Raw genomic sequence first — 57671 nt, forward strand, 5'->3', positions numbered from 1 at the left:
GTGAAGGTGTCCCCCTCACCGACCGTGTGCACCCGGCCGGGGAACGCGCCCGCGAGCAGCTCGGCGACGCTGGCCAGCGTCCAGATCTCGGCCGCCGGACTGGCTTCCATGCCCGCCCGCAGCCGCTCCTCGTTGAAGTGGTCCATGTGCTCATGGGTGATCAGGATCGCGTCCGCACCGACGGCCGCGTCCTCCTCGCTGAAGACACCGGGGTCGATGACGAGCGTCCGCCCGTCCTTCTCCAGCCGGACACACGCATGGGTCTTCTTGGTGAGTTCCATGAAGCCATCTTGCCGTGGCGGGCCTCGGTGGGTGCGTCGTGCCCCTGCGCCGCGGCACGCCCGTGCCACCCGCCGGCGCCCCTCAGGCCTCCGGCGTCGTCTCCTCGCGTATCACCCGCTGGGCGACCGCGAAGGCGGAGTTCGCTGCCGGGACACCGCAGTAGACGGCGGTGTGCAGCAGTACTTCCTTGATCTCCGTGGGGGTGAGGCCGTTGCGCAGGGCCGCGCGGGTGTGCAGCGCCAGCTCGTCGTGGTGGCCGCGGGCGACCAGCGCGGTGAGCGTGATGACGCTGCGGGTACGGCGGTCCAGGCCCGGCCGGGTCCAGGTCTCGCCCCAGGCGTAGCGGGTGATGAAGTCGTGGAAGTCGCCGGTGAAGTCGTCGGCGGCGGCCTCGACCCGGTCGACATGGGCGTCGCCGAGGACCTCACGGCGGACCTTGACGCCCGCTTCGTACGTGGCGCCGCGGGCCTGCTCCGGCTGGGCGAGGCCGGACTCTATGGCGGCGGGCGGTCCCGACGGGGGCGGCGCAGGCGCGATCTGCGGCTTGGGGGCCGCGGCGCCGATGGCGCTCTGACCACCGGGGCCGGGCTTGTCGTGCCAGGCCGTGGAGAAGTGCCGGATGAGGAGTTCGGTGACGGCCGAGGGCTGCTCGACGGGCGCGAGGTGAGAGGTGCCGGGCACCAGCGCCAGACTCGCGTCGGGAATGCCGGCGACGAGGCTGCGGGCGTCGGTGGTCGGGGTGACCTGGTCCTCGGAGCCGACGACGGCGAGCGTGGGGACGCCGATCCGGCCGAGCGAGGACCGTACGTCGAAGGACGCCAGCGCCTCGCAGGCAGCGATGTAGCAGCCGGGGTCGGTGGTCCGCACCATTTGGACGGCCCATTCGACGATCGCGGGCTGGGCACCGGCGAAGCCCTGGGTGAACCAGTGCTCGGGCGCGGTGCGGGCGATCGGGTCCAGCCCGTTCGTACGGATGACCACGCCGCGCTGGCGCCAGGCGTCGGCGGTGCCGTAGCGCGGAGACGTGGACACCAGGGCCAGCGAGGTCACCTGGTGCGGGCGGGTGAGCGCCAGCTGAATGCCGATGGCACCGCCGATGTTGCAGCCGGCGTAACCGAAGCGGTCCACGCCCAGGCCGTCGAGGGTGGCCACCAGCCGGTCGGCCAGCTCGGCGATGGAGGCCGCCGCGTGGGCGGGCGAGCCGCCGTGTCCGGGCAGGTCGAATCGGATGACGCGCCAGTGGCGGGTCAGCTCGGGGATCTGCCGGTCCCACATGTGCCATGTGGTACCCAGAGCGGCGCCCAGTACGAGTACGGGGGCGTCGTCTGGACCATCAATCCGGTGCTGCAGGGTCTTCTCACTCACCCGGCCACGCTACCGGCTCTCTGACGCGGTTCTGACGCCCGGGTCAGGACGAGCCGCCACGAGAGGCCGGAGCGTGGCCGCCGGCCGCGCCCGAAGCGGGGTAAGCGCAGGTCAGAGCCTTATGGCCGAGACGGCGTAGAAGACCGGGTGACCCGGCCCGCCGTAGCTCACCATGATCCGCTGGACGGATGCGGTGCCTTGCTCGTGATCAGGGCTGGGGCGTCTTCTGGCCCATCAAGGCGGTGCTGGAGAGTGCGCGTCGGTATCTCGCTCACGCCCTGCACGCTCTCACATCTCACAACAGCCCCTATGACGGGGGTCATGACTGTGTGGGCCTGACCAGGTGGAACACCTCGCGGGCGGCGTAGCGTTTGAGGCATCGGACGATCTCGCGTCGGGTCTTGCCCTCCTTGGTGCGGCGCTCAAAGTAGTCCTGGGTGCGCGGGTCGAAGCGCAGGCGGGTCTGCACGATCCGGTGGAAGGCGGCGTTGGCCTGCCGGTCGCCGCCGCGGTTGAGGCGACGGTGCTGCCGGCTGCCCGAGGAACGCTCGATCGGACTGACCCCGCACAGCGCTATCAGCATGCGCGGAGTTACGCCGGCCGCGGTGAGCATCTTGGCCGTCGCCGCGGAGGAATTGCGGGCCACGTCGGCGAGGAACAACGGGACGTGGCGCGGGCCGAGCACCTCCAGTCGCTTGGTGCCGAGCACGGGCACGAGGGAGAGCCGTATCGTCGCGTACTTACTCTGTACGAGCTGCGCTTCCGGTTGGGCTTGATCACGTTGTCAGATGTGCACGGGCTGCCGGAGGCCGTCGGGGGATCGCCAAAGTGAGAGACCCAAGCTGCATGGCTCGTGTCGGTGTGGGGTGCTGGGTTACAGCCCGCAGGAGCCGCGGTCGAGGTGGAAGTACCGGGCGTTGGCCCAGCGGCACAACCGGATACCGACGATGACGCCGACGATGGTGATCAGGGCAGGTAGGTATCCGCTGGCGACCTGGATGATCGGGATTGCCGGGCACCCGCCTGAGATCGCCCAGCCCGTACCGAACAACACCGCACCGGGGATCACGCCGGCGTGGATGCGTCCCGGGGTGCGGCGGACCCGCAGCAGAGCGAACGCGCACACGAGGATCACCACAGCACCCGCGAAGGAGAGGAACATGCGCAGGTCCTGGAAGGTGAACATGCGGTTCAGCTCAGCGAAGTCGCCGAAACCGATGTTGGTGACGGTGTAACCGAGAGCTAGTCCGGTGATGATGTTGGCCAGCAGAATCGCGCCCCGAGTACGCATCAGATCACCTTCCACAGCAGGAACGACACCGCGACGGCGGTGCCGAAGAACACGGCGGTCGCGACGAGGCTGACCGGCCGCAGCCGGCCGCAGCCGCTGAGTCCGTGGCCGGAGCTGCACCCACCGGCCAGCCGAGTGCCGAAGCCGACCAGAACACCTCCCACGAACAGCATGGCGACCATGGTGGTCGAATCGGCGGTGACCAGGTCCCGAAAACCGGGGCCCATGTCGAAGCGAAGGTGGAACCGCCCGGAGGCGACCGCGGCGATGAACCCACCGAGGAGGATCGACATCAGCAGGGCAGCCTGAGTGACCAGCGGGGCCGGGCGCAGGCTCGTGGCTGCCGGACGCTCACTCGCTGCCGATTCGGTGTCGGCTTCCAGTGGCTGCGACTTCTCGTGCGGAGCCTGCGGCACGGTGGACGCGCCGGTGCCGGTGCCGAAGTGCTCCGCTGTGGCTGCGGCAAGCGCCTCGGCCAGAGCTTGATCGTCGGCGAACTCCTCGTCCATCCGTTCGAGCTCGCGTTCGCGACGCCAGTGCAGCACGCGATCCCACGCGGCCGACACCCCGAGAGACCGATCAGTAATGAGGGTGTGGTTGATGGTGACCAGAGCGAGCCCGATAGCGCCCGCCCACCAGGGCCAGTAGGTACTCATGCGGGTCCTCTCATCCAATCGGCAAAACGAGCCCACCAGCCGCGCTTCGGGGCGGGCGCGTGCCGTGATTGTCGAGCGAGTCTGTCTGAAGGTCGGCCGACCTGTGGGGGCGGTGACGGCCGGTCATGCCAGACATCTGCTGGTGGAGGTGTGGCTCCGAACTGGGCCATGGCTTCCGGTGCCGCGGTTCCAGGCCCCGACTGTGACTGCTCATGTGGCTGGGTCGGTGCCGGCTGAGGCCAGGACGCGGGCTCCGGTGACCCCGGAGTGGGTCGTGGCGGCGGGGACTGTCGAGGGGCGGCCGCCGCGCTGGTGACGCTGGATCGGCCCGCCTCGGTCGGCCTTTCGAGGTGTCGCGCGCTGGCTCCGTTGGGCAGCAGGCTGATCGGCACGCGCTCGCCGGTGAGTGACATCTGGTAGCGGGCACAGCCGAGCCATTGATCTGCGCTGTCGCAGTAGTACTCGCGCCAGCCTTGCAAGCTCGCCTTAAGTAGGGGGAAAAGGGGGCATCCTGCGGCGTGTGAGCAACCCACGTTGCTCCCTCCTGACTGGCGTACCACCCGTTGGGGGAGAGCGGTTACTGTTCTCGATTTGCCCACGCTGGCCCGGTCGACGGCCTGAAAAGCAATGCGGTGGCGATCAGTGACAGAAGGCGCTGCGCCTTCCTCCCTCGACCGGGCGAGATGCAACCATTGTTTCGGTGTCCCGAGCAACTCTGGGAATTTTTTCAAACAGGTCACCTGGCACCACTTAGTGAGACACTCTCCGCGACGGATATGCGGCGCCTGCCCCTCATGTCCGGATTTTTATGACCGCCGGCGAGGTAACTTGGATCGTGATTCGGCTTCATGAGGACGGCCCACGCCGACGCAAGGAAGCTGCTTCTGAAGGAGTTGTAAATTCTGGAGTTCCTTGTGGTGATGGCGTGAATATCGTGGATCTCAAGCGAAGAACCAAGGAGGCAATCGTGTGCCAACGTGCTGTGTGTCCGTCGTGCCGGAAGTTGACCTTTGAGGGTTGCGGGAGGCATGTGGACCAAGTACTCATGGGCGTACCAAACGCCCAGCGGTGCATGTGTGAGCCTGCGGAACGCAAGCGTGCGCGCCCAGTAAAGGCGGCGACTCGAACGGGATCGGCACCAGCCCGACAGGGCGAGTCGTCGCGACGCACACGCGCTCCTGGTGCCCCGGGGAGTCCACCGGGCCGGTCGAGGGGCGGCTGGTGGGCTCGGCTCATCGATTGGGCCAAAAGCCCGGCCTGAGGTAATCATCCGAGTATGCTTGCTTTCGGTCCCTTGAGCCCAAGGCGTGGATTGTTGGGCCATGAGAACCCCGATTTCAGAACTCCGGGGTGCCAAGTGACGCCGAGCACGGAGCCAGCACCGACACTCGCGTCTCGCGACGAACGTCATAGGCGCTCTGCGTAACAGCATCCGCTTCTTCTGATGACCTCATCCTCATCCACTTTCTGCGGACCCGCTGCACCGAAGAATGGCGGAGCGCCATGATGCTCCGGATGTAGAGATGATGCTCCGGATGGAAAACTGCCAGTCGCGCGTCGCCGACGTGAATGCCGGGCAGACCGTCGTGGACGCGTGCGAGAGGGCGAATATCCTGGCCGCCGGTGCCATCCGACGGCCTCTGAGGGATTCGCTACTGACGGCAGCCCGTGTGCCACTGCCACTGGGACGCCCGGCAGGGTCGATGCGTTCTCAGGCTGTGAGTCGGAGCATGGCGGTAGCGTGCTGGGGTCGTGACCTGTAGTGATCGGCTGCGGCGGCGATGTTGGTCCAGCCTGCTTGGCGCATGAGTCCGATGGCGAGGTTGCGCAGGGTGGCCATGGCTCGGGGTGTGGTGCCGGTGCATATTCGGCGTCCTCACCGTAGGTGACGTCTCGGATGTGGTGCAGGGCCTCAACCGACCAGTGATTCTGGGCGAGTTCGGCGAGTTGTGGCGGGCCGGCCTGCTCGGGCGGCAGGCTGGTGATCGCGTAGACGGTCTTCGTCTCGACCTTGCCGGTCTTGCGGTGGGTGCGGCGGCGCTTGATCTCCATGGCCTGGACCGCGTGCGGGAAGAGCAGACCTGGCCAGACGGTGCAGACCTTAAGACGGCGGATCTCACGGCGGCCGTGTCCGGCCGCGGTGGTGCGGGCCTGGAGCGAAGGCAGGGATTTCGTTGCTCTTCGCGGCGATCTGGCGCTGGGCGATCACGGTCTGGCATGCGTGGAGCGCGGCGGCTAGCAGATGGACAGTGGTGCCGTCGGTGCGGGATCCGCGCACGGCCTTGCCGTCGACGGCCAGACCGACCAGCGTGTCGCCGGGTTCGTCGACCGGGTCGGCGACGTAGCGGGCGAGCCAGGCACCCACGGCGTCGTCGAGGGCGTCGCCGTCCAGGCGGGCCAGGAGCCTTCCCAGCGTGGAGGCGTTGGGTGTGCTGGAGGTCAGTCCGAGTTGTTCGCGCAGGTCGGAGTCGGTGGCGGTGGCGAAGCGGGCGATGGCGGCCAGGGACGTGGCTCCGCCGAGGACGGCGACCAAACACAGCGCGAGCAGGGAGCCCAGGCGGTAGCGGCGGCCCCGGACACGGCGGGGATCGGGCAGCCGGCCCAACACGTCCGCCAGGCAGGCCAGCTGTGACGATTCCGGTTCCGGGCAGGTGGAATCAGTGTCCGCGCAGTGGCGCTGCAGGACACCGATCAGGGAGGATGGCACGCGAACGCGACCCTGTTCGTGATCAAAGGCTTCGACAACCTTGATCATCAGGGGTCGCGTCTCTCGTTGCCGAACCGGGTGAACCGACCACGCCTGCGCCTACTCCTCTGTCAAGTTCAGCGTGTTGAGCCGCGCTGGCCAGCATCTCGGTCGCGCCGAAGGCGGGGTCCCGCACCGGGCCCTCGGAGAGGGACCGACCGGGTTTTGACGTTGGATCGGCGATCTTGGGGATACCGGTTCAGTTACTCCTGCTGGACCACCTGGTCAAGGGACCGCTTGCTGTGGCGCCGAGAGGTCAGACGCGGAGCAGGTCGGTCGAGACCGTCCAGAGGCGCTTGGCGGTGGCGGGATCGAGCGCCCATTCCTTGACACCGTGCGGGTGCTGCGCGAGGTCGGCGTCGTTCGGCACGGTGTATGCCTCTTGTGAATCGTCGAGGTAATGGCCTCCTGAGTGAGCGAACTCCGGGGCGACGGCCGCGACGATGCTGGTGGCGGCCCCCTGCTCGACCGTTTTGTACGTGAAGACTCCGGCGGCTTCGGCCGCATCGAGCGACTCCTTCTGTTGCGTTGTGAAGTTCCGCTGCAGTCCGGTCGCGACACCGCCGGGGTTCACCGCATTGGCGACGATGCCGTCGGACGCCCAGAGGCGAGTCGCCTCGACGGCGAAGAGAGAGTTCGCCGTCTTCGACTGGGCGTAGGCAATCTGCGGGTCGTAGCTGCGACGCTCGAAGTGGAGGTCGTCGAAGTCGATGCCAGAACGCATGTGCGCCGTCGAACTGACCGAGACGATCCGTGCTCCGTCGCGGTCGGCCGCTCCCAGGGCCAGCGCATCATGAAGGCCGGCGGCCAGAGCGAAGTGACCGAGATGGTTCGTCGCGAATTGCAGCTCCCAGCCCTCACGTGTTCGTTCGAGGCCACCAGTGACCACGCCCGCGTTGTTGATCAGCAGGTGAAGCGGGCCGCCCCACGCGTCAACAAAGCGCGTGACGGCGGTCCTGTCGGCAAGGTCGAGCCGGGCGACCCGGGGCCGGATCCCTCCGGTCGACTTCGTGATCGTCTCAGCGACGGCGTCACCCGCAGTCGTGTTCCGGACGGCGAGCGTTACCTCCGCCCCGGCAGCGGTCAGCACACGAGCCGTCTCGATCCCGATTCCGGAGGAAGCTCCCGTCACGATCGCGCGGACGCCGGTGAGGTCGATGTCCCGCAATACCTCGTCCGCGGTACTGGAGGCGGTGAAGGGCGTGGAGATGGGTTCGCGAGTAGTCATGGCGGCGACTATACGTACTAGACTTGATTTGTATAGTATGGTTCCTGCTCGTATGCTCGTGCCATGAGCAGTCCCGATGTTGACCACCCGCCGTCGGCAGTCGCCGATACCGACCGTCGGACCATGGTTCTGGACTCCGCCATGGTCACGTTCGCGCGATTCGGTTATCGGAAGACCTCGATGGAGGAGGTGGCTCGGGCGGCGCACATCTCCCGGCCCGGGCTCTACTTCCTCTTCTCCTCGAAGGAGACTCTGTTCCGTGCCGCGGTCACCCAGGCCCTGGAGCGGGACATCACAGCGGTCGAACACGTCTTGGCCGACACCGGCCGACCCCTTCCAGAGCGTCTCGCCGAAGCGTTCGACCAGTGGGCGGGCCGATATATCGGCCCGTTGACGCGCGATGTCTCAGTGGTCATTGAGGACAACCCCGACCTCCTCGGAGAGATCGCCGAGACCACGCCGCGACGTTTCGAGGAACTGATCACACAAGCGATCGCCGTCGAGTCAGGACGAGAGGCGGCCCGCCCTGTCGCACAGACGATGATCAGCGCATCGATCGGCCTCAAGCATCAGGCAGCATCACGGGAGTTCTACCTCGAACGACTGAAGGTCGCCATCGATCTCCTGGTGCGCTGAAGACGCTTACCGAAGCCGCGGGAGAGAGCCCGGCCGCCTCGTAGGCCCGCGGTCTCTCGGACGGCGACGGCAGAGCCGCCCGTGGAGGCCGAATCGGCCGACTCGGCAGGTCCGCCCACCCGGCCAGAACTGGCACCGATCCCCCGTCACCCGACGATCCTCGATGGCGTCCCGCCGGGTGGTGTAGCCGATCAAGGAGCCGGAATCCGCAGGTCGGGGACAGTGGCTCCGCCGGACCGGGTGTGCAACTCGCCTCAGCAGGGCGCCTCGTGGGCTGCGGCGGCCGGCCCCGCCGGACCGCACCAAGGCCCTCGCGGAGAACTGGACCGCCGCCCTGTGGCGTCTGGACGTCGCACTGCGGGAAAAGACGTTCTGGCGGGGCGATTGAGTGGATTCACTGTCAGTCAGGCACCGCCAGTTGCTGCCCGCCTCACTGCCCGCCGCACCCATGGCCCGCTGTTCCTCACCGGCCGCCAGGCCCCGGCCGGGACGGCGACGCTCGACGTACAGCACGCCCCTGGCAGGGGCCGTGCTGGGTATGGGTGAGGGGGTGGTGCAAGTGCCGCTGATGTACCGCCACTTCTGGTCCAGTGCACTGTCCTTGAGCGCCTGCTTGAGCGTGTCCTCCACAGCCTTTTGACACGTGGGAGACATCTTCTGGTCGCTCAGAGTGTTTGCCAGGCCGACCGCGGCGATGGAGACGGTGCCGGTCTGGGCCTGGATGTTCTGACCGGCGAACGGTGTGGTCAGAACACCTGGGGCACCCTCCGAGCGCAGCTCGCGAGCGCGGAGTCGGGTTGTTCTGCCCCCTTCCTGCGCCGTGGTCTGCCGATCACCGTGCCGATGCAGGAGCCGCCCTCACGGCCGGAGCCCCGCCTCTGGAATCCACGCGTGTCGCCAACCCCCTCGACTGGTCGGGCGGCTCGTCCAGTTGGGCCACGGTGTGTTCCTCCCGTCGCAGCAGACCAGGCGACGTGGGGTTTCGGAGCCGGCGAGATCAGCCCGGGAGGGGGATGAACAGCAGGATGCCGTGGGCGGTGGCGGCGTTGTAGCAGGCGTTGCCGGGGAAGGTGGCGGTGTAGAAGGGGGTGGCGATGGCGAAGACGGGGACGATGGCGTTGTGGATGGTGGCGGTGCCGTTGGCGTCGGTGACGGCGGTGCCGAGGCTGACCGGGCCGAAGAGCGTGGTGGCGGTGAAGGTCACCGGCTGACCGGCCACCGGCATCCCCGAGGTGGTCGTCAGGGTGGCGCTGAGGGTGGGGATGTAGAACTCGGGCAGCGGGGTCAGCCGGAGCCGGATCGTGCCTGGCTGCGCGGTCAGCGTTGTGGGGGTGGGGTTCACGGTGACGGGGGTGCTGGCGTTGGAGCCGGTGAAACAGCTGTCACCGCTGTAGACGGCGGTGAGGGTGCCGGTGGTCAGGGCGGTGGTGGTGAAGCAGGCCTGCCCTGATGCGTTGACGGGGACCATCTGGGTCTGGCTGTTGGGGAGGGTGAAGGTGACCGTGCCGGTCGGCACTGTGGTGGTGGTTGGTGCCGGGGTGATGGTGGCGCACACGGTCGCGCTCTGCCCGCAGGTGGAGGGGTTCGGCGTCACCGACAGCGTCGTCGTTGTGGGGTTGGGGCTCACGGTGACGGAGGTGGGGTTGCCGTTCACGGTCGCGGTGAACGTACCGGCGGTGTAGGTGTGGGTGGTCTGCCCGCTCCCGGTGGCGTCCAGGGGGACGGTGACCGTGGGGCTGCTGTCCCCGAAGTTCACCACCGCTGTCCCGTTCGGAGTCCCCCCGGAAATGTTGAACGTCACCGGTTGCCCGCACACCGGCGCCGCAGGGGAGGTCGTCACCGTCAACGGCGAGATCTCCGTCACGTTGGCCGAATTGGCGTTGGTGACGTAGACGTTGCTGTTCGGCGCCGCCGCCACCGAGAACGGGAACGCGCCGACGGGGACGGTGGCCAGGACCGTGTTCGTGGCGCTGCTGATCACCGTCACGTTGTTGGAACTGCTGTTGCCGACGTAGACGTTGCCGGTCGGCGCCACCGCCACCCCGAACGGGCCCCCGCCGGTGGGGACGGTGGCCAGGACCGTGTTCGTGGCGCTGTCGATCACCGTCACGTTGTTCGAAACGGTGTTGGTGACGTAGACGTTGCCGTTCGGCGCCACCGCAATCACTCCCGGGACCGTGCCGGCGGGGACGGTGGCCAGGACGGTGTTCGTGGCGCTGTCGATGACCGTCACGTTGTTCGAGGTCTGGTTGGCGATGTAGACGTTGCCGTTCTGCGCCACCGCCGCCGCGCCCGGGAAACCACCGGTGGGGAGGGTGGTCAGGACGGTGTTCGTGGCGCTGCTGATCACGGTCACGGTGTTCGCGTTCCGGTTGGCGACGTAGACGTTGCCGTTCGCCGCCACCGCCACCGCGTCGGGGACCGCGCCGACGGGGACGGTGGCCAGGACCGTGTTCGTGGCGCTGCTGATCACCGTCGCGTTGTTCGAAGTGCTGTTGGCGACGTAGACGTTGCCGTTCGGCGCCACCGCCAGTGCGAACGGGCCCCCGCCGACGGGGACGGTGGCCAGGACGGTGTTCGTGGCGCTGCTGATCACCGTCACGGTGTTCGAGCTCTGGTTGGTGACGTAGACGTTGCCGTTCGCCGCCACCGCAATCATGGCCGGGCCTGAGCCGACGGGGACGGTGGCCAGGACGGTGTTCGTGGTGCTGCTGATCACCGTGACGTTGTTGGAATTGGCGTTGCCGACGTAGACGTTGCCGTTCGGCGCCACGGCCACCGCCAGCGGGCTCGTGCCCGCCGGGATCGTCACCGTGGAGAACGCCGCACTGAACGGCGCGGCCACAAGCCCCCGCACAGCGGCCACCGCAGATCCACCGGCCGGTACAACCGGCCGAACCCCGCCGGCTACCGCCGGGGCTCCCAACCAACCCGTAGTCGACTTCATGACAAACCTCTCTCAGCTGAGAGGGCCGCCCAAGAACTCCCACCGGGGCCCCGCGTCGTACAGCGCCGGAATACGCGAACCGGATCACCGCTTGCACACCGGGACAGAGAGAGGACACACCGACACGTACCACGCACCGGCGCACCGGCGCACCGCAGGGGTTGCCCATCTCTCCCCGGAGAGATGGGCAACCCACCGGAAAACGGTCACCACCATTAACCCGAAATGGCCAATAAAACACCACCGTATTGACCCGACTATCACCCGGACGGACCAACACACAGCCCCACCCGGGCACGTCGTTGGAGAGGACGAACTGGCGCGCAAGGTGGCCCGGAACGTGGAGCTGAGCAGGGGGACGAGGCGAGAGATGGAGCCGCCGACCGTGAAGGAGGACGAACCTGACAGGCGGCCGACTCGACGGCCACGTCACGGTCGAAGCCTTCTCGCCGCAGCACGCCGCCACACCCTGACCGCGGCTCCCGCCGAGGCGGGAGCCATGGAGCGGGCCGCCGGCGCCCGGCTCCGCCCGCTCCGCGTAACCGGCCAAGCGTCCCGCCGATCGATTAGCCCACGCGACATCCGGCCCGTCCGCCTGGAAGGCTCGGCATAGACGACGGCTGTCTTGCCGGGTGCCGGCACCCGGCTGAGGTTGGCTGGTGTCGGGAAAAGACGGCCCACCGGGCCCGTCCCCGGGCCCCTATCGGGACACACCCGGCCGGCCCGGTGCCGGCAACGCACCATCCCCGGTCAGCGGTCGACGCAGCATGAGTAAGACACCCCGGTCAGAGTTCTCATGAGTCGGACCCCGACCCGGGACAGCACCCACCCATGCTCCCAGCACAGCAGCCGCAGCGCGGGGGCGCACGGAAGCGAACAGGGAACTCGCGCCGCCGGCGCCGTCTTTGTGTGCAGGGCGGGACACCGCGCTCGCGCACGGGGCACGGCTTCAGCCGGCCCCGGTCTCCTCTCTCCGACCCACCATCTTCGGAGACGAACGGTCCGACCTCGGCCGCCTTGCCGTGCGTCTCGGTCTCGACGATCCCGCGCCCGTCCTCGCGCCCTTGCCGACCGGCGGCGAGAGCCAACGGCCGAAGGCCGACTGCACCTGTACCGGCACATCCACCTGTGCTCTCTGATGCCGCGCTGAGTACAGATCCCGTAGTACGAGGGAGGGCAGCCTCACGATGGGACGCCTCCCGGAGCTCCCCCCTCGGCCAGCGGGGCGTTGAAGGTGGCGGCGAAGACGCCCGCCAGGGTGCGGGACAGGCTCGTGCACCGCCGCCCAGGGGGTTGGCGCACACCCTGCCCAGGACCAGGTGACGTGGCCGCCCGGCCCCCACACCGCGGGGCGCTCGCGCCTGGAATCTCCCCGGGTGCCGGACGGCCGACGACGCGGGAAGCCGGCGGCTCTTCGTCCTGCGCGGTCTGTTGCCTGACGACGCCGGCCACCGCCTGCCGCACCCGGCGCCGCAGACGCCGGGAGCCGAGGGCGAGCAGTGAGATCAGTGCGACCCTGTGCTCAGGGTCGACCTCGGTGCTGACCGGGTCGCGCTCCATCCGGCTCGGCAGGTCGGGTGAGGAAGACGCCGATGTCCCAGTGGCCGTCCTCCAGACGGGTGCCGACGATTTCGGCCACGCCGGACACGTCGACCGGATCGTCGGCCACCAGGGGCGCCGTCACGTCGTCCGCCTGCCGGCGCATGCCCCCGGCGATGCGGCGGCACCCGTTCGGCAGCACGCCGCGCCTTCGGGCCGCCGCACCCCTAGCATGCTGACTGTGAGACCCATTCTCCCGAAGATCGAGGGCGGCCGGGTACAGGGCCTCCTGCAACTCATCGAGGACGGCATCCACCTCGTCGTCGCAGCGCTCCTCGTACTGCTCGCGGGGCTCCTGACCGTCGGGGTCGTCCACGACGTCATCAGGACGATCCAGGGGCCGTACCGCGAGGATACGGTCGTTCTCGCCGCCCTGGACAACGGCCTTGTGCTTTTCATCGTGGCCGAGCTGCTCCACACCGTCCGCCTCACCATCAGGAACCAGATCCTCGACGCGGAGCCTTTCTTCGTCGTCGGCCTGATTGCCGGCATCCGCAAGGTGCTCATCGTGACGGCCGAGGCGGAGAAGTCCTTCCGGTGGAACGTCGAGGGGATCGAACTGCTGATCCTGGCGGGGCTGATCCTCGTGATGGCGACAGCGGCGTACGTGTGGCGGCGCTCGACGCGGCCGGGAGACTATTTCCCGCTCCAGGAGGCGGGGCGCTCCCCGTCTCCGGCGCCGTCATCCACCCCGGTGCGCGGGTCCTGATCCGTCACCTTCCGCCTCGACGGCCGCCCGCACCCACTGCTCCTCGCGAGCAGAGCCGACGTCCCAACGACTGTCGGCCCGCAGGACGTGGCTCTCCATGAGCATCGCCACCCGGCCGAACCCCTTGAGCGCCATCCCTTCGCGGAACTCCGCCGGAAAGCTCTCCAGTGATGACTCGCGAACGCCCAGGGCACGCAGCCCGGAACAGCTCAGGGCCACGTTCAGCCAGGCCCGCTCCGGGGTTCCACCAGTTGGCCGCTGTGGCCACCTGAGGTGCCAGGCGCCGCAGCATGCGGCGGCCGTCCGCCGGGTCGTCGATGCGTAGCAGGAAGCAGGCGCCGGTGTAGGGCGCGGGCCGTTGCCGCAGCACCGTGTCCTGGATGTCCGCCGGGTCCAGAACCTGTGCCTGGTGCGTCCTCCACGTCGCACCCGTCCAGAGCGGTGGGCGTGCAGGTCCCCGGAGACTCTCCGAAGCTGGATCAGGCGGTTACCTCTCACCGAAAGGGAGACATCATGAGCATTGCCGTTGTGCCACGGCCCGGCATGGGTGGGGGCACCCGCCAAATGAACGAGTGAGTTTCACGTGACGCTCGGGCTTGCGCCCAAGAAACCTCACCCCAAGGTCCCACGACGTCACGGCGAGGGCGGAAAGTCCCACCTGACCGTGATCCAGGGGCTGGCCGCCCTCTCACTGGACGCCCTCAGCTCGGTCGCGTACGGCCCGGAGGCCATCGTCGTCGTGCTGGTGGCCGCCGGTTCGGGCGCGCTCACGGCGATGCTGCCGATCACCCTGGTCATCGCCGGGTTGCTGGCCGTCCTGGTCGTCTCCTATCGCCAGGTGATCGCCGTGCACCCGGACGGCGGTGGAGCCTACGCGGTGGCGAAGAAGGATTTGGGCAGACCGGTCAGTCTGATGGCCGCGGCCAGCCTCATCATCGACTACGTCCTCACCGTCGCCGTCAGTCTCGCCGCCGGCGCCGCGAGCCTCGCATCGGCGTTTCCCGTCCTTTCCGATCACCTTCTGGCCGTATGCCTGATCGCGCTGTTCGTCCTCACCGTCATCAATCTGCGCGGCATCGCGGACAGCGCGCGGGTGCTGATGCTGCCCACGGTGCTGTTCATCGTCAGCGTGATCGGTGTCATCGTCGTGGGGCTGTTTCGGGCCCATCCCGCAGCCACGGTCGGAACGTCCCAGTCCTTCCCCGCCGTCGAGGCGCTGGGCGTGCTCCTGGTGCTCAAGGCGTTCTCCGCGGGATGCTCGGCGCTGACCGGGGTGGAGGCCATCGCCAACGCCGTTCCGATGTTCCGCCAGCCACGCGTCAAGCGGGCGCAACACACCGAGCTGATGCTGGGGTTGCTGCTGGGCGCCATGCTCATCGGGCTGTCGTTGCTGATCCGCCGCCATCACGTGGCGCCACGCGGCGGTGTGACGCTGCTGGCCCAGCTGACGGCCGGCGCCTTCGGGACCGGCTGGGTCTACTACGCCATCAGCCTCATCGTCACCGTTGTGCTGGGCATCGCCGCGAACACCAGCTTCGGCGGCCTTCCGGTCCTGATGAGCGTCCTCGCCAAGGACGACCGTCTCCCTCATCTGTTCGCCCTCCGCTCGGAGCGGCCCGTCCACCGCTGGGGCGTCGTGGCCCTGGCGGTGCTGGCCGGCGTCATGCTGGTCGTCGTCAGTGCCGACACCCAGCGCCTGATCCCGCTCTTTGCCATCGGCGTCTTCGTCGGCTTCACCATCAGCCAGATCGGCCTCGTCCGGCACTGGAGCATGCAACGCCCCGACGGCTGGTTGCCCCGGGCGTTGATCAACGGCATCGGGGCTGTGCTGACCGCCGTCGCCGGAATCGTCCTGCTCGCCACCAAGTTCCTCGCCGGTGCCTGGATCGTCGTCCTCATCGTGCCGCTGCTGATGCTGCTGTTCTCCCGGATCGAGCGCTATTACACGCGCGTTCGCGACCAACTCAGATGGGACGGCACCCCGCCACGCCCCACACGAACCCACAGTCTGGTCATCGTCCCCCTGGGCAGGGTCGACATGGTCGCCGCCGCCGCCCTCAATGCCGCGTCCTCACTGGGCGATGAGGTCGTCGTGGTCGCCGTCTTCGACGACCGGACGAAAGCAGACGCCATGCGCGCCGACTGGGCGCGCTGGAACCCCGGCCCACGGCTCGACATCATCGACAGCCCTCAGCACTCCCTGGTGCATCCGGTCATCGGCTACGTCGAGCAGGTCGACCGCAACGGCAGGCAGGTCGCCGTACTCATCCCCCAGGTGGAACCCCTGCACGGCCGCTACCGGATTCTCCAGAACCAACGGGGCATTCTCATGGCCGGTTTGCTGAGTGCCCGCACCGACGTAGTCGTATGCCTGCTCAAACTCCAGTTGGACCTGTGACCCCGTCACTCACGTGACGGCGTCCCCAGTGGCACACCATCAAGTTCTGTCATCACGGAGTACCTCTCCCCGCGCCGCGGACCGCACCGTACGTCCTGACAGTTCATGGCGGGCCCCTGGGAGGAGACCCGGCCGTAGCTACACCGCGCCGGTGGCCGAGGCCACGGACCGATAAGCCCGACCGTGACCGGTGCACGGCGCTCACACATCCCTGCGCCGCGCTCCTGCTCCGCCACCCGAGCGACCGGGCCGCCCGCCGCTCGCACCCGAGCGCCGTGTTGGTGTCCCGATGCTGGCCGTCACTGCGCCGGCCGGCTCGATCGCAGACAGCGTCCTTGCGTGTCGCTGCCTTCACCCTCGCAAGCGCACCGGTCTCGCACCTCCGCCTGCGGGGTGAAAGCCCTCCCCGCCGTTCGACCTCCGAGCGCAGGTGGGCTGGGGTGCGGGCAACCGGGGGCCTTGGGTACGTCTGCTGTCCGCCGCCCTCCGGCGCGGCTCTCCTTTGTCGGCCCAACGGGAATACATCGGCCCAACGGGAATACACTGGACACCGGCCGTCACCTCCGTACGACGCGGTCCCCAGGCCGGTCCCGCGCGGACCCCCAGACCGCAACAAGCGCCGATCAGAGCGCGAGGTGAGGGCATGGCTGCGGACCCGCTTGCCGCGCTTGCGTACCACCGTGGGGCCCGCAGGCGTCGTGCCGCCCGCCCGTACGGGAGCGCCGGGCCCGGCCGGTCAGCGTGGCGGAGGCGTGACATCGGACCCCGTACCGGCTCTTTTCGCACGGTGCTCGCGCAGCGCACGCAGCAGCCGCAGCGGGAACAGCCCGACGAGCGGTGCCCGACGGCCCAGGTCCTCCTGGTCCTCGTGGTCGAAGGCCCGTGCATAGCGCCGGGCATCCTCGGCCGCCGGATACCGTTTGGCGCCCCCCGCCCCGCATCCGCGCGCACAATGCCAGCGCATCGTGTCGCCCTCGCTGAGGAAGCGGAAGCGATGTCCGAGAAGGCGGCAGCGCAACATAGAGATCCACCCTATGCGGAGCCAGGCGTTCCGGCCTGCCCGCCCGCTCCTGCACTGAACTGCTGATGGCGAGTACGGGGAGGAACACACCATGACCACCAGCACCGAACTGGCCACTGTCACCACCCGCGTCCCGGCCCGGCTCGACCGTCTGCCGTGGTCCCGCTTTCACTGGCGGATCGTGATCGGCCTCGGGACCGTCTGGATTCTCGACGGACTCGAAGTGACGATCGTCGGCGCAGTGGCGGCCCGTATGACCGAGCCGGGCAGCGGCATCTCCCTCACCAGCGCCGACATCGGCACGGCCGCCGCGATCTATGTGGCGGGAGCCTGCTTCGGAGCGCTCCTGTTCGGCCGTCTCACGGACCGCTTCGGCCGTAAGAAGCTGTTCATGGTGACGCTGGGGATCTACATCCTCGCCACCGTCGCCACCGCGTTCTCCCAGGACGCCTGGTACCTCTTCCTCGCCCGGTTCATCACCGGCATGGGCATCGGCGGCGAGTACGCCGCGATCAACTCGGCCATCGACGAGCTGATTCCGGCGCGCAACCGGGGTCAGGTGGACCTGGCCATCAACGGCAGCTACTGGGTCGGAGCGGCGCTCGGCGGCCTGGTCTCACTGGTCCTGCTCGACACACATCTGCTCGCGCCGAACCTCGGCTGGCGGCTGGCGTTCGGCCTCGGCGGAGTCCTCGGGCTGGGCATCATGCTGGTGCGCCGTCACGTCCCGGAGAGCCCACGATGGCTGTTCATCCACGGACGGGAGGGGGAGGCCGAGCGCATCGTCGACCAGATCGAGGCCGAAGTACGGGCGGAGACGGGCCAGGAGCTGCCGGAACCGGGCGAGGCCATCACCATCCGGCAGCGCGATGTCATCCCCTTCACGGAGATCGCCCGGGTGGCCCTGCAGCGGTATCCACGCCGCGCGATCCTCGGACTGGCGCTGTTCGTCGGACAGGCGTTCCTGTACAACGCGATCGTCTTCGACCTGGGCACCGTACTGAGCGGATTCTTCGGTGTGGGGTCGAGCTCTGTCCCGTACTTCCTGGCCATCTTCGCGGTCGCCAACTTCCTCGGACCGCTCTTCCTTGGCCGGCTGTTCGACACCATCGGCCGGAAGCCGATGATCGCGGGCACTTACTTCGGCTCGGCGGCCGTCGCCGTTGCCCTCGCCGTCCTGCTGATCACCGGCTCGCTGACGGCGTGGTCGTTCTTCGCGCTGGTCTCGGTGACCTTCTTCGTGGCCTCCGCGGGAGCGAGTTCGGCCTACCTGACGGTCAGTGAGGTCTTCCCCATGGAGACCCGCGCACTGTCCATCTCCCTGTTCTTCGCGGTCGGCACGGCCGTCGGCGGTATCACCGGGCCACTGCTGTTCGGCAACTTCATTCACAGCGGTCACACCGGGCTGGTGGCCCTGGGCTTCCTCATCGGAGCCGGGGCCATGGCCCTCGGCGGGCTGGCCGAGGTGTTCTTCGGTGTCCGGGCCGAGCAGCAGTCCCTGGAGAACATCGCCAGACCGCTCACCGCCGGGGAGGCCGAGGCGGACTGGCGTAACGAGCCCTCTCCGGAGGCCGTGCGCGAACGCGCCCGCCCCGAGGGCGTCCGGCAGGCGGCCCGCGAGCGGGAGCGGCGGATCGCCGACCGCACGGCCCGCCGCCGGGAACGCGAGCGCACCGGGGTACGCCGGTACCGTCCGGGAACGGGCAGTTCGCTCTACTCCCCGGGCATGGCCGGCACGGCCGGCACAGCGAGCCGGACCTCGGCCATGGCCGAGCGGTCCCTCGACCACGAGATAGAGCAGGTCTCCCGCGCCCTCGCAGAGCACGGTCCGACCCGGCGCGACGAGCTCGAGCGGACCGTCGGCGGACGGTCGTGGGGCCCCGGCCACTTCCGCAACGCCCTGCGCGAGGCCGTCCGGGAGTCGCGCGCGAAGACCCTGCCCGATGGCCGCTACAGTCCTGCGGGCCGGTCCGCAGGACACGGCGAAGGACCCGGAAAACCCCCGAGGACACGAGATGACGAAGGTGACGGGTGATGACCTCACCCGCCCGACGGCAGCGGATGACCTCACCCGCCCGACGGCAGCGTACGAGTGGAACGATGGAGCGGCAGGCCTACCGGACGCGGACTCCGCCGGAGGAGTCGACGAACTCATCCACCAGATGGGCGGGCGGATCGGGCCCACCGTGGGAGGCGTGCCCAACACGGCCGTGCCGGCGTGGACCAGCAGCTGGTGCAGACCGTCCTACAGGTCCTCAAGGGCCATATCAGCGACGGGGAGTGGGCGAGACCTCAAGGCCCCTGTGCCCACGTCGCTGTCTGCCGTGCCGCCGGTAGTCACACCTGCGCGCCCGCCGCTCGCCAATTCGGGCGGGGGCGGGTGGCTCGGACCTCTGGAGGGGTGACCTGCGCAATCCGGTCAGCGCCGGCTACAGGAGCAGGTCGAAGATGGCGGTCGCGCCCTCCCAGTGCTTGGTCTGGGGGTTTTTGACGTCGGGGTACATGATCTTGAAGGTTTCGGCGAGTGCCAGGCTCAGCCCGCCGATGATCTCCGGGTACCGGGCCTCGGTCTCCTCACTGGGTGCCCGGTCGAGCAGGGGGTGCGCGGCCAACTGCTCAAGGATCGGCTTGAGCTCGACCTCCTCGTCCAGCCGCCGGAACCGGTGAATGCTCTCCTGGAGCCCCTTGGTGATCGGTAGATCCCACAGTTCGACGATGTCCCGGTCGTTCGCCTTGGCCGCGGCCTGGGCGACGAGCAGGAGGTCGTAGAGCTTGCCGTCGACGAAGTCGCTGTACCGCTTCAGATCGTTCTTGTCCACGTCGAGACTTGCGGCGGCACGGAAGAACCTTTGGAACCTGGACACGCCCATCACGGTCATGTCTTTCGCCTCCTCGCCCTCGGTGACTGCCCCACACCGGCGACTGTCCGCGCACCGGCGGACAATGCCCAGTTTCAGGATTCCAGACTCCTCCGGGGGACGCCTGCGCATGCCAGGCCGAAGCCGTGGCGCTTATTTCACCTGACAGGCCAAGCGATCGGAAAGTTCCCGGAATTGGCCGTGAGAGCCGCCCGTCGGCGGCGTAAAATGGGCGCAGGTAATAGGACGCGAAGCGTTACCTCGCCGTATGAGCCATGGACGCTTCGGACCGGCGGATCATCCGCCGCGAATACAGGGGCACGTAGTCGGGCAACCGAGCGTTATCCCCTCCCCCCTGTGAGCGTCATTCCCGGAGGATTTCCTGCAGACCAGTGGCACGGCAACGCGTGGGAGGTGTGAACCTCGTGGTGGTGAAGTTGAACGCACGAGCTTTTGATCACGCGAAGAAGCTGGTCAAGGAACGGCAGGTGGTACTGGACGACCGGGACGAGTGGAGCGAACACCGCCCCTCGGCCGAGGAGGAGAACCGCTACCTGGAGCAGCACGGCTTCGCCGAATACCGGAAGTGGTACCTCGGCGAAGACGACGAACAGAACGAAGAGAACAAAGGCCGGTACAAGTTCCCCTATGGCGACTTCGAGAAAGTGCACCGCTGCGGAGTCCTCTCCGCGGAGTCACGCGCCGGGCAGTACAAGCACGCCGACATAGAGGTTGCCGTGGCTCATGTGCACGGAATGCTGGAAGAACTTTCCTGAGCCAGACTCACGCCCCGCCTGCCGTCCCCCATACCGCCCTGTGACAGTGGCTCCCGGAACCCGGGCGCAGCCGCCACACGTCGGGATGCCGCGGGGCCGGCGCCCGTGACAGCGGCACCTGGACCGGCCCCCGCCGGTGGCCGGCGTTCCGGCCGGACCCCTCGGTTCGCTCCCGGCACCGCGTGGTAGCTCACGTGGGCGGCTGGACGGTGCGGCTGACGGCGGACGGCCCCGCCCTCGCCCTAAGCTCGGCGCCGTGACGTGGCTGCGGGCGCTGGGGCTGATCGTGCGCTCCGGGCTGACGATTGAGAGGACCCGGCTCGAGCCGCTGGTCGCACTGCGCGCCGCGGCCGGAGTGGCGACCGTGATCGGGCTCGCGCTGTGGCTCGTCTCCCCGGCCTATGCCACGTCCGCCGCGTTCGGAGCCTTCTCGGCCGGCACCGCCACGTTCCAGCGGAGTTGGCGCCCGCGCAAGGTGCTCGCGCTGGCCGCCGGCGCGGGCCTGGCGCTCAGCACCTTCCTGGGATATCTGGCGGGGGCGCACCCCGTGCCGTTCCTCCTACTGCTCGCCGTGTGGTCCTTCGGCGCCGGAATGGCCTGGGCCGCGGGCTCGACCGCCGGGATCGTCGCGGCCACCACGATCGGCATCATGCTGGTGACCATCACCCTGCCGACCACCGTGGTGCAGGCGCTGGAGCACGCCGCGGTGATCGCCTTCGGCGGTGTGGTGCAAGCGACGCTGATCCTGCTGTTCCCGATCCGCCGCTGGGGAGCGCACCGGGACGCGCTCGCCGACGCCCTCGCCGCCGTGGCCGACTACGCCCGGCGGCTGCGGCACGACCCGGTGGCCCCCTTCGACCCGGAACCGATGATGACGGCCCGCGACGCCGCCGCGGTCACGCCGTGGCAGGCGCGCCGGCGGCCCGCCGCCTTGCACGGCCCCCGCGGCCTGGCCGAGCGCATCCGCCCGGTCCTCGCCTCCCTCGCCGACCCCCGGGTCGGCGCTCCGGCGGAGGGGCCGGAACGCGACCGGACGCGGGAACTCCTGAAGGCGGCCGGCGAGGTGCTGGACGCCGCTGCCCGCTCGATCCGCCGCGGTACCCCGGTCCGGGTGCCCTCCGAAGCCATGGAGGCCCTCCGGGGCGGGGAGGAGGTGCTGCGGGGGCCGGCGCGGCTGGCGGCGGGGCGGCTGTTCGATCTGCTGCGCGAGGTCGTGGAGACCGCGGACAGCGGCGACACTCACGCGGCGAAGGCCCCGGCACTGGTGCGTCCGACCATGTTCCGGATGGTGCCGGTCGTGCTGCGTGCGATGCGCCGCGAGCTCACCTGGGACTCGACTGTTCTCCGGCACGCCGTACGTCTCGCCGGGGTGGCTTGCCTCGGCTACCTGCTCGGCAATGCGCTTCCGCTGGGCCACGGCTACTGGGTGCCGATCACTTCCGTCATGGTGCTGCGGCCCGACTTCCACCAGACCTACTCCCGTGCTGTGGCCCGGTTCTCCGGCACTCTCGTCGGCGTCGGACTGGCCACCGGAGTGGTGCAGTTGGCTCACCCGGGCGCATATCTGTCCGGCGGGCTGGCCGTGCTCTCGGCCGGGTTGATGTACCTGCTGATGCGCACCGGGTACGCGGTCTCGCAGTCCTTCGCCGCTGCGTATGTCGTCTTCCTGCTCGGGATGGGGGGCGAGGAGTGGCACCAGACGGTGCGGGACCGAGTGCTGCTGACCCTGCTCGGCGGTGCCCTCGCGATGCTGGCCTATGTGGTCTTCCCGGCCTGGGAGACCCCGCGGCTGCTGGACCGTCTCGCGGACTGGCTCGCCGCGAACGGGCGGTACGCGGCGGCGGTGGTCGGCAGCTACGCGGATCCCGGCGGCGGGCATCGCGCGGAAGTGCGGCAGGCACTGCTTGCCGCCCGTGAGAAGGAGGCCGCGTGGGACGAGGCTTTCGAGCGGTCCGAGCAAGAGCCGGTGAAGCATCGTGGACTGACCCGCCGTGCGGCCCAGGAGGCATATGCGGCGCTCAAGTCGATGGGGCGGGCGGCGATGCTTCTGGAGGCCCATCTGCCGGGGCGAGGGGTGCGGCCCGTCCCGGAAGCCGCACTGTTCGCGGCGGCCCTGCGGGCGGACACCGCGCGTGCGGCGCGGGACGTACGCGAGCGGCGGGCCCCGGGATGGGAGCGGGTAGCGGCGGCGCTCGACGCCTGGGAGGGCGCGGACGGCGGTGATGATCCGGTGGTGCGGCGTGGCGCGGAACTTTTGCTGGGGGCCCTGGAGGAGCTGACGGCCGCGCTGAGCACGACACCGCTGGAACGGGATGTCGAGTCGGTCCGGGAGGCGCGGGAGGACCGACAGGAGCGACCGGCACCGGAGGAAGAGGCGGCAGATGCGGAAGAGGAACGGGAACTCCGGCGGGGGCGCGGTGACGGCTCGCCTCCGCCACCCAAGGACGTCGGATAGGCAGCGCCGCGTTCCGTGCGGCAAGCCGGGGTTTCGTCCGGAACCGGACGGCGGGATGTGCGCACGGCCGGAGCCGTGAGCGGTGAGCGGTGTCAGGTCTCCCTGAAGGCCGGTGGCCCGGTCTCCTCATCGGGATCGAGGAAGTACGGATTTTCCATGATCATGCCGTTCAGCCAGACCTTCGGATGGGCCTTGATCAGTGGGAGGATCAGGTCACTGTGGAACAGCTCCAGGTCGTACATGCACATCCCCACCTGGGGATACGACCGCAGCCACCGGGTCGCGTGCATCTCGTACCGGACCAGGTCCTGGACGAAGGCGGGCTGCACCAAGGGCTGGGCCCAGCTCATATCGGCGGCGAGCCGGGCGCAGGTGTCGTTGTCGGACGGGAACGTCTCGTCGGACCATGCGGAGAGCCGGGCCAGTGTGCGGTCTCCGTCGAAGGTCCCGTCCCGCAGATACTCATTCGGGCCCCTGATCTGGAGGTTGTTGCCGCCCCGGCCCACCGCGGGGGCGTGCGAGGCCAGGACGTCGCGAAAAGTACGGCCCTCGCCCTCGGTGCCCAAGAGGAGGCAGATGTGCCCTGCACTCAGGCCCTCCGCCAAGAAGGGGGTCATGAGCCGGTCCCGCTCGGCACGCCCCCGGTACAGGGCACAGATGTGGTCGCCGGGAGTCAGTGGTACTCCGCCCAGGTGAGCGACAGCGGCCGGGGCGTCGGCACTCCGTTGATCCACGCTGTTCTCCCGATCAGGATGAGCCGCCCAGGACTTTCCACACCCGGGTGGCGACGTGCAGGTTCAGCCGGCTGTCGATGTCCGCGAGGTCGCTGCCGCTGACCTCGCGGATGCGCTGGAGCCGGTAGCGCAGGGTGCTGCGGTGGATGGCCAGGGCGGCTGCCGTGGCGTCGTAGTTGCCACCGCACTCGAAGTACTGGGAGAGGGTCTGGACCAGGTCCGAGTGGTGTGCGACGTCGTAGTCCAGGAGCGGGCCGAGCCACTCACGGACGAACTGCTCGACGTCCCGGTAGCTGCCTCCCGGCCCGAGGATGCGGTAGAGGCCCAGCTCGTCGAAGGTCGTGGTGCCGTGGGGTGACTGCGAGCGCTGGCGGACCTCCAGTGCGCGCAGCGCTTCCTGGAACGAGCGCGGGATCTCGCTCGGGGTGTCGCAGCGGCCGCCCACACCGATCGATCCGGTGGGCGAGCCCAGTTCGCGGCCCACTGCCTCGTGCAGGGCCTTCGCCCGAGGACGCCCTTGCAGCACGAGGACGGCCATCCCGGACCGTCTGGCCAGCAGTGACCGCATCCGCAGGCCGGCCGCCGACCTGCCGACCGCTTGCACGAAGGCGTCGTCGGCCGGACGGCCCACCCATTGCACCGCGGCAAGATAATGCGGGCCGTGCAGATCATGGCCGACGGCGGCCGCCCGCGCGTAGGCGCTCTCGTCGTCGGCGCCGGTGATCAGGTCGTCCACGAGTTCGCGCCGTAGCCGCAGTTCCACCTCGGCGAGGTTGCGCAGATGGGCCAGTTCCAGGGCCAGCACGGTGCAGGCGTGGTCGAGGGCGAACTGCTCCTGTTCGCCGGTGCTTGCCCCGGGGTCGATCAGGGCCACGGTGCCGAGGACCTCGCCACGGTGCCAGGCCAGCGCGATGACCCGTTCTCCCACCCGTACCGGCCGCAGCCGGCGGGCGGCATCCTGCAGAAGCTCTTCGTGCCCGGTCGCCTCGGGTTTGGGGTACGGGTCGGGACGGCTCGGCCCCGCCCAGGCCCGCAGATTGCCGAAGCGGTCCTCGATGGCCACCGGGTAGCCGGTGATCCGGTGGAGGGCCCCGGCGATGCCCTGTACGCCGTCGTCGTTCGCGGAGGCGTCGCTGAGCATCTCGTGGACGGAACGCTGGTGCTCCAGTTCGGAGACGGACGTGGTGAGCCGGGCGTTCGTGGCCGCGCGGTCGTCATTGACCTGCCGAAGCTGCCGCGTGCGGTCGCGTTCCGCGCGCCGGGCCAGGGCATGCGTCAGGCCCGCCGCGGTCTGCTGGGCCAGAACCCGCAGCAGGAAGTACTCGTCATCGGTGGGCCGTGACGGCGCGCTGACCACCAGATGCCCAATGTCGTCCGCCGTGCTGTGCAGCGCGAAGCTCCAGCCCCATGCCCGGCCCGGCACCGTGACCGGCCCGTCCTGACCGCCCAGTCTCCGGACCTGGGCATCGAGGTGGGGGGTGGCGTGGGGCCAGTCGGCGGGCGCGCGGATCAGGCCGTTGTCGAGCGTGAGGTAGGCGGCCTCGGCGCGACACGGACCGAGGGTGCCAACGGCTGTGAGGGCCCGCGTCAGGACATCGCTCTCGTCCGGCGCGTCATTCATGATCATCGAGAGCACGAAAAGGCTGTACAGGTTCGCCAGGTGCTCGCGGCCCCAGCTGTTCCGGGGGGACCGGCCCGCCGTGCCCGAGGTCGTGGTCATGGTGGGATCACGGGCCTTTCTAGGGGACTCGCCCGGGATCCACCCTACCCAAGGACGCAGATCTTGTCCGATATGTCGCCTCGATCAGCTCACCCTGGCAGACCGAGATTGCCTATGGATTTCGGCCTCGCAGGCGCAGGCCGCGGGTCGCCTGCGATGGCAAGACTGAAGCGGTCAGCCGTGAACCAGTAGCAGTGCTATGTCGCCGGGAGGAGGGGACATGAGCCAGCAGGATCGTCGGACCATCGCGTCCTACTCCACCTACGCGGAGGCGGAGCGCGCAGTCGATTACCTATCTGACCAGGAGTTCCCTGTTGAACGAACCGCCATCATCGGCCACGACCTGCAACTCGTCGAACAAGTTGTCGGTCGTGTCGGCTTCGGCGGGGCGGCGCTGAGCGGGGCCGCGTCCGGCGCTCTCCCCGGCGCTCTGATCGGCTGGCTTTTCGGGCTGCTCAATTGGCTCAACCCGGTGCTGTCGTCGCTGTTGCTGGCCCTCTACGGGCTGATCTTCGGCGCAGTGATCGGCGCGCTGCTCGGACTGCTTCTGTACAGCATGCAGCGCGGGCGCCGCGACTTCGCTTCCGTGAGAGCGATGCAGCCGAGCCGGTACGAGGTCGTGGCGGACGCCGAGGTGGCCGATCAGGCCGCCAAGCTGCTCAACCGGCTCGGGAGCGCGGCGGCCGGCACCACCGCCACCGAGAAGTGAGAACCCTCGGCACAGGGCGCGCGAACGCTTCCGTGGCCTTCGATGAAGGAGTATCCCCATGGCTAAGGCAGTCGGAATCGACCTCGGAACCACCAACTCGGTGATCGCCGCGTGGGAAGGCGGTGAGGCGACGGTTCTCCCGAACTCCGAGGGCAGCCGCACGACCCCTTCGGTCGTCGCGTTCACCGACACGGGCGAGCGGCTCGTGGGCCAGCTGGCCCGCCGCCAGGCGATCCTCAACCCCAAGGGCACCATCTACTCGGCCAAGCGCTTCATCGGCCGCCGCTTCGACGAGATCTCCGACGAGGCGAAGGCCGTCGGCTTCGACGTGGTCGCCGATGAGCACGGCAATGCGCGCTTCGAGGTACGCGACAAGCTGTACGCGCCGGAGGAGATCAGCGCTCTGGTCCTGCGCAAACTCGCCGACGACGCCGCCAAGCAGCTGGGCGAGAAGGTGACGGAAGCCGTCATCACCGTCCCCGCCTACTTCAATGACGCCCAGCGCACCGCGACGAAGGACGCGGGGCGCATCGCGGGCCTGGAGGTCCTGCGCATCATCAACGAGCCCACGGCGGCGGCGCTCGCCTACGGGCTGGACAAGAAGGGGCACGAGACCGTGCTCGTCTTCGACCTGGGCGGCGGCACCTTCGACGTCAGCCTGCTCGACGTCGGCGACGGGGTGGTCGAGGTCCGGTCCACCGCGGGCGACAGCCACCTGGGCGGTGACGACTTCGACCGGCGGCTCGTGGACCACCTGGCAGACAACTTCCAACGCGACAACGGCATCGACCTGCGCAGCGACCCGCAGGCCCTGCAGCGGCTGTTCGAGGCCGCGGAGAAGGCCAAGACCGAACTCAGCTCGGTCACTCAGACGCAGGTCAGCCTGCCGTTCATCACCGCGGACGCCGCCGGCCCGAAGCATCTGACCGAGACGGTCATGCGGTCCACGTTCGACCAGATCACCTCCGACCTGGTCGAGCGGACCATGGAGCCGGTCAAGCAGGCGATGGCCGATGCCAAGGTCAGTGAGAACGATATCGACGAGGTCATCCTCGTGGGCGGCTCCACCCGTATCCCCGCCGTCCAGAACCTGGTCCGCCGGCTGACCGGCGGCAAGGACCCGAACATGAGCGTCAACCCCGACGAGGTCGTGGCGATGGGCGCCGCGATCCAGGCCGGGGTGCTCAAGGGCGACGTCAAGGACGTCCTGCTGCTCGACGTCATCCCGCTGTCGCTGGGTGTGGAGACCCGCGGCGGTGTGATGACCAAGATCATCGAGCGGAACACCACCATCCCGGTGCGGCGCACGGAGACCTTCTCCACCGCCGAGGACAACCAGGGAGCGGTCGACATCGTCGTCCTGCAAGGAGAGCGCGAGCTCGCTCGGGACAACCGCGTCCTCGGGCGCTTCCAGCTCAAGGACATCCGGCCCGCGCCCCGTGGTGAGCCGCAGATCGAGGTCACCTTCGATGTCGACGCCAACGGCATCCTGAACGTCACCGCGCGGGACAAGGACACCGGCGCCGAGCAGGGCATCACCATCAGCGAGGGCTCCAACCTCGACCAGAGCGAGGTCGAGCGGATGGTCCAGGAGGCCGAAGCGCACCGCGGCGAGGACCAGGCGCTGCGCGAGGCGGTGGACGCCCGCAACGAGCTGGACGCCGTGGCCTACCAGGTCGAACGCCGGCTGAACGAGCTGGGCGACGCCGCGCCCGCGCACGAGAAGGCACGTGCCGAGATGCTCGTCACCGATGCCAGGGAAGCCGTCAAGGAGGAAGCGCCGCTCGACAAGGTCAGGTCGCTGACCTCCGAGCTCCAGCAGATGCACGCCTCGCTGGCCTCCCACCAGGCAGGCGGGGGACCCTCCGCGGAGGAGCAGGCCACGGCGGATGCCGGGGCAGCGGGCGGAGCGAGCGGCTCCAGCGGATCCGACGACGACGTGGTCGACGCCGAATTCGACAAGAGCTGAGGTGCGGCGATGTCCACCGAACAGGAGCCGACGACGCCCCAGGACGAGCTGAGCCAGGCCCCGCCCCCGGAGCAGCCGGAGGTGGACGACCACGCCGCGGCCCTCGACGAGCTCCAGGACCGCTGGCGCCGGGCGCTCGCGGACCTCGACAACCTCCGCAAGCGCCACGCAAAGGAACTGGACGCCGTACGGAACGAGGAACGCGCCCGCACCGCGATGGCCTGGCTGCCGGTGGTCGACAATCTGGACCTGGCGCTCTCACATGCCGGATCCGATCCGTCCGCCGTGGTCGAAGGCGTCAAGGCCGTACGCGACCAGGCCGTCGACGTGCTCCGCCGGCTCGGGTATCCCCGCTACGAGGAGACCGGAGTGCCCTTCGACCCGACCCGGCACGAGGGCGTCGGCACCGTCGACGACCCCGATGCCGAGCCGAACACCGTGGTGCAGGTGGTGCGTCCCGGCTACGGCGAGGGGAGCCGGCAGCTGCGCCCCGCGGCCGTCCTGGTCAGCAAGCGGCAGGAGTGACGCCCCATGGCACGGGACTACTACGACGTGCTCGGGGTGCAGCGCAACGCGAGCTCCGATGAAATACAGCAGGCCTTCCGCAAGCTGGCCCGCAAACACCACCCCGACATCAACAAGGATCCGCAGGCCGAGGAGCGCTTCAAGGAGCTCAACGAGGCGTACAGCGTGCTGTCCGACCCCAAGATGCGCAAGCGCTACGACCGCTTCGGCGAGGACTTCCGGCAGGTCCCGGAGGACTGGGAAGAACGGGTGGGCGCGGGCGTGGGGGCCGGGGCCGGAGCCCGAGGCCGCAGCCGCGGCCGCGGCCGGTCCACCGGCGACGGCCGGGTCCGGTTCACCGACTACGGCGAGGGATTCGACGGCGCCGGCATCAACTTCGAGGATCTGTTCGGCGGGATGTACGGCCGCGGCGGAGGCGGCGGACGCTGGGGCCCGGTTCCCGGGGCCGACCAGGAGGCCGAGATCCAGCTCAGTGTCCAGGAGGCCTACCACGGCGGCCACCGCAGCGTCACCCTCGCCGGGCCCGGCGGACAGCGGACCTATGACGTCAACATCCCGCGTGGCGTGGTCGACGGACAGCGCATCCGGCTGGCGGGGGAAGGCGGCAGGGGCAGCGATGACGGTCCCCCGGGAGATCTGTACCTGCGCGTACGGATCAAGCCCGACACGAAATTCCGCCTGGAGGGCCGGGACGTCCACGTCGCGCTTCCCGTCACACCCTGGGAGGCGGCCCTCGGCGCGACGGTACCGGTACCCACGCCCGGCGGCACCGCCAAAGTCACCGTTCCCAAGGGCTCGTCCAGCGGCCGCCGGCTGCGGCTGCGCGGCGAGGGCATGCCCAACCCCCGTGGCGCCGACGGAGATCTCTACGCGGAGGTCCGGATCATGGTGCCGCCCGAACTCAGCGACCGGGAGCGTGAGCTCTTCGAGGAGCTGGCTGCCGTCTCCACCTTCGACCCGAGGAAGCCAGGATGACCCATGATCCGCGGCGCGCTGCCGCCAGGCCGGAGGCCGGGTATCACCGGACGACGGCGCGGGCCCGGCAGCGGCCCCTGAGCGTCGTTGTCCGCAACTACGCCCTCGTGCCCGTCGACAGACTCAGCCTGGACGTCGTGGCCCGGCGCTCCGGACTCCACCCCGATCTCGTCCGGCGATTCGTCACCCTCGGCCTGGTCGACGCCACCCGCGACGACAGCGGCCGGCTGTGGTTCGGCCCGGGCGCTCCCGCAACTCTCGCCCGCATCCAACGGCTACGGGCCGGGCTCCCCCTCAACTACGCGTCCCTCGGTCTGGTGATGGACCTGCTCGACCGGGTCAGCGAGCTGGAGGCCGCGTTGAGGCGCAGCAACGCCGGCTCTAGGAGTGATGAATCGTGGATATGAACCGGCTCACCCAGAAGTCCCAGGAGGCCCTTCAGGAAGCGCAGACGATCGCCGGCCGGATGGACCAGACCGAGGTCGACGGTGAGCATCTGCTGCTCGCTCTCCTCGACCAGCCGGAGGGGCTGGTGCCGCGGCTCTTCGACCAAGCGGGCGCCGACACCGAGGCGTTGCGCGCCTCGCTCATGAGCGAGCTGTCACGCAGACCGAAGGTGACCGGACCCGGCGCCACACCCGGCCAGGTGTATGTCACCCAGCGGCTGGCCAAGCTGCTGGACACCGCCGAGCAGGAGGCCAAGCGCCTCAAGGACGAATATGTGTCCGTGGAGCACCTCGTCCTGGCACTGGTCGACGAGGAATCCACGACCGCGGCGGGCCGCCTGCTCAAGGAACACGGCATCACCAAGGACTCCTTCCTCTCCGCGCTGACCCGCATCCGCGGCAACCAGCGTGTCACCTCGGCGACGCCCGAGGGCGCGTACGAGGCGCTGGAGAAGTACGGCCAGGATCTGGTCGCCGAGGCACGGAGCGGCAAGAAGGACCCGGTGATCGGCCGGGACGCGGAGATCCGCAGGGTCATGCAGATCCTCAGCCGCAAGACCAAGAACAACCCCGTGTTGATCGGCGATCCGGGCGTCGGCAAGACCGCCATCGTGGAAGGGCTGGCGCAGCGGATCGTCCGCGGCGATGTGCCCGAAGGGCTGCGCGAGAAGACCATCTTCTCCCTCGACATGAGTTCGCTGGTGGCGGGCGCCAAGTACCGCGGTGAGTTCGAGGAACGACTGCAGGCCGTGCTGAGCGAGGTCAAGGCCGCCGAGGGGCGCATCCTGCTCTTCGTCGACGAACTCCACACGGTCGTCGGAGCCGGTGGCGGCGCCGAGGGCGCGATGGACGCCGGGAACATGCTCAAGCCGATGCTCGCCCGCGGCGAACTGCACATGATCGGCGCGACCACGCTGGAGGAGTACCGCAAGCACATCGAATCCGACGCCGCCCTCGAACGGCGCTTCCAGCAGGTCATGGTGGACGAGCCGAGCGTGGAGGACACCGTCTCCATCCTCCGCGGTCTGCGCGAACGTCTCGAGGTCTTCCACGGCGTGAAGATCCAGGACACCGCGCTGGTCGCCGCGGCCACCCTCAGCCACCGCTATATCTCCGACCGGTTCCTGCCGGACAAGGCCATCGACCTCGTCGACGAGGCCTGCGCCCGGCTGCGCACCGAGATCGACTCCATGCCGGCCGAACTCGACGAGATCACCCGCCGGGTGACCCGCCTGGAGATCGAGGAAGCGGCCCTGGACAAGGAGACCGACCCCGCCAGCCGAAAGCGGCTGGACGAGCTCCGGCGCGAACTGTCCGACCTGCGCGCCGAGGCCGACGCCATGCACGCCCAGTGGGAGGCCGAACGCCAGGCCATCCGGCGGGTGCAGGAGCTGCGTCAGGAACTGGAACAGGTCCGTCAGGAAGCCGAGGAGGCCGAGCGGAACTACGACCTCAACCGCGCCGCCGAACTGCGCTACGGCAAGCTCACCGAACTCGAACGCCGGCTGGCCGCCGAAGAGGAGGCGCTCGCCGCCAAGCAGGGCGAGACCCGGCTCCTGCGCGAGGTCGTCACGGAGGACGAGATCTCCGAGATCGTCGCCGCGTGGACCGGTATCCCGGTGACCCGGCTGCAGGAAGGCGAACGGGAGAAGCTGCTGCGGCTCGACGAGATCCTCACCGAGCGGGTGATCGGCCAGGACGAGGCCGTCAAGCTGGTGACCGACGCCATCATCCGGGCCCGCTCCGGCATCCGCGACCCGCGTCGGCCCATCGGCTCGTTCATCTTCCTCGGCCCCACCGGCGTCGGAAAGACCGAGCTGGCCAAGGCGCTCGCCGCGGCACTGTTCGACACCGAGGAGAGCATCGTCCGTCTCGACATGAGCGAGTACCAGGAACGGCACACCGTCAGCAGGCTGGTCGGAGCGCCGCCCGGATACGTCGGCTACGAGGAGGGCGGTCAGCTCACCGAGGCGGTACGCCGCAAGCCCTACTCCGTGGTCCTGTTCGACGAGGTCGAGAAGGCACACACCGATGTCTTCAACACCTTGCTGCAGGTACTCGACGACGGCCGGATCACCGACGCCCAGGGCCGCACCGTCGACTTCCGCAACACCGTCGTCATCATGACCTCCAACATCGGATCCGCCCATCTGCTCGACGGGGTGACCCCCGAGGGCGAGATCAAACCCGATGCGCGGGCCCTGGTCATGGGCGAACTGCAAAGCCACTTCCGCCCCGAGTTCCTCAACCGCGTCGACGACGTCGTGCTGTTCAAGCCGCTGGGCATGGAGCAGATCAAGCGCATCGTCGAGCTGCAGTTCAACGACCTGCGCCGGCGCCTGGCCGAACGCCAGATCACCGTCGCACTCACCGATCAGGCCCGCGAGCTCATCGCCCAGCAGGGCTTCGACCCCGTCTACGGGGCACGGCCGCTGCGCCGCTTTATCTCACATGAGGTCGAAACGCTCGTCGGGCGGGCGCTGATCCGCGGCGATGTGGAGGACGGCTCGACGATCCGGGTGGACGCCCAGAACGGTGAACTGGTCGTGACGTACGACGCGCCGGCCCGGGCCGACCATGGAATGGCTGCGTGAGAACGGTGGCAACGAGCCGGAGCAAGACGGTCGTCTGTGAGTCGTGCGGCCGCAAGAACCGGGTGCCGGCAGCGGGGGACGGGCGCCCCAGATGCGGAAACTGCGGCACCCCGCTGCCCTGGATCGTCGATGCCGGCGATGACGACTTCGCGGAGATCGCCGAAAAGGCGGCGCCCCTCGTCCTCGTCGATCTCTGGGCCACCTGGTGCGGCCCCTGCCGCATGGTCAGCCCCGCACTGGAACAGGTCGCCCGCGAGCTCGCAGGACAGATCAAACTCGTCAAGGTCGATGTCGACCAGGCCCCCAAGCTGTCCCAGCGATTCCAGGTGCAGGCCGTGCCGACCCTGCTCCTCCTCGACAAGGGAGAGGTGATCGCGCGACAGGCCGGCGCCGCCCCCGCCAACGTGCTGCGCCAATGGGTCGAGGAGACCATCGCGGGTCGTCGCTGAGCCCGTCCGCCAAGGAAGGAGGACCATCATGACTACCGAAAGCGACTGGCACCTGTCGCTCGTGCGCCCGGTGACACCTCGCACCCCCGAGGGCTGCGAGGAGTGCCTGCGCCTCGGCTCTCCCTGGGTGCACCTCAGGTTGTGCCTGACCTGCGGACACGTCGGATGCTGTGACTCCTCGCCACTCAAGCACGCCCGTCTGCACGCCGCCAACGTCGGCCACCCCATCGTGCAGCCCCTCGAACCGGGAGAGAACTGGCGCTGGTGTTACGTCCACGAGGCCGTGGTCTGATGACTGGCGCGGGCCCGGACGGGATACCCACCGAAACCCCCGATCAGCACGGCGCCTACCCCCGGCTGACGCAGGAACAGCTCGATGCGCTGGCCCAGTACGGCGAGTACCGCCCCACGCAGCGGGGCGAGGTGCTGTTCCGCGAGGGCGAACCGTTCGAGGAGTTCCTTGCCATCGTCAGCGGGATGGTCGAGGTCGTCCACGACTACGGCGGTCCCGACCAACGCACCGTGGCAGTACACGGCCCCGGCCGCTTTCTGGGGGAACTCGGTCTGCTCGAAGGGCAGCCGGCGTTCGACACCGCGGTCGTACGCGAGCCCGGCCAGGTCCTCGCGGTCCCGGTGGAGCGCCAGCGGGCCCTGGTGGCACGCGATCCGGTCCTCGGGGACCTGGTTCTGCGCGCCTACCTCGGCCGCCGGTCCCTGCTCATCGGCCTGGGCGCCGGCTTCCGGATCCTGGGCTCGTGCTACTCGCCCAACACCCTGCGACTGCGTGAATTCGCCGCCCGCAACCGGCTACCACACCGATGGATCGACCTGGAGAAGGACAAGGAAGCCGAGGCGCTGCTGCGCCGGTTCGGCATCCGTCCGGACGAGACCCCGGTCGTCATGTGGAAGGGAGAGCAGGTACTGCGCAATCCCAGCATCGCGGACCTCGCCCGCCTCATCGGACTCCCCACCTCTGCGCACGGCGACGGTGAATACGACCTGGTGGTGGTCGGCGCGGGCCCGGCCGGGCTCGCCGCGGCCGTCTACGGCTCATCCGATGGCCTCGTCACCGTAGCCGTCGACGCCATGGCCACCGGAGGCCAGGCCGCCACCTCCTCGCGCATCGAGAACTATCTGGGCTTCCCGTCCGGGATCTCGGGTGGCGAACTCATGGAACGCTCGGTGCTCCAGGCCCGCAAATTCGGCGCACAGCTCACCGTCCCCGCCGAGGTCACCTCGCTCGAACCGCGCGACGGCCGGTACGCCCTCACCTTCGCGGACGGCTCCGAGGTCCAGGCCGCCACCCTCGTCCTGGCCTCGGGAGTGCGCTACCGCAGGCTTGACGTCCCCGGCATCGACCGGCTGGAAGGCTCCAGCGTCTACTACGCCGCCACACTCCACGAGGCCAACCTGTGCCGGATGGACCCCGTGGCCGTGGTCGGCGGGGGCAACTCCGCAGGCCAGGCGGTGCTCTTCCTCGCCGAATACGCGCCCAAGGTGTATCTGATCGTCCGCAGCGGCGACCTCGGCAAGGACATGTCACGCTATCTGGTGGACCAGGTGACACGCCATCCGAAGGTCGAGGTGCTGACCCACACCGAAGTGCGCCAGGTCCACGGGGAGGGCACCCTGCAGTCGTTGACCGTGGAGGACAACGCCTCCGGCGACCGTCGCGAACTGCCGGCCCGCGCCCTGTTCGTGTTCATCGGCGCCCGGCCGCACACCGAGTGGCTGAAGGACGTGGTCGCGCTGGACCGACGGGGGTTCGTGCTCACCGGCGCCGACGCCCGGGCAGCGGCCGACGAGAACATCTGGGAATCGCTCGGGCGCGGGCCACTGATGCTGGAGACCACGATGCCGGGTGTCTTCGCCGCGGGTGACGTCAGGAGCGGATCCGTCAAGCGGGTCGCCTCCGCCGCGGGGGAGGGCGCCATAGCCGTCCGGCTCGTCCATGAACACCGGGCCCAGGAAGGCAATCTCGTCCGCGGACCCGGCGTGAGCGAGTCTCGGTCCGTGCCGGGCCAGTCGGTGTCCTGACGCTGGCCGTCCTCCCTGGGGCAGGAGATGGCCGACGGGCTGCCGGGGATGCGGGTCGCGGCGGTCGCCTCGGCGTTGTTCCTGGTGTGGCGGATGCGGCGGGTGCCCCGCCGAGGGGGCCTGGGTCGTGCCTCCCTGACCGGGGATGCCGCCGCAGGCAGAATGGCAGGCATGGCTGCACACTCTCTGACGGTCGGCTTTGACCTCGACATGACGCTGATCGACTCGCGCCCGGGCATCAAGGCCGTCTATCAGGAGCTGTCGGCCAGGACCGGCACCTTCATCGACGCCGACCTCGCGGCGAGCCGGCTGGGGCCCCCGCTGGAGCATGAGATCCGCCACTGGTTCCCCGAGGAGCGGGTGGCGGAGACCGCCGCTCTCTTCCGCGAGCTGTATCCGCAGTACGCGGTCGCGCCGACGCCCGCCATGCCCGGCGCCCGGGAGGCCATCGACGCGATCCACGCGGCGGGCGGCCGGGCGATCGTGGTGACCGCCAAGTACGAGCCCAACGCCAAGCTGCACCTGGAACACCTCGGCCTCGACGCGGACGCCCTCTTCGGCTCCCTGTGGGCGGCAGGCAAGGCCGAGGCGCTGCGCAAGCACCATGCGCAGGTCTACGTCGGCGACCACATCGGTGACGTCGTCGGGGCGCACACCGCGGGCGCGCTGTCCGTCGCGGTCGCCACCGGCCCGTGCGACGCCACGGAGTTGCGCAACGCCGGCGCCGAAGTGGTGCTCGCCGACCTGACGGAGTTTCCCTCCTGGCTGGAGCGCTATGTGGCGGAAGGGGCGGACGGGGGCGACGGCGCCGCCACCTGACGACGCTCCGGGAGAGGGCTGCTCCGAAGGAGCCGGTGCCCTCCGCCCCGGCCCGCCGTACCGTGCCCAAGCCGCCGGCCCGCTCAAGCAGTTCGCGGTATCCGGCCGCGGTGGCCGGGAACTCTTCGGTACCGGTCCCCGCGTTCAGCCGAGCCGCGACAGGCGACGCTCCCGCGGGTAGCCGTCACCGAACGCCCCTCCCGCGCCCACGGCAGCACCGCCTCCGGCCCGAGGACTGGCGAAGATGATGAAATGTCAGGCATACCCCGACCCTTCCAGGCCACCGTCAGGCTGAGGTAGTGGATACGAAAGCGAAGCAACTCTGATCGTTCACGCCCACTCCCCGAAGAGCGCCGTCGGCCCCGAATGGAAAGCCATTACCACTCTTTTGGGTGCTGGCCGGGAGGAGTGCCGTTTCTGCTCTGCCGGCGTGATCAGGATGGTCCCACGTCGGGTTGGGGCCGAGCGATCGAGGGCGGAAGCTGTGCTGCGCCGGTGGCACGGGGTGAATTGCCGTGGAGGCCTCGCCCCCGCGCCGATGGCGGATGGCCGTTCCCAACACGCGGGCCCAGGACAGAAGTTCTGGGCAGGGGCGAACAGAGGGGCGTGGCTGTGCACCTGACTCCGCATGAACAAGAACGCTTGATGATTCATTTGGCGGCGGATGTCGCCGACAAGCGGCGGGCCCGTGGGGTTCGGCTCAACTATCCCGAAACGATGGCGCTGTTGATCGTGCACGTCCTTGAGGGGGCCCGGGACGGCAGAACCGTTGCCGACCTGATGTCTTCCGGGCGGAAGGTTCTTGCCCGGGAGGAGGTGATGGAGGGTGTCCCGGAGATGATCGAGAACGTGCAGGTGGAGGCCACGTTCCCCGACGGCACGAAGCTGGTCACCCTCCACGGCCCCTTCCCTGAAGTGGGCAAGGACGAAGAGCCGAACATCTCCCCGGGGAAGGTGGACTTCTCCCAGCGGGAGGGCGACGAGGAGATCGCCTTCAACGATGGCCCCGGGCAACTGGACCGCATCACGAAGCTGACGGTCGAAAACCCGACGGACCGGCCCGTCCAGATCGGATCCCACTACCACTTCGCCGAGGCCAACGACGGGCTGAAGTTCCCCCGCAAGATGGCGTGGGGCAAGCGTCTGAACATTCCCGCCGGCAGCTCCGTACGTTTCGAGCCCGGCATCACCGAAGAAGTCGAGCTCGTACCCATCGAAGGTGAGCGCGTGGTCCACGGTCTGCGCGGCAAGATCAAGGGTCTGCCCGAGAAGATCAATGGCTCGCTGGACAACACCAAGGGTTCGTTCGACAAGGAGCGGGTGTGAATTCGATGGCTGAGTGCCCCAACTGCTCCTGCTGCCCGGAAGAGAAAACGCCCTTCGACCCGCTGCCCCGGTCCGACTACGCCGACCGGTTCGGCCCGACGACCCGCGACTGTATCCGTCTCGCCGATACGGCACTGCGGATCAAGATCGAGGATGACTGGTCGGGCGGACCCGGCCGCAGCGGCAACGAAATGGTGTTCGGCGGCGGCAAGGTCATCCGTGAATCGATGGGGCAGTCCGTCGTGCCGCGCGACCCCGGCAAGGGCAAGACGGAGACGTCAGCCGGCGGTACGGCGGCCCTCCCCCCTGACACCGTCATCACCGGCGTTGTCGTCCTGGACCACTGGGGCATCGTCAAGGCCGATGTCGCCATCCGCGACGGCGACATCGTCGCGCTCGGCAAGGCGTACAACCCCGAGACGATGAACCGTCTGCACGAGGACGGGCTCAGCCACAACGGTGTCGGCCCGAAGCCCACCGACTTCGTCATCGGTCCCGACACCGAGGTCATCGCGGGCAAGGACAGGATCCTTACCGCCGGCGGGATCGACACGCACGTCCACTTCATCTGCCCCGACCAGATCGATGAGGCGCTGGCCGCGGGTGTCACCACGCTCATCGGCGGCGGCACCGGCCCGGCGGAGGGCAGCACCGCCACCACCGTGACGCCCGGGTCCTGGCACATCGACCGTACGTTTGAGGCGCTGGACGCCTACCCGGTCAACATCGGGCTGCTCGGCAAGGGCGCCACGATGTCCACGGAGTCCATGCTCGACCAGGTGGATGCCGGCGTCATCGGGTTCAAGGTGCACGAGGACTGGGGTGCTACCCCCGCCGTCATCGACAAGTGCCTGCAGGTGTGTCAGAAGACCGGTGTCCAGCTGGCGCTCCATGCCGACTCGCTGAACGAGGCCGGCTTCGTCCAGGACACCCTCGGCGCCATCAAAAAGCGCTCCCTCCACGTCTTCCACGTGGAGGGCGCAGGAGGCGGCCACGCCCCCGACATGATCAAGATGGTGAGCGAGCCGAATGTGCTGCCCGCCTCCACCAACCCCACCCGGCCACTGACCGTCAACACGGTCAAGGAGCACTTCGACATGGTGATGGTCTGCCATCACCTCAACCCCGCCGTCCCCGAGGACCTGGCCTTCGCGGACTCCCGGATCCGGCCCTCCACGATGGCCGCCGAGGACATCCTCCACGACCTCGGCGCCATCTCCATCATGTCCTCGGACGCCCAGGCCATGGGGCGCATCGGCGAGATGATCATGCGTACCTGGCAGACCGCGCACGTGATGAAGGTACGCCGCGGCTTCCTGGAAGAAGACCAGCCCGCGGACAGGCCGGAGAACAAGCCGAAGGGCAAGAAGGCGAAGGGCGAGACGCCGGTGGACGAGACGCCGGAGCCTGAGCCGCCGCTGGCCGACAACAGGCGCGCCCGCCGGTACGTCGCGAAGTACACCATCAACCCGGCCCTCGCCCAGGGCATCGATGCCGTCGTCGGGTCGGTGGAGACGGGCAAGCTGGCCGACCTGGTGCTGTGGGAACCGAAGTTCTTCGGGGTCAAGCCGCACATGGTCATCAAGGGCGGGCAGATCGCTTACGCGCAGGTGGGCGACGCCAACGCGTCCATTCCCACGCCGCAGCCGGTCCTGCCGCGCCCCATGTGGGGGGCCACCGGCCTGGCTCCTGCCTCCATCTCCTACAACTTCGTCACCGAGCGGGCCGTCAAGAAGAACCTGTCCAAGGGCCGCACGCTGAACAAGCGGTTCAAGGCCATCAAGGACACGCGTGGCGTCTTCAAGGCGCACATGAAGGAGAACAACGCCACCCCCGACGTCCGCATCGATCCCGATACCTACGAGGTCATCATCGGCGGAGCGAAGGTGACGGATGTGACGACCTTTGTCGAAGGCCAGATCGTCGACCGTGCCTACGTCTCCGAACTTCCCATGGCCCAGAGGTACTTCCTCTTCTGATCCGCCAAGAGACACCCAGCGGTGACGCAGAAATCCAATAGCGGAGAAACGAAGGAAAGGTGGGCCTGCGCTCCATGAACCGTGCCGCGCTGTTCGTCCTGGCCGACGGCCGGTTCCCGGCCGGAGGGCATGCCCACTCCGGCGGAGCCGAACCGGCCGTCGCCGCGGGCCGCATCAGGGATGCGGAGACGCTGGAGGACTTCTGCCGGGGACGGTTGCATACTGCGGGCCTGGTCGCGGCGGCGCTGGCCGCCGCGGCCGCCGCGGGGCACGATCCGCTTCAGCTGGACGAGGCCGCCGACGCCCGCACCCCCGTGCAGGCCCTTCGGACCACCGCGCGCAAACTCGGGCGGCAGATGATGCGCGCCGCCCGCGCCACGTGGCCGTCGGCCGAGCTGGACCAACTGGCCACGGCCCGGCCGCAGGGCGCGCACCAGCCGGTGGTGCTGGGCCTGGCCGCCCGGTCGGCCGGGCTGGCGCCACTGGACGCCGCCTGTGCCGCGGCGTACGAAACCGTCAGCGGACCGGCCACGGCGACGGTCCGGCTGCTGAGCCTGGACCCGTTCGACGCCACCGCTGTCCTCGCCCGCCTGGCCCCAGAACTCGACCAGATCGCCGCAGCCGCCGCCGATGCCGCCCAGCGCATCCGCGACGAGGGCATCGACGCGCTGCCGGCCGCCTCCGCGCCGCTGCTGGACATCACCGCCCAGCACCACGCCGCCTGGCCGGTACGCCTGTTCGCCTCCTGACCACCACACCACAAGACCTCGCCCAAGACGGGAATGCGCATGCACCTCGGTCACGATCTCGACGAGAAGTTTCCCCACCGGCACACCTACAGCGCCGCCGCCCCCAAGCGCCCCGACGGCACCCGCCGCGCCCTGCGGATCGGCCTGGGCGGACCGGTCGGCTCGGGCAAGACCGCCACAGTCGCCGCCCTGTGCCGGGCGTTGCGCGCCGAGATGTCCATCGCCGTCGTCACCAACGACATCTACACCCGCGAGGACGCCGATTTCCTGCTGCGTGAAGCAGTGCTGCCGCCCGAGCGCATCAAAGCCGTCGAAACGGGCGCCTGCCCGCACACCGCCATCCGCGACGACATCTCCGCCAACCTCGAAGCCGTCGAGGACCTGGAAGACGAGGTCGGCCCCCTCGACCTCGTCCTGGTGGAGTCCGGCGGTGACAATCTCACCGCAACCTTCTCCAAGGGGCTGGTGGACGCGCAGATCTTCGTCATCGACGTAGCCGGTGGCGACGACATCCCGCGCAAGGGCGGCCCCGGCGTCACCACCGCCGACCTCCTGGTCGTCAACAAGACCGACCTCGCCCCCTACGTCGGATCCGACCTGGAGGGCATGGCCCGCGATGCAAAGACCCAGCGCGGCACCCTCCCCGTCGCCTTCACCTCCCTCAAGACCGAGGGCGGCGTCAAACCGGTCGCCGACTGGGTCCGCGAACGCCTCACCCACTGGAGCGAAGGCCCCGCATGACCCTCGCAACCGAACACACCGCGCCGGCGGCCTGTCCGGCATCTGCCGCAGGCGTACGAGCCACCGCCCGCATCACGGCAGCCGCCAGGGGCGGTACCACCACCCTGCCGGTCCTCGACGGCGACGGTCCCTTCGAACTCCGGCGCCTGCGCTCGCGCGGCAGCGAGGCGCGCGTGTGCGTGGTCGGCGCCATGTGCGCCCCCCTCGGCGGTGACCGGCTGCGCATCGAAGCCACCGCCCAGCAGGGCGCGGCCCTCCACATCACCTCTGCCGCTGCGACCCTCGCCCTGCCAGGCCCCACCCCGGAACACGCCACCTACGACGTACACCTGACCGTGGCAGAGGACGCGGAGCTCCACTGGCTGCCCAAGCCGTTGATCTGTGCCGCCGGCAGTAATCTGCGGCAGACGTGGACCGTCCACCTCGCCCCCACCGCACGGCTCGTGCTGCGCGAAGAGCAGGTACTCGGACGTACCGGCGAACCGCCCGGCCATGTGGCCACCCGACTCACCGTCCGACGCGGCGGGCACCTGCTCCTCGACCAGGAAACCGAGTACGGTCCGGACACACCCGGTTGGGACGGCCCCGCCGTCCTCGCCGACCACCGGGCGACCGGGCAAATCCTCATCGCCGACCCGGCCTTCGAAAGCAAGCCCCCCGGCGTCCAGCTCTTCGTCGACGAGCCGGAAGACGGCCAAGCCATCCTGACACCACTCGCGGGACCCGCCGCGCTCGTCACTGCCCTCGCCCCGGATGGCCTCCGCCTGCGTCGCCTCCTCGACACGGCACGGATGAGGACACCGAGGAAGGCGTGAACCGATCCGTCGCCCACGGTCGGCGCCCAACATGGCCTGGCGCACATCGACTTCACCGTCCAGGCAGATAAACCCGGACTGCCCGCCAAGGCGCCCTGGACCTGTCGGACGGGGACCCTTGAGGAACGCCGCATGGAACTCACCACATCCGATCGGCGAAGTGCGGATCAACAACGCACAAGCACGCCAGTTTGATGAGTCGCCCGATCAGTGGTTCCCGTCGTGTCGCGGGAGCTTCCGGGGCAGGCTGCCTGCGGGGGCACCGGTGGCTTATCAGAGGCGTCGGCCCGTTGGTACTGCCTGTCGGCAGCTTGCCTGTGAATGAGGGGGCGGCATGACGCACGGAATCGGGCCTGGGCACGTTCCCAGGGGGAACGATGCGGCATTACTGGCGGCGGGTATCGCCGACATGGCGGTCAGCGGATTGACTACCGCCCTGCGTGGCGTGCGCGGGCTGCTCGGCCGCGCGGACATGGGCGAGCTGGCAGACGAAGGGCGGCAGGAGCTCAAAGCCCGCGGACGTCTGGCCCTGGACCGTTTCGCCGCCGGCGCACCGGCGCATCTGGAGGTGCTGGCCCAGCACGTCATTGCCCGCCGTGGCTCCGCCGATGACTGACAGCAGCAACCAGGCTGCCTTCAAGCCCCGCGTGGACGAGGCACTGCAGCGCTTTGTCGAGAACGAAGTCGATCACCTGCTGGCGATCGACGAGGAGCTGGCTCCCGTCGCTGAGCAGCTTCAGGTCATCACGACGCACGGAAAGCGTCTGCGGGCAGCGTTCTGTTACTGGGGCTGGCGGGCGGCCGGGCAGCCGGACTCCGACGCCCTGGTCCGGGCTGCTGCCGCGATGGAACTCGTCCATGCAGCGGCCGTCGTCCATGACGATCTGATCGACAACAGCGCGCTTCGGCACGGTCTGCCCACAGCTCACCTCGGGCTGCGGACCGCAGTGGCCGAGGGCCCGCGTCCGAAGGCCGCGGCCCGTTCGCTGGCGATGCTGGTGGGTGACCTGCTGATGTCGTGGGCCGGGCAGCTGTTCACCACCTGCGGCCTGCCCGCCGCCTATCTCTCGCGAGCACGCCCGCTATGGGCGGTGCTGGCCCGTGAACTGGTGGCCGGGGAATGCCTGGAAATCCTGCGTACGGGCGGGCGCCCCGATACTGCTGCTTCACTGCAGGTGATCCGCTACAAGACCGCCAAGTACACCGTCGAGCACCCTCTGCATATCGGCGGGGCGCTGGCCGGAGCCTCCCAAGAACTGCGGGAACTCTTCACTGATTTCGGGCTCCCCCTGGGCGAGGCATTTCAGCTCCGCGACGATCTGCTGGGACTGTTCGGCGACCCGGACCGCACCGGCAAGGCAAACGGGGACGACATCGCCGCGCACCGCCCCACCACGCTACTGGCGCTCACCTGGCAGGACGCCACCGGTGCGCAACGGCATGAGCTGCGCAAGATGCTGGGGCGTCGCAGCCTCGACGAGGCGTCGGTCGCACGGGTTCGGGAGATCATGCACGCCACCCAGGCCCCCGCCCGCGTCGAGCACATGATCACTGAACGGGTGCAGGCCGCCACCACCGCCCTGCACCAGGCCCATCTGCCGGCCGATTCAGCCCGCGCACTTGCCGGCCTGGCACAGACCGCCACCGTTCGCCGCAACTGACCCGAGCGTCCTCGACGTTCACCGAGTCCGCCCGCAAGGAGCCGTGTGACCTACACCGCAGCATCCATGGATACGCTCCGGCAGGTCGGAGACGAGCTCGCCGACGCGACCGTCGCGACCCTGTTCAGGCGGGGGGAAGTGGGGAAGTTCAACACCCTCATGCGTTACCTCTCCACCGCCGGCCAGGACCCGCCCGACGGTCTGCCGGAGGTGGCCCGCGAATACCTGCACGCCACCGGCGCACCGCCGGACTGGGTGGACTGGGGCGAGATGGAGCAGGCACGCCTGTTCTTCATCGACAACAACGTGCACATCTCCACCGCGCTGTCGTTCGCTTCCATGCCCGCCTGCTACGTCATCCCGCACATCGCGAAGCTGCTCAGTACCACCCACTCCCTGAAGTACCCCTCCAAGCGCATGGCGGAGACCGGACAGTTCACGGTCTACCTCATGCAGCCCGGCGCCTTCGAAGCGGGCAGCCGCTTCATCCCGGCCGCGCAAAAGGTCCGGCTGCTGCACGCCTCCATCCGCCACCATCTCCAGCGCGAAGACCGCTGGGACACCGCCGGCCTCGGCACCCCCATCTGCCAGGAGGACATGATCGGCGGGCAGATGCTCTTCTCCCTGCTGGTCCTGGACAGCCTGCACCGCCTGGGTATCCACATGAGCATCGACGGAGCCGAGGCATACTTCTACGCCTGGCGCGTGGTCGGCGCCATGCTCGGCGTCGACCAGGATCACGTCCCCAAGGACCTCGACACCGCCCGCCAGTTCTTCGACCTCTACATGACCCGCTATATGGGCCCTTCCGATGAAGGCGCCCATCTCACCCGCCAGCTCATCGACCTGTACGAAGAGGTCGTGCCCGGCACCCTCTTCGACCCCGTCGTCGGAGCGCTGATCCGTTACCTCATCGGAGACACCTGCGCCGACTGGCTCGACGTACCCCGCACCGCCTGGGACACCGCCATCAAAGCCGCACCTGCGCTGCTCGGCATGCTCGAAAGGATCGAGGACCACTCCCCCCTGGGGGCATGGGCCCTGGACCGCCTCGGCCACTTCACCACCCTGCTCGAACTCAGCTCTCTCACCCGCGGCCGGGTCATGCACTACGCCATCCCCGAACAGCTCAAGAAGGACTTCGGCGTCACCTCCGCCACCCCCCGCACCAGCCGCTGGACACCGCCCGCTCCGAGCGTCACCACGTAAGACCAACCGCGCGTCACCTCCGGAGGCGGGCCGGTCGCGCCTCCGCCGATCTGCACCGTACGCCCTGGCCGGTGGCAGCTTCGAAGCCTGCACAAGAGGCAGAACGGACCGGGACGTCGCGCCGGCATCCGCAGGCCGGAAAGAGACTGCGGAAGAAACCGCGGGGCACAGCTTCTGGGCTCGGTGCGCCGACGCCCTGACAGATGTTTTTGATGCTCGGCTTCACGGCCCGGACGAGCGGTCGCGGATCAGCGCGCCGACATCGAGGAGTAGTAATGCTGCTCGTCGGCGTAAAGGATGCATGCCGCGCCTCGAACCGGTGCCAGGACTATCCCGGGCTCGGTGCCTCGCCGGATACCGCGACACCTGCCTGGCGGAAGTCGTCCAGGGCGGCCACTGTTGTGTGCGGGGCAACCCCGACCGAGTAGTCGAGGCGTACGCGTGCGCGAAACCCTGCCGCGACGGCATCCAGGGCGGTCGCACGCACACAGTGGTCCGTCGCGATGCCCACCACATCGACGTCCTCGACCCCACGGGTGCGCAGCCAGTCCGCCAGGGAGGTTCCCTCCGCGTCCGCGCCTTCGAAACCGCTCTTGGAGGCACTGTGAGCCCCCTTGAAGAAGACGGCGTGCACCTTGCCGTCCGTGACGACAGGTGCGAAATGGGGATGGAATTCAGCGCCTTCGTTCCCTGCCACGCAGTGGACGGGGAAGCTGTCCTGGAAGTCCGGGGTCTCGGAGAAATGGCTGCCCGGATCGATGTGATGGTCCCGGGTGGCCACAACGTACTGGTAGCCACGCCCCGCACTCCGCTCAACCAGTTCCGCGATCGCCGAGGCGATCCGCGCGCCTCCCGCGACGGGAACGCTGCCTCCTTCGCAGAAGTCGTTCTGCACATCCACGACGATCAAGCCACGGCTCATCACGCACACCCTTCAGCACTGTGGAACACAGAAATAACCACTTCGGAAACCTGGACCGGCCCAAGATGCGGAACCGCTCGCTCTACGCGACCGAGGTGCAGGAAACGACGGTGTCCGTGCACAAAGTCCATTCCCTTGGTCATTGCCCAGGTCTACCGGCCACCGTGCGGTCAACGCGGCCTGCGTCACCCGCCCGGACCAGCAGGTTCACCTCAGGATCGATGCACGACGCCGACGAAGTCAGGGCTTCATCGACCAGGGACGGGAAGGTCGGTGGAGCCGATCTTCCCGCTGCCGGGGGCTGCAACGCCGATGCCACCGCTGCCAACCACATCGAAGCCGCCATGACCAGCAACCATCCGGCTCACGCAACCGGGATCGGTCGGGCTGACGGCGCCGCACGGGACATCGAGGCTGGTTCAGCCTGTCCACAGCGACCTCTCGTGCAGTCGCTGGTGATCGATCCGCTGGTTGCCATGGCTGACAGGCCGGGTGGGCTCGGTGACTTTCTCAGAAGGGGCTAAGCCCGCCGCGCGGAACCGCTCTGTACAGGCTGCTTCAGAACTGAGAGCCTCCTCGTCACGACAAGCCGGGGCGGGGGGAGACGACAGGGTGGACATCACACAGCAATGCCGGCAGGCAGCTGGCCCGGTTCTGAGGGGTGAGCAACGATGAACGGCCCGAAGCCGACGACGCTGGCCGGGCTGGCGGGTCTGGCTGCACTCGCCGGACTGGCAGCGCTGACGAAGTGGGGTGTGGGGAAAACCCTGCCCGGCAAGAACGCAGTGGCGCAGCTGGCGGAAGACGAAGCGCGGCGCCGGCGTGAGGCCATCAAGCGGAAACACGAGTACTTCAGGAACAAGCGGGAGGATGCGGCTCGCCGGGCCCGCGGAAACAACCACGACTGAGAGCTGTCCCGTAAACGGCCTTTGGCGGGTGGGGCGCGGTCGTTGGGTTGGTGGGCTGTGCGCTCATCCGGCGAGTTTGAGGTTGTGGGAGGCGGGCGATGCCGCGCATGGCGTGGTGGACGCCGTCGCCCTTGAGGCGGCCATCGCGCAGAATCTTCCAGTACTTCATGCGTGCGAAGACGTGCTCGACGCGGGCTCGTTCCTGTTGGTGGGACGTGTTGTGTGCTTGCTTCCAGGCGGGCCGTTTTCCGCCCTTGCGGCAGCGGTGCGGCACCAGCCGGCCGGTGCCTGCGTGCGTACACCATGAGCGACCTATCGAGGTCGCCCCGACCGGTTGCGGCCGAGGCGACCGCCTCCGCCAACCATTGCGCGGACTGCAGAGCCCACCCACGTCCCACTCCCCACAGGGGATCGCCGGTCAGGGCGGCGTCGCCGATGAACGCGACGCCCGGTGCGGTCGACTTGCGGCTGTGAAGCGGGTAGTTGACCGTACCGGTGATCTTCGTGATGCGCTCGGCGGAGTCGATGGGCGGCGCTTCGGGCAGGGCGCGGACGAATTCGACGAAGCTGCCCTCCAGGTCTTCCCGGAAGGCCGGCAGCCGTTTCTTGTCCGGGAGCACCGCGATGACCGTCACCCCGTCGTCGTTCGGAAATGCGTACGCCATATCGGGCTCGAGGAACCAGGTGTGACCGATCCCGCCGTGCAGCGGAAGATTGCGGAAGTGCGCGAGATAGCCCAACCGTGCGTTCTCGTACCGCCGGGCAGGCGCCCGGCGAACTTCGCTACGATCGAGTCCTTGCCATCGGCGCCGACCACCAGGGGCTTCTACGACGGCATCCGTCACGGCCACCGCCCACCCCGCCTCGGCGACCGGTCCGGTAGCAACAGCTCGATGCTCGCCCACTGGGCGTCAGAGTCAACGACACACATCTACGAACTCAGATGATCCGCAGGGCACGTCCCGGGGACGTCATTTGGATCAAAATGCCGCCGCTACGGCCTCTCACCTCTTGGGGTGTGCGGGTTCCTTGTCCTGCTGGGCACCGCCCGTACGCGGCGAAGCCGGGTGTCCACCACGCCTGTGCGTCCGCGGTGACTGCGAAGGCCTCGATCCCGTCCAGCGACCGCAGCCACTCACGAGAGGCGTCGCCCATGGCGAAGGCGGCCGTGGCGAGCGTGTCCACCTCGGTGAGGTGGCGGCCGACCAGCGTGATGGACGCAAGGTCCGTCGCCGGCCGGCCGGTGCGCGGGTCGAGGATGTGCGGGCCGCGCTCGGCGGTGCCGGACGTCGCGACGGCCAGGTCCCGGCCGGTGACCACAGTGGTGAGGTCCCCGCGGCACAGGGGGTGGGCGACACCTATCTGCCAGGGTCGGCCGGGCGCGGCCTCGCCCCGGGTCTGGATGTCACCGCCGCCGTTGACGCTGTGATGGCGGGCGCCCGCGCCGTACAGCAGCTGCGAGGCACGCTCGACCGCCCAGCCCTTGACCACGGCCGACGGGTCGAGGCGGCCTCCGGGGGTGGCGGAGAACCAGCCGTCGCTGGAGCGCGCGGCGGCCCGGCACAGCTCAAGGACCTCCGCCACCTCGGGGTCGCACTGATGCTCCGTCAGCTCGCCACGGCCCAGGCGGCTGATCTGGCTGCCGGGACGGTAGGTCGAGAAGACCTCGTCCACCCGGTGCAGCCAGGCCACGGCGTCGGCCAGTGCCCGAGTGACCGCGCGGGTTGGTGCGCCGCGGATGTCGAAGGAGAACACGGTGCCCATGGCGTGCTCGGCATGGCGCACCGCGCCGGGCTCAGCCATGGGCACGGTCCAGTGCGCTCTGGAGCGAGGAGATATAGCCCTGGCTGGTGAACGTCGCACCGGACACGGCGTCGATCTCCGCGCTCTGCGCGGCCAGCACCTCCTGCGTGAGCCGGGGTACGGCATGGGCGCTGGCGCCTTCGTCGTGCTCGCCCTTGAGCACGGCGATCGTGGTGAGCCTGCCCTTGACCAGGGTGACCCGCACCTGCACCGGGCCGCGCCTGGTGTCGATGGTGTCCCCGGTGAAGGTCCCCGAAGTCCCGTCGCGCTCCCGGGTGGGTGGGACGGCGCTCGGTGACGCACTGGGGGCGGGCCCGGCCGGCGGGGCGGCTGCGGCCGTCGGAGTCTGGTGCGGTTTCAGGGCCAGCATCAGGAACAGACCTGCGACGGTGGCGGTGGTTGCGGCAACTGCTCGGTTCACGGTGCGGTCTCCTCAGAACGCGAACGACTCGTGGTGGATGCGGCGGCGCGGTACTCCGGCGCCGCGCAGGGCGCTCTTGGCGGCCTCGGTCATCCCCGGCGGCCCGCACAGGTAGACGTCATGGGAGGCCAGGTCCGGGATCAGGTCGCACAACGCGTCCGCCGTCAGCGGCAGGGAGTTCCCGGCCCCTTCGCCGACCGCGTAGTGCACCCGCGCGCCGCGGACCGCCGCTATGTCGTCCAGCTCGCTGCGCAGCGCGAGGTCCTCCACGCGCCGCGCGAAGTACACCAGGGTCACCTCGCCGGGCAAGGTCTCGAAAAGCGGCCGCAGCGGGGTGATGCCGACACCGCCGCCGAGCAGCAGCACCTTCGAACTGCTGCGGCGGGCGGCCGTAAAGGCTCCGTAGGGCCCCTCCGCCCACACCCGCGTGCCGGGCCGGAGCCGGGCCACCGCCCGGCTGTGGCCGCCGGCCTCCTTCACGGTGATCCGCAGATGGCGCGGGTCGACCGGCGCGGAGAGCGAGAACGGGTTGGCGGTCCACCACTGGCCGGGTGCGAGAAAGCGCCAGCGGAAGAACTGACCGGGCTGCGCGCCTAGTTCTCCCAGTCGCTCTCCCGTGAGGTAGACCGAGACGACCCCGGGAGCCTCCGGGTGGACTTCGGCGACTCGCAGTCGGTGCCGCAGCGCCCGCCGCAAGGGGGTGAGAAAGCGATTCCACAGCAGCAGCGCCGCCACCCCGAGGTACAGCGTGTACCAGGCGAGTTGGGCCGGCCGGTCGGCCACGAAGTCCTCGCCGTTCGACAGCTGGTGGAAGAAGGCCAGGAACACCGCGAGATAGGTGCAGAAGTGCAGATAGTGCCAGGTCTCATAGCTCATGCGGCGGCGTGCGGCGCGGGCGGACACCACCCCCACACCGACGAGCAGCAGCAGCCCGATCGTGCCCCACAGTACGTCCTGGTATTGGAACACCAGGGTCGTCGTCTGGTCGATCACGTTCGTTCGCGCGGTGATCGAGGAGCCCCAGATGATCAGCGTGGTGTGGGCGAGGGCGAGGAACACGGTGTACCGCCCGCCCGTCGCATGCCAGCGGGCGAGCCGGTCGGTACCCACCACCCGGTCCAGCACCGGCACCCGCGCCATCAGGGCGAGCAGGACCGCGCAGGCATAGCCCGCGAGCAGCCCGGTGATCCGGCCCGCGCCGGTCAGCCAGCCGTCCAGGCCGACGACCGACGGTGTGTGGCGCCACCACAGGGCGAGCACGGCGACGGCACCGCCATAGACCACCACCAGGACCCCTTCCGGGGGAACGCGCCGGGCCGGCGGTGGCGCGTGTCGCGGAACGTACCTGCTGGTGCGGGTGTGCGGGGCGGCGGTCATGAGGACTCCCTCGGCGAACGGATCGGGCCGCCGGCGAGGTCTGCGTCAGGCGGCGGCCCCGTCGGTCGGCACACCGTGGCAGCGCAACTTCTGGGTTTCCGCTGAAAAGGGGAGCTACGGGCCCTCGGAAGCGGACTCAGAGAAAACGCAGAGATTGAGGCGGGATACTGCCGGGACCATGTACACGCCCGATGCCTCCTCCTCCGCCCCGCCCGGTCTGCGCCATCCCGACGGCACGCCGGTGCGGGTGCTCGTCGTCGACGACGAACCCGACCTGGCCGGAATCCTCTCCGACGTACTGCGCTCCGAGGGCTGGGAGGTCCGCGTCGCAGGCACCGGTGAGGACGCGCTCAGCACCGGCCATGACTTCCGGCCAGACGCGGTGGTGCTGGATGTGATGCTCCCCGACATCGACGGGCTCCAGGTCCTGCGGGGGCTGCGCGCCCAGGCGCCGGGGGTGTGCGTGCTGTTCCTGACGGCCCGCGATGCCGTGGAGGACCGCATCGCCGGCATCACCGCGGGCGGCGACGACTACGTCACCAAGCCGTTCAGCCTGGAGGAGGTACTGGCCCGGCTGCGTGGGCTGCTGCGCCGGGCCGGCATGACCCGGACCACGGACACCACGAAGCTGCTGGCCTTCGGCGACCTCGTGATGGACGAGGACGCCCGTGAGGTGTCTCGCGGCGGACAGGTGGTGGAGCTGACGCCGACCGAGTTCGAGCTGCTGCGCTTTCTGCTGCGCAACCCTCGGCGGGTGCTCAGCAAGGCCCAGATCCTCGACCGGGTGTGGAGCTACGACTTCGGCGGCCAGGCGCATGTGGTCGAGCTCTACATCAGTTATCTGCGCAAGAAGATCGATGCCGGGCGCTCCCCAGTGATCCACACTGTGCGCGGGGTCGGCTATGTCCTCAAGTCGGACCCGCGATGAAACTCCCCACCCTCCCGGCCCTGCGCAGCCTCCGGGCACGGCTCACCGTCGGGCTGGTGGCCCTGCTGGCGCTGAGCTGCCTCGCGGTCGGCGTGGCCACCACCACCGCCCTCGAAGGCTTCCTGATACGCCGGCTCGATCAGCAGCTGACCGCCATCGGCGGCCACTTCCCGGCGAGCCTGGACCCGGCCGGGGCCTCCGGCGGAAACAACGGTGGCCCCGACACCCGCGGACAGGCCGCCGGCACCTTCGGCGCCTGTGTGCTGGGCGGATCGGTGACCCGGGCCGCCGTGGTCGGCGAGCGGACCGAGACCCCGGTGCCGCTCACCGCCGCCGACCGCCGGGTGCTGGCACAGGTGCCCGCGGACGCCCGGGGCCGCAGTATCCGGCTCTCCACGCTCGCCGAGTACCGGGTGATGGGCGTCCGTGGCTCGGCCGGTGATGTGCTGATCACCGGGCTGCCGCTGCAACCCGTCGCGGACACCGTGAGCCGGCTGGAGCTGGTGGAGGCGGTGGTTTTCGGGGCCGCGCTGCTGGTCACCGGGATCGCCGGCGCGGTATGGGTCCGGCTGTCGCTGCGCCCGCTGCGGCGGGTGGCGGCCACCGCCTCGCGGGTGGCTCAACTACCGCTCGCCGGAGGCGAGGTGGCGATGCCTCCACGCGTCCCGGACACCGACCCACGAACCGAGGTGGGCCGGGTCGGCGGCGCGTTCAACCGGATGCTTCAGCACGTCGAGGAGTCACTCGCCCGCAGGCTCGCCAGCGAGCAGCGATTGCGCCGGTTCGCTGCCGACGCCAGCCATGAGCTGCGAACCCCGGTGGCCTCGATCCGCGGGCACGCGGAGCTGGCGCTGCGCAGCCGCGGGCCGGTGCCGGAAGAGGTGCGGCACGCCCTCGGCCGGGTCCGCTGCGAATCCGTGCGCATGGGTGAGCTCGTGGACGATCTGCTGCTGCTCGCCCGGCTGGACGCGGGGCGCCCGCTGGCGACCGAGCCGGTGGACCTGACCCGTCTGGTCCTCGACGCGGTGAGCGACGCCCACGCCGCCGGGCCGGAACACCGCTGGGCACTGCAGCTTCCCGAGGAACCCGTGGTGCTCCGGGGCGATCAGCGCGGACTTCAGCAGGTGCTCACCAACCTGCTCGCGAACGCCCGCGCCCACACTCCGCAGGGCACCCGGGTGACGGTAGGCCTCACCGAATGGGACCACGAGGTGGAAATCCTGGTCCAGGACGACGGACCCGGCGTACCGGAAAAGCTGCAGTCCGAGGTCTTCGACCGGTTCGTCCGCACCGACAACGGGCGTTCGAGAAGCGCGGGCGGCACGGGCTTGGGCTTGGCCATCACCCAGGCGGTGACCACTGCACACGGCGGGCGCGTCGCCCTGACCAGCCGCCCCGGCTACACCGCATTCCAGGTGTGGCTCCCCCGCGTCGAGAAGCCGTAGCCTCGACGGCCGCCCCTGGAGTGCGGCACCTCAGCCAAGACGTCTGCCCGACCACGAAGGCCCTCGGGCACCATGGGGTTGCCGCGAACTGCCGCTCCCTGCCTCCGCCGAGGGGGCGGACGGGGTGCCCTGTCCCGGCCCGGACGGTGGTGCAGGTCGCCGGCCATCATTCTCCGACCCGAGCACCACAACGGCCCGGCCTCACCGCCATCATGCGGTGAGGCCGGGCCTTGTTGCGTATCCGGTGCCTATGCACCCACTGGTGAGGAGTGGCAGTCGGACTGCGGTGATAGCGGCGTCATCACCTGCTCCGCTGTCTCCGGGGCGCCTGGGCATCACCAGCGCTCGTCGGATCTTCTTGCCACCACCAACGTCCGTGGGCGCTGGGGGCTGTCGGCGGGCGCGGTTAGCCGAAGGGGTTGTCGGGGAAGCCGTTGGCCGAGACTGCCGGCTCGCCCGCGAGCACGGGAGCCACCGGGGTGGCGTTGGGGACGGGAGCCGATATCTGTTCCTGCTTCACGCCGGGGGGCAGGAAGCAGGGTGTTTCCACTGAGAAGACGAGTGCGTTGCCGCGTCCATATGTCTCCACCGAGACGAAGAGGTTGTCGCTGCCGCCTTTGGCGTCCATGAGCGCTTGCGATGGCTTCTCGCGGTAGCCGTTGATCTTGTAGCCCGCGGTTTTGAGCTTCTTGCGCATGGCGCGCAAGGCCTTCCCGTGCTCGTCTCCTGAAATCGCCGCCCGGGCGGAGTAGGAGAGGTCAAAGCGGCCGTCGGTGGCATGCTCGTGGTTCCTGCCGAAGCACTCGTAGAACTCCTTGTCCACCGTTTTGTCGTCGGCCGTAAGGCCGTACTGGCTGGCTAGTGAGTCGATCAGTGTGCGGGCCGAGCGTTCGGCTCCGTCCCTGCTCTTGACGGGCAGCGGATCGTTCTTCCCGGAGTCGGTCATGCATCCTCCAGATGCGAGCAAGGCTACGAGTGTGAGCACGCTGATACGGCTGTGGCGGCGGATGCGGCCGGTCACCAGTCGGACCCCTCAGTCTTAGGCGGGTGGGGGTGGGGGTGCACGCGATACTTCCCATCTCCGGGAGGCATTCCCGCGATGATGCGGCCCTGGTTGGCGAGGCTTTCGCTGCCCTTGTCCCAGTAGCCGCCGTGCCCCGAGGTGTCCACGTCGAACACCTTGCCTCCAAACTCCCTCTCCGCAGGATTTTCTCCTAGGGTCTTGCCTGAGGCGTCGGTGGAGACGATGTCGTCGGGCGCCCAGCCGGCCCAGACGTGGTCGGGGTTCATGTTCAGGTCCTTGGCGTGGTCCACTGCCATTCCGGGGCTGCCGACCACGATGACGTCGTCGGCATCCAGGCCGCCGCTCTGGGATGCACCGACGCCCACCACGGTTGATCCGTAGCTGTGGCCGAGCACGGTCATGTGGGCACGTTCTCCCTGATGCGACTCGCGCAGTCCGTGCGTGAAGCTTCTTAGATCACCGCCGGCCGGGTCAGCACGTCCGGTCGTGAACATGCTGGCGTCCGTTTCGGGGGCGTCGTATCCAAGCCATGACACCACCGCAGTGCTGTCGCCGCCCCTCTGCCTGGACGCCTTCTGCAGCCGGTCTACCCGCTCGATCTGCTCATCGACGTTCACCAGGTCGTTGTCGGTGCCCGGGACCTGTACGGCAACGTTGTGGGCGGTGTCGGGGTTTCCCTTTGAGACGAGGGCCCGGCCATCGCCCTTCGTGTCAATCCCCAGTACGTAGAGCCGTTTGTTGTCGTCGCTACCGTCAGCCTTGTCGAGCGCCGTTTGCAGCTTCTGCAGGCCCTCGTACTGCCGCTGGTCGTGGATGCCCAACTCGCCGCTCTGCTTCTTCATGTCATAGTTCGCCAGCGAGAGGTCCACCTCCTTGCGGTTGGCTTCGTCACGGTCGGTACTGGGGATGCCGTCGAGCCAGCCGATCTTGTCGGGGTAGGCGTCGATGTACTCCTGTCGCTCCTGCTCTGAAAGGCCCGCCCACCATTTGGCGTTCTCCTTCGGGTCCTTCTTGGAAGGTATGGAGTCCTCGTCGAGGTGGGCGAAGTCTGCGACCTGGCGGGCGCCGTCCTTCGCGGCCTGGGCGCCGTAGTCCTTGTCGAGGGTGAAGGCGTCGATCTTCTGGAGGAGCTGCATCCCCTTCCAGTCGGCGGTGCCGGCCTGGTCCAGGGCGGCTTGGATGTCGTTCTTGTAGCCGGCCATCACGGCGACACGCAGGGCATGGTCTTCCTGCGCGTCCTCGTCGGCGTTGCCGGTGGGGCATGGCCTGCCGTCCGTCACGTTGCCGTGGTCGTCGACGGCGTATCCGTCGGCCTCGGCTGTGCGCACGCTCTGACGCAGGGTGTCCTGGGCCTGCTTCATCTCCACGTGAACGGTGTCCAGGATGGTGGTGATGGAGGTGACGTCGGACTGCGCGGTGCCGAGCTGGTTCTCGCTCGCCTCCATCTTCATGAAGGCGTAGCGGGAGTCGACGCCCTGCCACTCGCTGGCGTGCAGCGGGCCGGTGACCTTGTGCCGGTGCCGGCCCTGGGCGTCCTCCAGGGCCTTGGCCAGTTTCTGCCAGGACCTGATGGCGGCTTCGAGATCGGAGAAGTCCTGCTTGAGCAGTTCTTTGAAGTTTTCGGGCACGGGTCACCGCACCTGGAACGACTGAACGGTGGCATCTTCGTTGAACTGGTGGCCGTCCGCGGTGCGCCGCAGGCGGGATGCCGCGCTGTCGGGGTTGCCGCCGCCGATCCGTTGGCGCAGTTCATCGAGTGCCATGCCCCAGTCGTGGGCGACCCGTTCCATGTCCGGGCCGATGTACCAGGTCTTCATCGCGGTGCCGGCTGCCTCGATGTCGCGTTTGGCGGTGGTGATGGGGTCCTGGAGATCGTGGCTTACGGCGTCGGCGGCGGCAGCCGCCCTCCGCAGTTCCTCGGGTCTGACCGAGATGCTGCCGTTGGACATAGTCCTGTATTCCCCCTGCTGAATGGATATGTAGCTGCATGATCATGACATCGAGGCTCGTGAGCTGGTTGCGCAGGTGGGCGACTTCGGCTGAAAATCCGCAGATCAGCGAGCCGAACGGCGCGAAGCTGCTGACGACGTCGGCGCTTGTCACGCAGGCACGGTCGTCCGATCGAGGGCGTGCTGAGAGAGCTCGGACTGGTCCTTCGACCCCCGTGAGGTAGCGCCCTGCGAGTGCTGCATCTGTGTCCGGGATTCGGGCCCACACAGGGCCACTTTTTCCGCCCCCAAGGCCGTTGGCGGGCAGCCTCCGTAGCGGGGGATCGCCCCTACGACTGTTGCACTTTCGAAGGTGCCGCCCGGGTGATAACGCCGTGGTCGGCAGCACCCTCGTATCTTCCAGTGGCACGGACAGGGCTGGGCACAGCCAGGCCAGCGAATTCGGCCGGGGCGCGTTCGCGGTGCTCGTCGTCGGCCTCAGTCAGACTCCCGAGACGGAAGCCGGCGGATCACAGGGACCGATGCAGTAGGTGGTCTCTGGCTGCCGTGGACTTGTTGACGGTGGGCCCCTCCCCCTGTGCACACCAGATTGAGCGATGCGAACGCCGATTGTTGCCGCAGGACTACGGTTCCTGCGGCAGCCGGGAGCGCCGAGCTGGGGACACGTGGGAGGCGGGAGCGCTGTCCTGTCTCACTGAAGTGAGTCGTCCTCGTGCCGCTGACCTGCGTGGACTGGATTGGGTGAGACGCATGGACTCGGTTCGTTGAGACAGACCGCGAGTCCCGTGCCTGCCGCCTCGCGAGTCGAGGCTAGGACTCGCTCGCTCCTGAGCGGGCCCAGACGGCGAGGTCGCCTCCGGGCAGCGATACGAAGTGCCATCCTGCCGGGCCCGTGACTTGCCACGCTTCGAAGGACGGATCTGACGAGCAGCTCAGGTGGTGTCCTGTGTCGAAAACGAGACGAAGCGTGCCCGACTTGAACGCGACCGCCGACAGGACCTTCGCTCCGAAGAGTGCGAGAGCCGCTGCGACGTCCTGCGATTCCGGTTTCAGGAGCACGGACGGGCTGGCGTGGACTGTCCCGTGCGAGAGGTTGACGGGTGTTTCCAGTGCGATTTCCCAGTCCGAGTTGAGGACCAGCACGAGCCGGAAGTCCACGCTGATCTTGGTGACGCTCATCCCGCGAAGGTTCAGGATCCACCGGTCCTCGAGTTCGACGGGACTCTCTTCAGTGCTCACTACTGCACTTTGGCTGATTCGACAGTCGAGAGCCATGGGATTTCCGGTGCCAGGGCGGCATGGTCAGAACTATGTTCCGGCTGTGGACAACGAGCAGATCACTATCAAGCTCACCCGGATGAGGCCCTGGTCCTGTCGGACTGGCTGGAGCGGGTGCAGATGGCGGACCTCAGCCGTCTCGTGGACGATGAAGCGGTGTGGGCTCCAATCCGCAGGCTCGCAGGAACGTGGGACAAGGCGGCTGACCATTCAGCCGGGCCGGCCGTCACTCCGGCTGGCCCGGCACCGGGCCTATGAGCCTTCGATCCTGATGACAGCCGAGGTCTCGGCCCCGGGGTCCAGGCCATCCAAGTCGTCCAGGTCGTCCAGGTCGTCCAGGTCGTCCTCAGGGTCCTCGAAGCGGCGCACCGCTTCGCTGACCTCCCGGTCGCTGGACTCGACACAGAACTCGTTGCCCTCAGGATCGGCCAGCGCCACCAAGGCCAAGTCACAACTGCTGTTCGTCCGGCGCCTGTCCACGACGGTGGCCCCCAGAGCGGTCAGCCTGGCGACCTCCTCAACCAGCGCCCCCTGCACCGGGTTGAGCCACAACCGCGTCCGGCTCCGCGGCCGCTGACTGCCACGCTCTTCCACCAGATACAGCGACAGTTCCCCCTCGCCCCCGAGCGCGATGTGCACACCGTCCGCCCCTGGCCCTACGGGAGCGCCCAGAACAGCGCTCCAGAATTCCCCCAGCTTGAGGGGGTCAGCGCACTCCAGCTCGATTACACGCATCACCAGACCCATGCCGACACGCTACGCGCCGTGCACAGGCCGATCAGGACAGGCGCAGGAAAGCGACGACCAGCGCCTGACATTCTCGATCGCCCCAGCGCAGCCCGAACCTGCGACAAGATGCCGGTCGCATCGACGGGTCCTCAACAGCGGTCGTTCCTTGGTCAGTCATGAGGACACCGCTGTCGTCAACGCCAACGGCCAAGGCCCGAACGCAACGCCGCGCCAACTGACCGTTTCAGGATGGAACCCTGAGTCTGCAGGCAGTGTCTGTGGCGGGTGGTAGGCATAGGGAGTGATCAGTCGCCTTCCTCTCGACGAGCAAAGCGCTGCTCTGCAAGCGGTGCTATCCCGCAACGACGTGTTGTTGGAGGTACTGTCCCGGGCCGCGGCGATGGGCCTGCCGGGCTGGTACTTGACCGCCGGGTGCCTGTTCCAGACCGTATGGAACGTCGTT

At 68.9% G+C, this 57671-nt stretch carries 51 protein-coding genes and 2 pseudogenes (2 of these 53 cut by a window edge); 29 read left to right on the top strand and 24 right to left on the bottom strand.

The genetic code is table 11. The features are described from left to right. The 7 genes and pseudogenes from ACWGI6_RS23645 to ACWGI6_RS23675 form a co-directional block, all read right to left on the bottom strand. Positions 1-281: the 5' portion of an MBL fold metallo-hydrolase gene (locus ACWGI6_RS23645; RefSeq protein WP_453269362.1), read on the bottom strand. 361 nt of this gene lie to the left of the window's left edge; only the first 281 of its 642 coding nucleotides appear in the window; it begins with the start codon at positions 279-281; its stop codon lies beyond the left edge, outside the window. Positions 282-363: 82 nt separating this feature from the next. Further along, positions 364-1647, bottom strand: a complete 1284-nt coding sequence (pcaDC, locus tag ACWGI6_RS23650; RefSeq protein ID WP_453269363.1) for a bifunctional 3-oxoadipate enol-lactonase/4-carboxymuconolactone decarboxylase PcaDC — start codon at positions 1645-1647, stop codon at positions 364-366. Positions 1648-1966: 319 nt separating this feature from the next. After that, a pseudogene (locus ACWGI6_RS23655) lies at positions 1967-2272 on the bottom strand (transposase); the annotation flags it as partial. Between the two features lie 249 nt (positions 2273-2521). Further along, entirely contained in the window at positions 2522-2938 is a 417-nt protein-coding gene (locus tag ACWGI6_RS23660; RefSeq protein WP_109893874.1) for a YeeE/YedE thiosulfate transporter family protein, read from the bottom strand. Further along, complete coding sequence (locus tag ACWGI6_RS23665) at positions 2938-3594, bottom strand: YeeE/YedE family protein (RefSeq protein ID WP_168482275.1); 657 nt, start codon at positions 3592-3594, stop codon at positions 2938-2940. Before ACWGI6_RS23665 ends, ACWGI6_RS23660 begins: the two co-directional genes overlap by 1 nt. A 2116-nt stretch (positions 3595-5710) precedes the next feature. Further along, on the bottom strand, positions 5711-6301 hold the full coding sequence (locus ACWGI6_RS23670) for a transposase family protein (protein WP_453269364.1): 591 nt from the start codon (positions 6299-6301) through the stop codon (positions 5711-5713). 295 nt (positions 6302-6596) lie between these two features. After that, positions 6597-7568 carry an SDR family NAD(P)-dependent oxidoreductase gene (locus ACWGI6_RS23675; protein WP_453269365.1) on the bottom strand — a complete coding sequence of 324 codons (972 nt, stop codon included), beginning with the start codon at positions 7566-7568 and terminating at the stop codon, positions 6597-6599. A 141-nt stretch (positions 7569-7709) separates the two neighbouring features. Between ACWGI6_RS23675 and ACWGI6_RS23680 the strand changes: the two genes are divergently transcribed. Further along, on the top strand, positions 7710-8204 hold the full coding sequence (locus ACWGI6_RS23680; RefSeq protein WP_453269424.1) for a TetR/AcrR family transcriptional regulator: 495 nt from the start codon (positions 7710-7712) through the stop codon (positions 8202-8204). 997 nt (positions 8205-9201) lie between these two features. Here ACWGI6_RS23680 and ACWGI6_RS23685 read toward each other — a convergent pair. Then, positions 9202-11070: a virginiamycin B lyase family protein gene (locus tag ACWGI6_RS23685; RefSeq protein ID WP_453269366.1), complete on the bottom strand. Its 1869-nt coding sequence runs from the start codon at positions 11068-11070 to the stop codon at positions 9202-9204. A gap of 1603 nt (positions 11071-12673) precedes the next feature. Continuing rightward, entirely contained in the window at positions 12674-12892 is a 219-nt protein-coding gene (locus ACWGI6_RS23690) for a hypothetical protein (RefSeq protein WP_453269367.1), read from the bottom strand. A 30-nt stretch (positions 12893-12922) separates the two neighbouring features. Between ACWGI6_RS23690 and ACWGI6_RS23695 the strand changes: the two genes are divergently transcribed. Continuing rightward, on the top strand, positions 12923-13459 hold the full coding sequence (locus ACWGI6_RS23695; RefSeq protein ID WP_453269368.1) for a phosphate-starvation-inducible PsiE family protein: 537 nt from the start codon (positions 12923-12925) through the stop codon (positions 13457-13459). Here the strand turns inward: ACWGI6_RS23695 and ACWGI6_RS23700 are convergent. Beyond that, positions 13433-13678, bottom strand: coding sequence for a hypothetical protein (locus tag ACWGI6_RS23700; protein WP_453269369.1), 246 nt, complete (start codon positions 13676-13678; stop codon positions 13433-13435). The two genes, ACWGI6_RS23695 and ACWGI6_RS23700, sit on opposite strands and share 27 nt — an antisense overlap. 364 nt (positions 13679-14042) lie before the next feature. Here ACWGI6_RS23700 and ACWGI6_RS23705 point away from each other — a divergent pair, with 364 nt between their 5' ends. Further along, positions 14043-15857: an APC family permease gene (locus ACWGI6_RS23705; protein WP_453269370.1), complete on the top strand. Its 1815-nt coding sequence runs from the start codon at positions 14043-14045 to the stop codon at positions 15855-15857. Positions 15858-16593: 736 nt separating this feature from the next. Here ACWGI6_RS23705 and ACWGI6_RS23710 read toward each other — a convergent pair. Beyond that, a complete protein-coding gene (locus tag ACWGI6_RS23710) occupies positions 16594-16878 on the bottom strand; it encodes a hypothetical protein (protein WP_453269371.1) in 285 nt (94 codons plus the stop codon). A gap of 91 nt (positions 16879-16969) precedes the next feature. On the opposite strand from ACWGI6_RS23710, the gene ACWGI6_RS23715 reads away from it, so the two are divergent. Then, complete coding sequence (locus ACWGI6_RS23715) at positions 16970-18913, top strand: MFS transporter (RefSeq protein ID WP_453269372.1); 1944 nt, start codon at positions 16970-16972, stop codon at positions 18911-18913. Positions 18914-19307: 394 nt separating this feature from the next. Here ACWGI6_RS23715 and ACWGI6_RS23720 read toward each other — a convergent pair whose 3' ends face one another. Next, positions 19308-19757 (bottom strand): DUF1931 family protein, encoded by a 450-nt coding sequence (locus tag ACWGI6_RS23720; RefSeq protein WP_453269373.1) that lies wholly within the window; start codon positions 19755-19757, stop codon positions 19308-19310. Between the two features lie 404 nt (positions 19758-20161). Between ACWGI6_RS23720 and ACWGI6_RS23725 the strand changes: the two genes are divergently transcribed. Together ACWGI6_RS23725 and ACWGI6_RS23730 are read left to right on the top strand one after the other, a co-directional pair. Beyond that, on the top strand, positions 20162-20512 hold the full coding sequence (locus ACWGI6_RS23725) for a hypothetical protein (RefSeq protein WP_453269374.1): 351 nt from the start codon (positions 20162-20164) through the stop codon (positions 20510-20512). 256 nt (positions 20513-20768) lie between these two features. Beyond that, positions 20769-22967: an FUSC family protein gene (locus tag ACWGI6_RS23730; RefSeq protein ID WP_453269375.1), complete on the top strand. Its 2199-nt coding sequence runs from the start codon at positions 20769-20771 to the stop codon at positions 22965-22967. Positions 22968-23059: 92 nt separating this feature from the next. Here ACWGI6_RS23730 and ACWGI6_RS23735 read toward each other — a convergent pair whose 3' ends face one another. Both ACWGI6_RS23735 and ACWGI6_RS23740 read right to left on the bottom strand, forming a co-directional pair. After that, positions 23060-23701, bottom strand: a complete 642-nt coding sequence (locus tag ACWGI6_RS23735) for an MEDS domain-containing protein (RefSeq protein ID WP_453269376.1) — start codon at positions 23699-23701, stop codon at positions 23060-23062. Between the two features lie 13 nt (positions 23702-23714). After that, positions 23715-25421: a PucR family transcriptional regulator gene (locus ACWGI6_RS23740; protein WP_453269377.1), complete on the bottom strand. Its 1707-nt coding sequence runs from the start codon at positions 25419-25421 to the stop codon at positions 23715-23717. Between the two features lie 220 nt (positions 25422-25641). Between ACWGI6_RS23740 and ACWGI6_RS23745 the strand changes: the two genes are divergently transcribed. From ACWGI6_RS23745 to ACWGI6_RS23830, 18 genes are all read left to right on the top strand, one after another. Beyond that, positions 25642-26130, top strand: coding sequence for a general stress protein (locus ACWGI6_RS23745; RefSeq protein ID WP_453269378.1), 489 nt, complete (start codon positions 25642-25644; stop codon positions 26128-26130). 58 nt (positions 26131-26188) lie between these two features. Further along, the gene (gene dnaK, locus ACWGI6_RS23750; RefSeq protein ID WP_453269379.1) at positions 26189-28099 is read left to right on the top strand and encodes a molecular chaperone DnaK; all 1911 of its coding nucleotides are present in this window, start codon (positions 26189-26191) and stop codon (positions 28097-28099) included. A gap of 9 nt (positions 28100-28108) precedes the next feature. Next, positions 28109-28624 (top strand): nucleotide exchange factor GrpE, encoded by a 516-nt coding sequence (locus ACWGI6_RS23755; protein ID WP_453269380.1) that lies wholly within the window; start codon positions 28109-28111, stop codon positions 28622-28624. 6 nt (positions 28625-28630) lie between these two features. Next, positions 28631-29599 carry a DnaJ C-terminal domain-containing protein gene (locus tag ACWGI6_RS23760; RefSeq protein ID WP_453269381.1) on the top strand — a complete coding sequence of 323 codons (969 nt, stop codon included), beginning with the start codon at positions 28631-28633 and terminating at the stop codon, positions 29597-29599. Continuing rightward, positions 29596-30006, top strand: a complete 411-nt coding sequence (locus ACWGI6_RS23765; protein WP_453269382.1) for a chaperone modulator CbpM — start codon at positions 29596-29598, stop codon at positions 30004-30006. The genes ACWGI6_RS23760 and ACWGI6_RS23765 overlap by 4 nt, the downstream gene beginning before the upstream one ends. Next, positions 29997-32639 (top strand): ATP-dependent chaperone ClpB, encoded by a 2643-nt coding sequence (gene clpB / locus ACWGI6_RS23770; protein ID WP_453269383.1) that lies wholly within the window; start codon positions 29997-29999, stop codon positions 32637-32639. The genes ACWGI6_RS23765 and clpB overlap by 10 nt, the downstream gene beginning before the upstream one ends. Positions 32640-32644: 5 nt before the next feature. After that, positions 32645-33088 (top strand): thioredoxin, encoded by a 444-nt coding sequence (gene trxA / locus ACWGI6_RS23775; protein WP_453269425.1) that lies wholly within the window; start codon positions 32645-32647, stop codon positions 33086-33088. Positions 33089-33116: 28 nt separating this feature from the next. After that, positions 33117-33380: a UBP-type zinc finger domain-containing protein gene (locus tag ACWGI6_RS23780; protein WP_030082447.1), complete on the top strand. Its 264-nt coding sequence runs from the start codon at positions 33117-33119 to the stop codon at positions 33378-33380. After that, the gene (locus ACWGI6_RS23785) at positions 33380-35125 is read left to right on the top strand and encodes an FAD-dependent oxidoreductase (protein ID WP_453269384.1); all 1746 of its coding nucleotides are present in this window, start codon (positions 33380-33382) and stop codon (positions 35123-35125) included. Before ACWGI6_RS23780 ends, ACWGI6_RS23785 begins: the two co-directional genes overlap by 1 nt. 171 nt (positions 35126-35296) lie before the next feature. Further along, a complete protein-coding gene (locus tag ACWGI6_RS23790) occupies positions 35297-35944 on the top strand; it encodes an HAD family hydrolase (protein WP_453269385.1) in 648 nt (215 codons plus the stop codon). A gap of 612 nt (positions 35945-36556) precedes the next feature. After that, positions 36557-37270: an urease subunit gamma gene (locus tag ACWGI6_RS23795; protein WP_453269386.1), complete on the top strand. Its 714-nt coding sequence runs from the start codon at positions 36557-36559 to the stop codon at positions 37268-37270. Between the two features lie 5 nt (positions 37271-37275). Beyond that, positions 37276-39249 carry an urease subunit alpha gene (locus ACWGI6_RS23800; RefSeq protein WP_453269426.1) on the top strand — a complete coding sequence of 658 codons (1974 nt, stop codon included), beginning with the start codon at positions 37276-37278 and terminating at the stop codon, positions 39247-39249. 74 nt (positions 39250-39323) lie between these two features. Continuing rightward, positions 39324-39998, top strand: a complete 675-nt coding sequence (locus tag ACWGI6_RS23805; RefSeq protein ID WP_453269387.1) for an urease accessory protein UreF — start codon at positions 39324-39326, stop codon at positions 39996-39998. 39 nt (positions 39999-40037) lie between these two features. Continuing rightward, entirely contained in the window at positions 40038-40739 is a 702-nt protein-coding gene (gene ureG / locus ACWGI6_RS23810; RefSeq protein WP_453269388.1) for an urease accessory protein UreG, read from the top strand. After that, positions 40736-41554 carry an urease accessory protein UreD gene (locus ACWGI6_RS23815; RefSeq protein ID WP_453269389.1) on the top strand — a complete coding sequence of 273 codons (819 nt, stop codon included), beginning with the start codon at positions 40736-40738 and terminating at the stop codon, positions 41552-41554. The genes ureG and ACWGI6_RS23815 overlap by 4 nt, the downstream gene beginning before the upstream one ends. 334 nt (positions 41555-41888) lie before the next feature. Then, positions 41889-42170, top strand: a complete 282-nt coding sequence (locus ACWGI6_RS23820) for a hypothetical protein (protein ID WP_453269390.1) — start codon at positions 41889-41891, stop codon at positions 42168-42170. Further along, positions 42163-43215, top strand: coding sequence for a polyprenyl synthetase family protein (locus tag ACWGI6_RS23825; RefSeq protein WP_453269391.1), 1053 nt, complete (start codon positions 42163-42165; stop codon positions 43213-43215). The genes ACWGI6_RS23820 and ACWGI6_RS23825 overlap by 8 nt, the downstream gene beginning before the upstream one ends. Before the next feature lie 45 nt (positions 43216-43260). After that, entirely contained in the window at positions 43261-44424 is a 1164-nt protein-coding gene (locus ACWGI6_RS23830) for an oxygenase MpaB family protein (RefSeq protein ID WP_453269392.1), read from the top strand. A gap of 328 nt (positions 44425-44752) precedes the next feature. Here ACWGI6_RS23830 and ACWGI6_RS23835 read toward each other — a convergent pair whose 3' ends face one another. Continuing rightward, positions 44753-45346 (bottom strand): isochorismatase family protein, encoded by a 594-nt coding sequence (locus tag ACWGI6_RS23835; protein WP_453269393.1) that lies wholly within the window; start codon positions 45344-45346, stop codon positions 44753-44755. 671 nt (positions 45347-46017) lie between these two features. Here ACWGI6_RS23835 and ACWGI6_RS23840 point away from each other — a divergent pair. Continuing rightward, on the top strand, positions 46018-46254 hold the full coding sequence (locus tag ACWGI6_RS23840; RefSeq protein WP_453269394.1) for a hypothetical protein: 237 nt from the start codon (positions 46018-46020) through the stop codon (positions 46252-46254). Positions 46255-46317: 63 nt separating this feature from the next. On the opposite strand, the pseudogene ACWGI6_RS23845 reads toward ACWGI6_RS23840, so the two are convergent. Next, a pseudogene (locus ACWGI6_RS23845) lies at positions 46318-46549 on the bottom strand (transposase); the annotation flags it as partial. Positions 46550-46724: 175 nt separating this feature from the next. Here ACWGI6_RS23845 and ACWGI6_RS23850 point away from each other — a divergent pair. Continuing rightward, positions 46725-47201, top strand: coding sequence for a hypothetical protein (locus tag ACWGI6_RS23850; protein WP_453269395.1), 477 nt, complete (start codon positions 46725-46727; stop codon positions 47199-47201). On the opposite strand, the gene ACWGI6_RS23855 is transcribed toward ACWGI6_RS23850, so the two are convergent. The 3 genes from ACWGI6_RS23855 to ACWGI6_RS23865 are packed head-to-tail and all read right to left on the bottom strand — an operon-like array spanning position 47194 to position 49855. Then, complete coding sequence (locus ACWGI6_RS23855) at positions 47194-48057, bottom strand: FAD:protein FMN transferase (RefSeq protein WP_453269396.1); 864 nt, start codon at positions 48055-48057, stop codon at positions 47194-47196. The two genes, ACWGI6_RS23850 and ACWGI6_RS23855, sit on opposite strands and share 8 nt — an antisense overlap. Continuing rightward, positions 48050-48478, bottom strand: a complete 429-nt coding sequence (locus tag ACWGI6_RS23860; protein WP_453269397.1) for an FMN-binding protein — start codon at positions 48476-48478, stop codon at positions 48050-48052. The genes ACWGI6_RS23855 and ACWGI6_RS23860 overlap by 8 nt, the downstream gene beginning before the upstream one ends. Before the next feature lie 12 nt (positions 48479-48490). After that, positions 48491-49855, bottom strand: a complete 1365-nt coding sequence (locus tag ACWGI6_RS23865) for a ferredoxin reductase family protein (protein ID WP_453269398.1) — start codon at positions 49853-49855, stop codon at positions 48491-48493. A gap of 178 nt (positions 49856-50033) precedes the next feature. Here ACWGI6_RS23865 and ACWGI6_RS23870 point away from each other — a divergent pair, with 178 nt between their 5' ends. Then, entirely contained in the window at positions 50034-50783 is a 750-nt protein-coding gene (locus tag ACWGI6_RS23870) for a response regulator transcription factor (protein WP_453269399.1), read from the top strand. After that, complete coding sequence (locus tag ACWGI6_RS23875) at positions 50780-52228, top strand: sensor histidine kinase (RefSeq protein WP_453269400.1); 1449 nt, start codon at positions 50780-50782, stop codon at positions 52226-52228. The genes ACWGI6_RS23870 and ACWGI6_RS23875 overlap by 4 nt, the downstream gene beginning before the upstream one ends. 406 nt (positions 52229-52634) lie before the next feature. Here ACWGI6_RS23875 and ACWGI6_RS23880 read toward each other — a convergent pair whose 3' ends face one another. The 5 genes from ACWGI6_RS23880 to ACWGI6_RS23900 all read right to left on the bottom strand — a co-directional run bounded on the left by ACWGI6_RS23880 (position 52635) and on the right by ACWGI6_RS23900 (position 57214). Beyond that, positions 52635-53249, bottom strand: coding sequence for a hypothetical protein (locus ACWGI6_RS23880; RefSeq protein ID WP_453269401.1), 615 nt, complete (start codon positions 53247-53249; stop codon positions 52635-52637). Further along, complete coding sequence (locus ACWGI6_RS23885) at positions 53246-54880, bottom strand: alpha/beta hydrolase (protein WP_453269402.1); 1635 nt, start codon at positions 54878-54880, stop codon at positions 53246-53248. Before ACWGI6_RS23885 ends, ACWGI6_RS23880 begins: the two co-directional genes overlap by 4 nt. 3 nt (positions 54881-54883) lie before the next feature. After that, positions 54884-55201: a hypothetical protein gene (locus ACWGI6_RS23890; protein ID WP_453269403.1), complete on the bottom strand. Its 318-nt coding sequence runs from the start codon at positions 55199-55201 to the stop codon at positions 54884-54886. An 810-nt stretch (positions 55202-56011) separates the two neighbouring features. After that, positions 56012-56440 carry a DUF6188 family protein gene (locus tag ACWGI6_RS23895; RefSeq protein ID WP_453269404.1) on the bottom strand — a complete coding sequence of 143 codons (429 nt, stop codon included), beginning with the start codon at positions 56438-56440 and terminating at the stop codon, positions 56012-56014. A gap of 291 nt (positions 56441-56731) precedes the next feature. Next, the gene (locus ACWGI6_RS23900) at positions 56732-57214 is read right to left on the bottom strand and encodes a VOC family protein (protein ID WP_453269405.1); all 483 of its coding nucleotides are present in this window, start codon (positions 57212-57214) and stop codon (positions 56732-56734) included. A gap of 295 nt (positions 57215-57509) precedes the next feature. On the opposite strand from ACWGI6_RS23900, the gene ACWGI6_RS23905 reads away from it, so the two are divergent. Beyond that, a protein-coding gene (locus ACWGI6_RS23905) for a nucleotidyltransferase family protein (RefSeq protein ID WP_453269406.1) crosses the window boundary here: on the top strand, positions 57510-57671 show its start. It continues 447 nt past the right edge of the window; only the first 162 of its 609 coding nucleotides appear in the window; its start codon is at positions 57510-57512; the stop codon falls past the right edge of the window.

The organism is Streptomyces sp. NPDC054786 (genome assembly GCF_053611685.1).

What these genes read in the sequence shown, in the direction of transcription:
- ACWGI6_RS23710 (WP_453269371.1), bottom strand. Translation starts at nt 16,878, where the DNA reads ATGTTGCGCTGCCGCCTTCTCGGACATCGCTTCCGCTTCCTCAGCGAG.
- ACWGI6_RS23840 (WP_453269394.1), top strand. Translation starts at nt 46,018, where the DNA reads ATGAACGGCCCGAAGCCGACGACGCTGGCCGGGCTGGCGGGTCTGGCT.
- ureG (WP_453269388.1), top strand. Translation starts at nt 40,038, where the DNA reads ATGCACCTCGGTCACGATCTCGACGAGAAGTTTCCCCACCGGCACACC.
- ACWGI6_RS23805 (WP_453269387.1), top strand. Translation starts at nt 39,324, where the DNA reads ATGAACCGTGCCGCGCTGTTCGTCCTGGCCGACGGCCGGTTCCCGGCC.
- ACWGI6_RS23675 (WP_453269365.1), bottom strand. Translation starts at nt 7,568, where the DNA reads ATGACTACTCGCGAACCCATCTCCACGCCCTTCACCGCCTCCAGTACC.
- ACWGI6_RS23695 (WP_453269368.1), top strand. Translation starts at nt 12,923, where the DNA reads ATGCTGACTGTGAGACCCATTCTCCCGAAGATCGAGGGCGGCCGGGTA.
- ACWGI6_RS23720 (WP_453269373.1), bottom strand. Translation starts at nt 19,757, where the DNA reads ATGACCGTGATGGGCGTGTCCAGGTTCCAAAGGTTCTTCCGTGCCGCC.
- ACWGI6_RS23790 (WP_453269385.1), top strand. Translation starts at nt 35,297, where the DNA reads ATGGCTGCACACTCTCTGACGGTCGGCTTTGACCTCGACATGACGCTG.
- ACWGI6_RS23900 (WP_453269405.1), bottom strand. Translation starts at nt 57,214, where the DNA reads ATGCGTGTAATCGAGCTGGAGTGCGCTGACCCCCTCAAGCTGGGGGAA.
- ACWGI6_RS23665 (WP_168482275.1), bottom strand. Translation starts at nt 3,594, where the DNA reads ATGAGTACCTACTGGCCCTGGTGGGCGGGCGCTATCGGGCTCGCTCTG.
- ACWGI6_RS23745 (WP_453269378.1), top strand. Translation starts at nt 25,642, where the DNA reads ATGAGCCAGCAGGATCGTCGGACCATCGCGTCCTACTCCACCTACGCG.
- dnaK (WP_453269379.1), top strand. Translation starts at nt 26,189, where the DNA reads ATGGCTAAGGCAGTCGGAATCGACCTCGGAACCACCAACTCGGTGATC.
- ACWGI6_RS23800 (WP_453269426.1), top strand. Translation starts at nt 37,276, where the DNA reads ATGGCTGAGTGCCCCAACTGCTCCTGCTGCCCGGAAGAGAAAACGCCC.
- ACWGI6_RS23780 (WP_030082447.1), top strand. Translation starts at nt 33,117, where the DNA reads ATGACTACCGAAAGCGACTGGCACCTGTCGCTCGTGCGCCCGGTGACA.
- ACWGI6_RS23825 (WP_453269391.1), top strand. Translation starts at nt 42,163, where the DNA reads ATGACTGACAGCAGCAACCAGGCTGCCTTCAAGCCCCGCGTGGACGAG.
- ACWGI6_RS23865 (WP_453269398.1), bottom strand. Translation starts at nt 49,855, where the DNA reads ATGACCGCCGCCCCGCACACCCGCACCAGCAGGTACGTTCCGCGACAC.
- ACWGI6_RS23785 (WP_453269384.1), top strand. Translation starts at nt 33,380, where the DNA reads ATGACTGGCGCGGGCCCGGACGGGATACCCACCGAAACCCCCGATCAG.
- ACWGI6_RS23835 (WP_453269393.1), bottom strand. Translation starts at nt 45,346, where the DNA reads ATGAGCCGTGGCTTGATCGTCGTGGATGTGCAGAACGACTTCTGCGAA.
- ACWGI6_RS23820 (WP_453269390.1), top strand. Translation starts at nt 41,889, where the DNA reads ATGACGCACGGAATCGGGCCTGGGCACGTTCCCAGGGGGAACGATGCG.
- ACWGI6_RS23765 (WP_453269382.1), top strand. Translation starts at nt 29,596, where the DNA reads ATGACCCATGATCCGCGGCGCGCTGCCGCCAGGCCGGAGGCCGGGTAT.
- ACWGI6_RS23815 (WP_453269389.1), top strand. Translation starts at nt 40,736, where the DNA reads ATGACCCTCGCAACCGAACACACCGCGCCGGCGGCCTGTCCGGCATCT.
- ACWGI6_RS23760 (WP_453269381.1), top strand. Translation starts at nt 28,631, where the DNA reads ATGGCACGGGACTACTACGACGTGCTCGGGGTGCAGCGCAACGCGAGC.
- ACWGI6_RS23755 (WP_453269380.1), top strand. Translation starts at nt 28,109, where the DNA reads ATGTCCACCGAACAGGAGCCGACGACGCCCCAGGACGAGCTGAGCCAG.
- ACWGI6_RS23870 (WP_453269399.1), top strand. Translation starts at nt 50,034, where the DNA reads ATGTACACGCCCGATGCCTCCTCCTCCGCCCCGCCCGGTCTGCGCCAT.
- ACWGI6_RS23740 (WP_453269377.1), bottom strand. Translation starts at nt 25,421, where the DNA reads ATGACCACGACCTCGGGCACGGCGGGCCGGTCCCCCCGGAACAGCTGG.
- ACWGI6_RS23875 (WP_453269400.1), top strand. Translation starts at nt 50,780, where the DNA reads ATGAAACTCCCCACCCTCCCGGCCCTGCGCAGCCTCCGGGCACGGCTC.
- ACWGI6_RS23680 (WP_453269424.1), top strand. Translation starts at nt 7,710, where the DNA reads ATGGTCACGTTCGCGCGATTCGGTTATCGGAAGACCTCGATGGAGGAG.
- ACWGI6_RS23660 (WP_109893874.1), bottom strand. Translation starts at nt 2,938, where the DNA reads ATGCGTACTCGGGGCGCGATTCTGCTGGCCAACATCATCACCGGACTA.
- ACWGI6_RS23715 (WP_453269372.1), top strand. Translation starts at nt 16,970, where the DNA reads ATGACCACCAGCACCGAACTGGCCACTGTCACCACCCGCGTCCCGGCC.
- ACWGI6_RS23890 (WP_453269403.1), bottom strand. Translation starts at nt 55,201, where the DNA reads ATGTCCAACGGCAGCATCTCGGTCAGACCCGAGGAACTGCGGAGGGCG.
- ACWGI6_RS23855 (WP_453269396.1), bottom strand. Translation starts at nt 48,057, where the DNA reads ATGGCTGAGCCCGGCGCGGTGCGCCATGCCGAGCACGCCATGGGCACC.